55 protein-coding genes (2 of these 55 cut by a window edge) are annotated in these 56,213 nt (G+C 71.6%); 26 read left to right on the top strand and 29 right to left on the bottom strand.

The window, feature by feature from the left end:
- On the bottom strand, window positions 1-897 hold the 5' portion of the coding sequence (locus AC3ANS_RS07810; RefSeq protein WP_488295590.1) for a glycerate kinase family protein. Its footprint begins 174 nt before the window's first position; 897 of the gene's 1,071 nt are visible here — the first part of the coding sequence; it begins with the start codon at window positions 895-897; the stop codon falls past the left edge of the window.
- Window positions 898-931: 34 nt separating this feature from the next.
- Between AC3ANS_RS07810 and AC3ANS_RS07805 the strand changes: the two genes are divergently transcribed.
- Together AC3ANS_RS07805 and nadA are read left to right on the top strand one after the other, a co-directional pair.
- On the top strand, window positions 932-1,825 hold the full coding sequence (locus AC3ANS_RS07805) for a GNAT family N-acetyltransferase (protein ID WP_488295589.1): 894 nt from the start codon (window positions 932-934) through the stop codon (window positions 1,823-1,825).
- A gap of 59 nt (window positions 1,826-1,884) precedes the next feature.
- Window positions 1,885-3,069, top strand: a complete 1,185-nt coding sequence (gene nadA / locus AC3ANS_RS07800; RefSeq protein ID WP_488295588.1) for a quinolinate synthase NadA — start codon at window positions 1,885-1,887, stop codon at window positions 3,067-3,069.
- Window positions 3,070-3,096: 27 nt separating this feature from the next.
- Here the strand turns inward: nadA and AC3ANS_RS07795 are convergent, their stop codons facing one another.
- The 6 genes from AC3ANS_RS07795 to AC3ANS_RS07770 all read right to left on the bottom strand — a co-directional run bounded on the left by AC3ANS_RS07795 (window position 3,097) and on the right by AC3ANS_RS07770 (window position 9,138).
- Complete coding sequence (locus tag AC3ANS_RS07795; RefSeq protein ID WP_488295587.1) at window positions 3,097-3,456, bottom strand: hypothetical protein; 360 nt, start codon at window positions 3,454-3,456, stop codon at window positions 3,097-3,099.
- Between the two features lie 79 nt (window positions 3,457-3,535).
- Complete coding sequence (locus AC3ANS_RS07790) at window positions 3,536-5,206, bottom strand: permuted SH3 domain-containing protein (RefSeq protein WP_488295586.1); 1,671 nt, start codon at window positions 5,204-5,206, stop codon at window positions 3,536-3,538.
- Window positions 5,203-6,048, bottom strand: a complete 846-nt coding sequence (locus tag AC3ANS_RS07785; protein WP_488295585.1) for a hypothetical protein — start codon at window positions 6,046-6,048, stop codon at window positions 5,203-5,205. The genes AC3ANS_RS07790 and AC3ANS_RS07785 overlap by 4 nt, the downstream gene beginning before the upstream one ends.
- Before the next feature lie 20 nt (window positions 6,049-6,068).
- A complete protein-coding gene (locus tag AC3ANS_RS07780) occupies window positions 6,069-7,295 on the bottom strand; it encodes an ABC transporter permease (protein WP_488295584.1) in 1,227 nt (408 codons plus the stop codon).
- On the bottom strand, window positions 7,292-7,984 hold the full coding sequence (locus tag AC3ANS_RS07775) for an ABC transporter ATP-binding protein (RefSeq protein WP_488295583.1): 693 nt from the start codon (window positions 7,982-7,984) through the stop codon (window positions 7,292-7,294). The genes AC3ANS_RS07780 and AC3ANS_RS07775 overlap by 4 nt, the downstream gene beginning before the upstream one ends.
- A complete protein-coding gene (locus tag AC3ANS_RS07770) occupies window positions 7,981-9,138 on the bottom strand; it encodes an efflux RND transporter periplasmic adaptor subunit (RefSeq protein ID WP_488295582.1) in 1,158 nt (385 codons plus the stop codon). Before AC3ANS_RS07770 ends, AC3ANS_RS07775 begins: the two co-directional genes overlap by 4 nt.
- 193 nt (window positions 9,139-9,331) lie before the next feature.
- Between AC3ANS_RS07770 and AC3ANS_RS07765 the strand changes: the two genes are divergently transcribed.
- Window positions 9,332-10,717 carry an NAD-dependent malic enzyme gene (locus tag AC3ANS_RS07765; protein WP_488295581.1) on the top strand — a complete coding sequence of 462 codons (1,386 nt, stop codon included), beginning with the start codon at window positions 9,332-9,334 and terminating at the stop codon, window positions 10,715-10,717.
- 9 nt (window positions 10,718-10,726) lie between these two features.
- On the opposite strand, the gene AC3ANS_RS07760 is transcribed toward AC3ANS_RS07765, so the two are convergent.
- A complete protein-coding gene (locus AC3ANS_RS07760) occupies window positions 10,727-11,464 on the bottom strand; it encodes a nucleotidyltransferase domain-containing protein (protein ID WP_488295580.1) in 738 nt (245 codons plus the stop codon).
- Between the two features lie 267 nt (window positions 11,465-11,731).
- On the opposite strand from AC3ANS_RS07760, the gene AC3ANS_RS07755 reads away from it, so the two are divergent.
- Entirely contained in the window at window positions 11,732-13,042 is a 1,311-nt protein-coding gene (locus tag AC3ANS_RS07755; RefSeq protein ID WP_488295579.1) for a reverse transcriptase family protein, read from the top strand.
- A gap of 47 nt (window positions 13,043-13,089) precedes the next feature.
- Here AC3ANS_RS07755 and pspAB read toward each other — a convergent pair whose 3' ends face one another.
- From pspAB to AC3ANS_RS07740, 3 genes are read right to left on the bottom strand one after another with little or no spacing between them, the layout of a single operon-like run.
- On the bottom strand, window positions 13,090-13,668 hold the full coding sequence (gene pspAB, locus AC3ANS_RS07750) for a PspA-associated protein PspAB (protein ID WP_488295578.1): 579 nt from the start codon (window positions 13,666-13,668) through the stop codon (window positions 13,090-13,092).
- Between the two features lie 3 nt (window positions 13,669-13,671).
- Window positions 13,672-14,592, bottom strand: coding sequence for a zinc metalloprotease HtpX (gene htpX, locus AC3ANS_RS07745; protein WP_488295577.1), 921 nt, complete (start codon window positions 14,590-14,592; stop codon window positions 13,672-13,674).
- 42 nt (window positions 14,593-14,634) lie between these two features.
- Window positions 14,635-15,417 carry a PspA/IM30 family protein gene (locus AC3ANS_RS07740; protein WP_488295576.1) on the bottom strand — a complete coding sequence of 261 codons (783 nt, stop codon included), beginning with the start codon at window positions 15,415-15,417 and terminating at the stop codon, window positions 14,635-14,637.
- A 164-nt stretch (window positions 15,418-15,581) separates the two neighbouring features.
- Between AC3ANS_RS07740 and AC3ANS_RS07735 the strand changes: the two genes are divergently transcribed.
- Window positions 15,582-16,166: a DUF3043 domain-containing protein gene (locus AC3ANS_RS07735; RefSeq protein ID WP_488295575.1), complete on the top strand. Its 585-nt coding sequence runs from the start codon at window positions 15,582-15,584 to the stop codon at window positions 16,164-16,166.
- An 18-nt stretch (window positions 16,167-16,184) separates the two neighbouring features.
- Here the strand turns inward: AC3ANS_RS07735 and AC3ANS_RS07730 are convergent, their stop codons facing one another.
- From AC3ANS_RS07730 to paaA, 6 genes are all read right to left on the bottom strand, one after another.
- The gene (locus AC3ANS_RS07730; protein WP_488295574.1) at window positions 16,185-17,192 is read right to left on the bottom strand and encodes an aldo/keto reductase family protein; all 1,008 of its coding nucleotides are present in this window, start codon (window positions 17,190-17,192) and stop codon (window positions 16,185-16,187) included.
- Between the two features lie 13 nt (window positions 17,193-17,205).
- A complete protein-coding gene (gene paaE / locus AC3ANS_RS07725; protein WP_488295573.1) occupies window positions 17,206-18,288 on the bottom strand; it encodes a 1,2-phenylacetyl-CoA epoxidase subunit PaaE in 1,083 nt (360 codons plus the stop codon).
- A 14-nt stretch (window positions 18,289-18,302) separates the two neighbouring features.
- On the bottom strand, window positions 18,303-18,776 hold the full coding sequence (gene paaD / locus AC3ANS_RS07720) for a 1,2-phenylacetyl-CoA epoxidase subunit PaaD (protein WP_488295572.1): 474 nt from the start codon (window positions 18,774-18,776) through the stop codon (window positions 18,303-18,305).
- Window positions 18,773-19,498 (bottom strand): 1,2-phenylacetyl-CoA epoxidase subunit PaaC, encoded by a 726-nt coding sequence (paaC, locus tag AC3ANS_RS07715; RefSeq protein ID WP_488295571.1) that lies wholly within the window; start codon window positions 19,496-19,498, stop codon window positions 18,773-18,775. The genes paaD and paaC overlap by 4 nt, the downstream gene beginning before the upstream one ends.
- Before the next feature lie 74 nt (window positions 19,499-19,572).
- Window positions 19,573-19,878 (bottom strand): 1,2-phenylacetyl-CoA epoxidase subunit PaaB, encoded by a 306-nt coding sequence (gene paaB, locus AC3ANS_RS07710; protein WP_488295570.1) that lies wholly within the window; start codon window positions 19,876-19,878, stop codon window positions 19,573-19,575.
- A complete protein-coding gene (paaA, locus tag AC3ANS_RS07705) occupies window positions 19,875-20,822 on the bottom strand; it encodes a 1,2-phenylacetyl-CoA epoxidase subunit PaaA (protein ID WP_488295569.1) in 948 nt (315 codons plus the stop codon). The genes paaB and paaA overlap by 4 nt, the downstream gene beginning before the upstream one ends.
- Before the next feature lie 87 nt (window positions 20,823-20,909).
- Here paaA and AC3ANS_RS07700 point away from each other — a divergent pair, with 87 nt between their 5' ends.
- The 4 genes from AC3ANS_RS07700 to AC3ANS_RS07685 all read left to right on the top strand — a co-directional run bounded on the left by AC3ANS_RS07700 (window position 20,910) and on the right by AC3ANS_RS07685 (window position 22,792).
- The gene (locus AC3ANS_RS07700) at window positions 20,910-21,470 is read left to right on the top strand and encodes a GNAT family N-acetyltransferase (protein ID WP_488295568.1); all 561 of its coding nucleotides are present in this window, start codon (window positions 20,910-20,912) and stop codon (window positions 21,468-21,470) included.
- A 67-nt stretch (window positions 21,471-21,537) separates the two neighbouring features.
- The gene (locus tag AC3ANS_RS07695; RefSeq protein WP_488295567.1) at window positions 21,538-21,756 is read left to right on the top strand and encodes a hypothetical protein; all 219 of its coding nucleotides are present in this window, start codon (window positions 21,538-21,540) and stop codon (window positions 21,754-21,756) included.
- Window positions 21,757-21,788: 32 nt separating this feature from the next.
- Entirely contained in the window at window positions 21,789-22,490 is a 702-nt protein-coding gene (locus AC3ANS_RS07690) for an AzlC family ABC transporter permease (protein ID WP_488295566.1), read from the top strand.
- On the top strand, window positions 22,487-22,792 hold the full coding sequence (locus tag AC3ANS_RS07685; RefSeq protein WP_488295565.1) for an AzlD domain-containing protein: 306 nt from the start codon (window positions 22,487-22,489) through the stop codon (window positions 22,790-22,792). Before AC3ANS_RS07690 ends, AC3ANS_RS07685 begins: the two co-directional genes overlap by 4 nt.
- Window positions 22,793-22,820: 28 nt before the next feature.
- Here AC3ANS_RS07685 and AC3ANS_RS07680 read toward each other — a convergent pair whose 3' ends face one another.
- Window positions 22,821-24,824: a PTS mannitol transporter subunit IICBA gene (locus AC3ANS_RS07680; RefSeq protein WP_488295564.1), complete on the bottom strand. Its 2,004-nt coding sequence runs from the start codon at window positions 24,822-24,824 to the stop codon at window positions 22,821-22,823.
- A 218-nt stretch (window positions 24,825-25,042) separates the two neighbouring features.
- Here AC3ANS_RS07680 and AC3ANS_RS07675 point away from each other — a divergent pair, with 218 nt between their 5' ends.
- The gene (locus AC3ANS_RS07675) at window positions 25,043-26,101 is read left to right on the top strand and encodes a zinc-dependent dehydrogenase (RefSeq protein ID WP_488295563.1); all 1,059 of its coding nucleotides are present in this window, start codon (window positions 25,043-25,045) and stop codon (window positions 26,099-26,101) included.
- Between the two features lie 243 nt (window positions 26,102-26,344).
- Here the strand turns inward: AC3ANS_RS07675 and AC3ANS_RS07670 are convergent, their stop codons facing one another.
- Window positions 26,345-27,928, bottom strand: coding sequence for a M4 family metallopeptidase (locus AC3ANS_RS07670; RefSeq protein WP_488295562.1), 1,584 nt, complete (start codon window positions 27,926-27,928; stop codon window positions 26,345-26,347).
- Between the two features lie 134 nt (window positions 27,929-28,062).
- Entirely contained in the window at window positions 28,063-28,806 is a 744-nt protein-coding gene (dapB, locus tag AC3ANS_RS07665) for a 4-hydroxy-tetrahydrodipicolinate reductase (RefSeq protein WP_488296455.1), read from the bottom strand.
- A gap of 82 nt (window positions 28,807-28,888) precedes the next feature.
- Here dapB and AC3ANS_RS07660 point away from each other — a divergent pair, with 82 nt between their 5' ends.
- From AC3ANS_RS07660 to AC3ANS_RS07640, 5 genes are all read left to right on the top strand, one after another.
- Entirely contained in the window at window positions 28,889-29,404 is a 516-nt protein-coding gene (locus tag AC3ANS_RS07660; protein WP_488295561.1) for a class I SAM-dependent methyltransferase, read from the top strand.
- Window positions 29,405-29,474: 70 nt separating this feature from the next.
- Window positions 29,475-30,083 (top strand): hypothetical protein, encoded by a 609-nt coding sequence (locus tag AC3ANS_RS07655; RefSeq protein WP_488295560.1) that lies wholly within the window; start codon window positions 29,475-29,477, stop codon window positions 30,081-30,083.
- On the top strand, window positions 30,080-30,631 hold the full coding sequence (locus AC3ANS_RS07650; protein ID WP_488295559.1) for a hypothetical protein: 552 nt from the start codon (window positions 30,080-30,082) through the stop codon (window positions 30,629-30,631). The genes AC3ANS_RS07655 and AC3ANS_RS07650 overlap by 4 nt, the downstream gene beginning before the upstream one ends.
- Window positions 30,628-31,308 carry a hypothetical protein gene (locus tag AC3ANS_RS07645; protein WP_488295558.1) on the top strand — a complete coding sequence of 227 codons (681 nt, stop codon included), beginning with the start codon at window positions 30,628-30,630 and terminating at the stop codon, window positions 31,306-31,308. Before AC3ANS_RS07650 ends, AC3ANS_RS07645 begins: the two co-directional genes overlap by 4 nt.
- Before the next feature lie 112 nt (window positions 31,309-31,420).
- Window positions 31,421-31,594, top strand: coding sequence for a VOC family protein (locus tag AC3ANS_RS07640; RefSeq protein WP_488295557.1), 174 nt, complete (start codon window positions 31,421-31,423; stop codon window positions 31,592-31,594).
- Between the two features lie 4 nt (window positions 31,595-31,598).
- Here the strand turns inward: AC3ANS_RS07640 and AC3ANS_RS07635 are convergent, their stop codons facing one another.
- The 3 genes from AC3ANS_RS07635 to rpsO all read right to left on the bottom strand — a co-directional run bounded on the left by AC3ANS_RS07635 (window position 31,599) and on the right by rpsO (window position 35,798).
- Complete coding sequence (locus AC3ANS_RS07635; protein ID WP_488295556.1) at window positions 31,599-32,843, bottom strand: M16 family metallopeptidase; 1,245 nt, start codon at window positions 32,841-32,843, stop codon at window positions 31,599-31,601.
- A gap of 98 nt (window positions 32,844-32,941) precedes the next feature.
- Window positions 32,942-35,272: a polyribonucleotide nucleotidyltransferase gene (locus AC3ANS_RS07630; RefSeq protein WP_488296454.1), complete on the bottom strand. Its 2,331-nt coding sequence runs from the start codon at window positions 35,270-35,272 to the stop codon at window positions 32,942-32,944.
- A 250-nt stretch (window positions 35,273-35,522) separates the two neighbouring features.
- On the bottom strand, window positions 35,523-35,798 hold the full coding sequence (gene rpsO / locus AC3ANS_RS07625) for a 30S ribosomal protein S15 (protein WP_488295555.1): 276 nt from the start codon (window positions 35,796-35,798) through the stop codon (window positions 35,523-35,525).
- A gap of 172 nt (window positions 35,799-35,970) precedes the next feature.
- Between rpsO and AC3ANS_RS07620 the strand changes: the two genes are divergently transcribed.
- The 5 genes from AC3ANS_RS07620 to AC3ANS_RS07600 all read left to right on the top strand — a co-directional run bounded on the left by AC3ANS_RS07620 (window position 35,971) and on the right by AC3ANS_RS07600 (window position 42,876).
- Window positions 35,971-36,657: a L,D-transpeptidase family protein gene (locus tag AC3ANS_RS07620; RefSeq protein ID WP_488295554.1), complete on the top strand. Its 687-nt coding sequence runs from the start codon at window positions 35,971-35,973 to the stop codon at window positions 36,655-36,657.
- A 119-nt stretch (window positions 36,658-36,776) separates the two neighbouring features.
- Window positions 36,777-38,897 carry an MMPL family transporter gene (locus AC3ANS_RS07615; RefSeq protein ID WP_488295553.1) on the top strand — a complete coding sequence of 707 codons (2,121 nt, stop codon included), beginning with the start codon at window positions 36,777-36,779 and terminating at the stop codon, window positions 38,895-38,897.
- Window positions 38,898-38,900: 3 nt separating this feature from the next.
- Window positions 38,901-40,070, top strand: coding sequence for a sensor histidine kinase (locus tag AC3ANS_RS07610; RefSeq protein WP_488295552.1), 1,170 nt, complete (start codon window positions 38,901-38,903; stop codon window positions 40,068-40,070).
- Window positions 40,067-40,711, top strand: coding sequence for a response regulator (locus tag AC3ANS_RS07605; RefSeq protein ID WP_488295551.1), 645 nt, complete (start codon window positions 40,067-40,069; stop codon window positions 40,709-40,711). Before AC3ANS_RS07610 ends, AC3ANS_RS07605 begins: the two co-directional genes overlap by 4 nt.
- Before the next feature lie 26 nt (window positions 40,712-40,737).
- The gene (locus tag AC3ANS_RS07600; protein WP_488295550.1) at window positions 40,738-42,876 is read left to right on the top strand and encodes a molybdopterin-dependent oxidoreductase; all 2,139 of its coding nucleotides are present in this window, start codon (window positions 40,738-40,740) and stop codon (window positions 42,874-42,876) included.
- Here AC3ANS_RS07600 and AC3ANS_RS07595 read toward each other — a convergent pair.
- The gene (locus AC3ANS_RS07595; protein ID WP_488295549.1) at window positions 42,836-44,980 is read right to left on the bottom strand and encodes an MMPL family transporter; all 2,145 of its coding nucleotides are present in this window, start codon (window positions 44,978-44,980) and stop codon (window positions 42,836-42,838) included. The two genes, AC3ANS_RS07600 and AC3ANS_RS07595, sit on opposite strands and share 41 nt — an antisense overlap.
- A 162-nt stretch (window positions 44,981-45,142) precedes the next feature.
- Here AC3ANS_RS07595 and AC3ANS_RS07590 point away from each other — a divergent pair, with 162 nt between their 5' ends.
- Both AC3ANS_RS07590 and AC3ANS_RS07585 read left to right on the top strand, forming a co-directional pair.
- Window positions 45,143-46,303: a sensor histidine kinase gene (locus AC3ANS_RS07590; RefSeq protein ID WP_488295548.1), complete on the top strand. Its 1,161-nt coding sequence runs from the start codon at window positions 45,143-45,145 to the stop codon at window positions 46,301-46,303.
- On the top strand, window positions 46,231-46,896 hold the full coding sequence (locus AC3ANS_RS07585) for a LuxR C-terminal-related transcriptional regulator (RefSeq protein WP_488295547.1): 666 nt from the start codon (window positions 46,231-46,233) through the stop codon (window positions 46,894-46,896). The genes AC3ANS_RS07590 and AC3ANS_RS07585 overlap by 73 nt, the downstream gene beginning before the upstream one ends.
- A 110-nt stretch (window positions 46,897-47,006) precedes the next feature.
- Here the strand turns inward: AC3ANS_RS07585 and ptsP are convergent, their stop codons facing one another.
- Window positions 47,007-48,692, bottom strand: a complete 1,686-nt coding sequence (gene ptsP, locus AC3ANS_RS07580) for a phosphoenolpyruvate--protein phosphotransferase (protein WP_488295546.1) — start codon at window positions 48,690-48,692, stop codon at window positions 47,007-47,009.
- 88 nt (window positions 48,693-48,780) lie between these two features.
- Here ptsP and AC3ANS_RS07575 point away from each other — a divergent pair, with 88 nt between their 5' ends.
- The 4 genes from AC3ANS_RS07575 to AC3ANS_RS07560 are packed head-to-tail and all read left to right on the top strand — an operon-like array spanning window position 48,781 to window position 52,883.
- Window positions 48,781-49,548 carry a DeoR/GlpR family DNA-binding transcription regulator gene (locus AC3ANS_RS07575; RefSeq protein WP_488295545.1) on the top strand — a complete coding sequence of 256 codons (768 nt, stop codon included), beginning with the start codon at window positions 48,781-48,783 and terminating at the stop codon, window positions 49,546-49,548.
- Window positions 49,545-50,501 (top strand): 1-phosphofructokinase family hexose kinase, encoded by a 957-nt coding sequence (locus AC3ANS_RS07570; RefSeq protein ID WP_488295544.1) that lies wholly within the window; start codon window positions 49,545-49,547, stop codon window positions 50,499-50,501. The genes AC3ANS_RS07575 and AC3ANS_RS07570 overlap by 4 nt, the downstream gene beginning before the upstream one ends.
- Window positions 50,502-50,505: 4 nt before the next feature.
- On the top strand, window positions 50,506-52,596 hold the full coding sequence (locus AC3ANS_RS07565; RefSeq protein WP_488295543.1) for a PTS fructose transporter subunit IIABC: 2,091 nt from the start codon (window positions 50,506-50,508) through the stop codon (window positions 52,594-52,596).
- 29 nt (window positions 52,597-52,625) lie between these two features.
- Window positions 52,626-52,883: an HPr family phosphocarrier protein gene (locus tag AC3ANS_RS07560; RefSeq protein WP_488295542.1), complete on the top strand. Its 258-nt coding sequence runs from the start codon at window positions 52,626-52,628 to the stop codon at window positions 52,881-52,883.
- A 105-nt stretch (window positions 52,884-52,988) separates the two neighbouring features.
- Here the strand turns inward: AC3ANS_RS07560 and AC3ANS_RS07555 are convergent, their stop codons facing one another.
- The 4 genes in view from AC3ANS_RS07555 to rbfA are tightly spaced (at most 20 nt apart) and all read right to left on the bottom strand, a layout consistent with a single transcriptional unit that may run on beyond the window.
- Window positions 52,989-53,966, bottom strand: a complete 978-nt coding sequence (locus AC3ANS_RS07555; protein ID WP_488295541.1) for a hypothetical protein — start codon at window positions 53,964-53,966, stop codon at window positions 52,989-52,991.
- Window positions 53,963-54,895 carry a bifunctional riboflavin kinase/FAD synthetase gene (locus tag AC3ANS_RS07550; protein ID WP_488295540.1) on the bottom strand — a complete coding sequence of 311 codons (933 nt, stop codon included), beginning with the start codon at window positions 54,893-54,895 and terminating at the stop codon, window positions 53,963-53,965. Before AC3ANS_RS07550 ends, AC3ANS_RS07555 begins: the two co-directional genes overlap by 4 nt.
- 20 nt (window positions 54,896-54,915) lie before the next feature.
- Window positions 54,916-55,782 (bottom strand): tRNA pseudouridine(55) synthase TruB, encoded by an 867-nt coding sequence (gene truB, locus AC3ANS_RS07545; protein ID WP_488295539.1) that lies wholly within the window; start codon window positions 55,780-55,782, stop codon window positions 54,916-54,918.
- Window positions 55,779-56,213, bottom strand: the 3' portion of a protein-coding gene (rbfA, locus tag AC3ANS_RS07540) for a 30S ribosome-binding factor RbfA (RefSeq protein WP_488295538.1). 66 nt of this gene lie beyond the right edge of the window; only the last 435 of its 501 coding nucleotides appear in the window; the start codon falls outside the window, past its right edge — the gene reads right to left on this strand; its stop codon occupies window positions 55,779-55,781. Before rbfA ends, truB begins: the two co-directional genes overlap by 4 nt.

Raw genomic sequence — 56,213 nt, 5'->3', positions numbered from 1 at the left:
ACGCACCGCCTCCGCCGCGATCTCGGCGACGCCGTAGGGCACCTTGCCCGAGCGGCTGGAGAAGTCGAACGCACCCTCGCCGGTGACGACCAGGTCGGCCGCCCGCGCCCGCCGCGGCAGCTCCACGGCGTCGGCCACCAACCCGATGCCCGGTTCGCGGGTCGCACCGAGGAGCAGCAGCGCGAACCCGACCCCGCCGGCGGCGCCGGCGCCCTTCGTCAGCGCCACCCGGCGGTCCGTGGCGACCGCGAGCTCCTCGAGCCACCCGTCGAGCACCGGCAGCCGGTCCTCGGGGATGCCCTTCTGGGGCCCGAAGACCTTCGTCGCACCGAACAAGCCGGCCAGCGGGTTGTCGACGTCGGTCGCGGCGACGATCGGCAGGTCGAAGGCCGGCACCTCGACCCGAGTGACGCCGGCCAGGCCGGCGACGCCGGCGTCGAGGGGCCGGTCCGCGGTCGCACCGAGCGCGGCGAGCAGCCCGGCGCCTCCGTCGTTGGTCCCGCTCCCGCCGAGCCCGACCACCACCCGCTGCGCCCCGGCGTCGGCGGCGGCCAGCAGCAGCTCCCCGACGCCGTACGTCGTGGCCGACTCGGCCCCCTCACCGCCGGTCAGGTGCAGGCCGCACGCCTGCGCGGCCTCGACGTACGCCGTGCCGCCGGCGAGCAGCAGGGTCGCCGGGGTGGGCGCCCCGTGCGGGCCGCGCACGGTGACCGCGAGGAGCTCGCCGCCCAGCGCTGCGTGCAGCACGTCCACGAACCCGGGACCGCCGTCGGCCATCGGAGCCAGGTCGAGCTCGTCGGCCGGCGCGTGGCGCCGCCAACCGGTCGCGATCGCGTCGGCCGCCTCGACCGCGGTCAGCGTTCCGGCGAACTTGTCGGGGGCGACCAATATGCGCATGCGCCCATCCTCCCTGGTTCGTAGGGTCGACCGCGTGAGCAGTACTGGAAGTGACCTGGTCATCCGCCCGATGACGGCCGAGGACGTGCCGGCAGCCGAGCGGGTCAGCGACGCGGGGTTCTTCGAGCTCGACACCCGGATGCGGCGTCCCGGCGAACCGGAGCCCGAGCACCGGTCCGGGGCGCACCTGGCGGTGTGGCTCGAGCGGACGCGGCACCTCGTGCAGACCGACCCCGGCGGCTGCTGGGTCGCCGAGGACCGCAGCGGCATCGTCGGCATGGCCACGTCGTTCCGGCGCGAGACGCTGTGGTGCCTCGCGACGTACGCCGTGCTGCCCGGGCGCCAGGGCCAGGGCATCGGCAAGCCTCTGCTGGCCGCGGCGATGCAGCACGGGCGGTCGTGCACCCGCGGCATGCTCTCGGCGTCGTCGGACCCCGCTGCGGCGCGGGTCTACCACCAGGCCGGGTTCGACCTGCACCCGCAGATGTACCTGACCGGCGCCGTGGACCGCACGGCGATCCCGGTCGTGGAGAAGGTCCGCGACGGCAGCGGCTCCGACGTCGACCTGATGAACTCCCTGGACCGCGCGGCCCGCGGCGCGGGCCGCGGCTCCGACCACGAGCTGATGCTGCGCACGTGGCGGCTGCTGGTCTCGGACACCTCGACCGGGTCGGGCTACGTCTACCTCAACGAGCGCGGCGTGCCGGCGCTGCTGGCTGCCTCGAACCGGCGTACGGCGACCCGGCTGCTCTGGGCCGCACTCGCCGAGGGCCCCGAGCACACCACGGTCAGCCACCTCACGCCCGCCAACCAGTGGGCGCTGGACGTGGGGATCACGGCCCGTCTGGAGCTCCGCCAGGAGGGATATCTCGCGCTGCGCGGGATGAAGCCGCCCGCGCCGTACGTTCACAACGGTGCACTGCTCTGAGTGTTCTCCACGGGGCCTCGCTGCCGCGAGGACCGGGCTCGACAAATAGGATGGCTCCCATGACGACCGTCGACCTCCCGCTGCTGCCGCTCGGCCGTGGCACCGACCTCACCAGCGAGCGTGGCGTCGAGTGCCCCGGTGACCTGCCGGCAGCATCCGACCCGGCCCTCGTGGCGCGCGCCCGCGCCGCCAAGGACACGCTGGGCGACCGGGTGTTCGTGCTGGGCCACCACTACCAGCGCGACGAGGTCATCCAGTTCGCCGATGTCACCGGCGACTCGTTCAAGCTCGCCCGGGACGCGGCCGGCCGGCCCGACGCCGAGTTCATCGTGTTCTGCGGCGTGCACTTCATGGCCGAGTCCGCCGACATCCTGACCGGCCCCGACCAGCAGGTGATCCTGCCCGACCTCGCGGCCGGCTGCTCCATGGCCGACATGGCTCGACTGACCCAGGTCGAGATGGCCTGGGAGGCGATGACCGCCGCCGGGATCGCCGACTCCGTCGTCCCGGTCACCTACATGAACTCCTCCGCCGACATCAAGGCGTTCTGCGGCCGCAACGGCGGCGTCGTGTGCACCTCGAGCAACGCCGAGGTGGCCCTGGAGTGGGCGTTCGCCCAGAAGGCCGACGCCCCCGGCGGCGCCAAGGTGCTCTTCCTGCCCGACCAGCACCTGGGCCGCAACACGGCGGTGCAGAAGATGGGCTACTCCGTCGACGACTGCGTGGTCTGGGACCCGCACCTGCCCGGTGGCGGCCTGACCACCGAGCAGCTGCGCGACGCGACGATGATCCTCTGGAAGGGCCACTGCTCCGTGCACGGCCGCTTCTCCCCCGAGGTCGTCGACGAGCTCCGGTCGACGATCCCCGACGTGCAGATCCTGGTGCACCCCGAGTGCCGCCACGAGGTGGTCCTCAAGGCCGACCTCGTCGGGTCCACGGAGTTCATCATCAAGACGATCGAGGCCGCGCCCGCGGGCTCGAGCTGGGCGATCGGCACCGAGCTCAACCTCGTCAAGCGGCTCGCCGCCGCCCACCCGGACAAGAACATCTCGTTCCTCGACAAGACCGTCTGCTACTGCTCGACGATGAACCGCATCGACCTGCCCCACCTGGTGTGGGCGCTCGAGTCGCTGGTGGCGGGAACGGTCGTCAACCGGATCGAGGTCGACCCCGAGACCGAGAGGTTCGCGCTGGTGGCGCTCGAGCGGATGCTGGCCCTGCCGGGCAAGACCCACAAGGACTGACCGGGCCCGGTCAGCCTCGATCGCAGCTCACGCGGGCAGCTCGAACCAGGCACAGGTGCCGCCGTACGCCGCGTCCGTCAGGCCGATCCGTCCGCCGTGCGCCTCGACGATCCGCCGGCTGGCGTCGGGTACGACGACCGGTGCGTCCTCGTGGAGCACGACGTTGCACATCGAGTCCTCGCGCGCGCAGATCGAGGCCTCGAACCCGTGCGTCGCGATCTGGTACTGCGCCGTGTCCGTGATCAGGTTGATCGTGGCCATCGGCACCCGGGCCAGCTGCGCCGCGATCTCGACCAGGGCCAGCAGGTCGGGCCGCGGCGACTCGGTCAGGACGAGGTACTTGCCGATCTCAGCGACGCGGGGCGCGTCGAGGTCGGTGGTCGTCACGTGCTCAGGCCCCCGAGATCGGTCCGGTTCTCCCCCGGCAGCCAATCTGGTACGGGCCACCACGGCGACCTCCGGTCCGTCACCGCGGGAACGTGACCGGCGCACCTCCCGGGCCGGAGCGGCCGGTCCCGAACCCCGACCCGAACCCCGACCCGAAGCTGCCGAGGCCGGTGCCGCTGCTGTCCCCGGTCGGGACGTCGGCGCCCAGATCGGCCACGACCACCTCGTCACCCGCCGACAGGCCGTCGGCGATCTCGATGGTCGTGGCACCCACCAGTCCGGTGGTCACCCGGGTCGTGGTGGCCCTGCCGTCGCGCAGCACGGTCACCGAGCCGTCGCGCACCGCCGAGGCCGGCACCGAGACGACGTCGGCGGCAGTGCCGACCACGACGTCGACGGTCGCGGTCGCCCCTGATGGCAGAGAGAGTCCCCGGCGAGCGAGGGTGATCGTGACCGGATACGTGGTCTCCCCGGTCGAGGTGTCCGGGATCGCGCCGATCGCACTCACCCGCGCGGCGTACGACCGGGCCGCCCCCGCAGGCCTCACGACGGCCCGCTGGCCGACCTCGAGCTCGCGCACCTGGGTACCGGTCACCGCGACCTTGACGGTCGTGGATCCGGGCGCCACGACGGTCGCGACCGCGGCACCCGCGGCCACCGTGTCGCCCACCGCCACGGCCATCGCGGCCACCCGGCCGGCCTGGGGAGCCCGGACGGTCGCCGCGCGCAAGGACTGCTGCGCCCCGACCAGGTCGGCCCGGGACTGGTCGATCGTCGCCTGGTCGCGGGCCAGGGTGGCGGCGGTGACGGTGACCGTCGGCGACTGACCTGCCGACTGGGCCGACTGGGCCGACTGCTGCGTTGCCTGTTGCGTTGCCTGTTGCGTTGCCTGTTGCGTTGCCTGTTGCGTTGCCTGCTGGGCGGGCTGGTCGGTGCTGGTCTGCGCCATGGACGCGATGGCCGCGGTGAGCGTCGTGGTCAGGTCGTCCAGCGCGCTCTGCAGCGCGTCCTGGGCCGTCGCGACCGCGTCCTGGGCCGTCTGGACTGCGGTCAGCGCCGTCGCGCACGCATCGTCGGCCGGGTCCGGGGACGATGACGCGCTCGGCTCGGCGCCCGGGTCCGTCTCGACGGGCTGGTAGGCGCCGGCGCAGGCCTGCACCTGGGCGGCGAGCGCGACCTTCGCGTCCGCGATCGCCCCGGAAGCAGCCGACTGCGCCGCGGTCACCGCCTGCTGCTGGGCGGCCAGGGCCGCCAGTGCGTCGGGCGCGTCCGGAGCGCCGGCGTCCGTCGGGGCCGCACTCGGCGACGTCTGGCCCGACGTCTGACCGGACGGCTGGCTGGGCGTCTGGCTGGACGTCGAGGAGCTCACGGTCTCGGTCTGGGCGTCCTCGTCCGCCTCCAGCTGCGCCCGGGCCGCGGTCAGGTCCGCACGCGCCCGGTCGACGGCCGTGCGCAACGTCCGGCGGTCCAGCCGCGCCACCACCTCACCGGCCCGCACGCGCTCGCCGACCTCCACCGGCACGGCCGCGACGGTGCCTCCGGTGCCCACCTGCAGGTCGCTGGTCCCCGACTGCCCCAGGGTGCCCGCGAGGGCCAGGGTCTGCTCGATGTCGGCGACGCGCGCGACGGCGGTGCGGTACGACGCGTCCGTGCCGGCCCCGGCGTACGCGGCGTACCCACCGCCCACGAGCCCGACGACCGCGACGACCGCCAAGCCCCGCCGGAGACGGCGGCCGCGCACGGACGTCATCGCTCCCCCTGCGGACCCGAGGCGGACATCCGCACCCCGCACTCGCCATCCACCGGGTCGGTGATGCTGATCTGGTCGGCGGCAACCGCGCCGGTCGAGTCCGCCTCACCGCTCGCAGCCACGCAGCGCCCGACCTCCAGCGCAGCGGCATCGGCCTGAGCCATCCGGGTGTAGGTCGTCGCACCGCTCACCACGACCTCGACCGAGGTGGCGTCCTGCGAGCCCGGTGTCACGGCTGACACCGTGAAGCCGTCCGCGGTCACCGCCACGACCTCGCCCATGGTGCCGCCTGCCCGCATCGGCATGTCGCTGGGCATGTCGCTGGGCATGTCGCTGGGCATGTCGGTCGGCCGCTCCCCCGAACCTCCCTGCTGCGGACCGCCGCCGGACCCACCGCCGAACCCACCGCCGCACCCGCCGTCGGTGGCCTCGGTGATCCGCACCGCGGTCGCCTGGACGGGCTCGCCGTCACCGGCGGCGGTGTCGGACTCGATCATCACGCAGGAGCCCACGGTGGCGTCGGCACGGGTCGCCTTCACCTGCTCGGTGAACGCGGTCGTGGCCGTCCAGGTGACGGCGACCTGGCCGGAGGTGGCGCTCTGCACCTGCAGGGTCTTCCCACTGATCGCCGCGATCTCGCCCGAGGCACCTGGTATCACCGCGCCCGGCCCCGTCTGCCCCGCCGTGGCGCCGCCCGTTGGCCCGCCCGCGGTCCCGGGGTCATCGGCGGCGGTCGCGCCGTTTCCGCCGCAGGCGGCGAGCGAACCGATCAGCAGCGCCGCAGAGGCCACGGCGAGGCCGGATCGGGCTGGGGTCCGGAAGGGGTTCCGGCGAGGGTTCATGGTGAGGACCTTTCGAGGTGTCATTCGCTGCGCAGGGCGTCGATCGGGGTGAGGCGGGCGGCTCGGCTGGCGGGGTAGACCCCGAAGCCGATGCCCAGGGCCAGGGCCGTCGCGATCGCGCCGAGCGTGGCGACGGCGGAGACCGCGACCGGTTGGTCGATGAGGCCGGGCAGCAGCTGGGCGCCGAGCACGCCCAGGCCGACGCCGAGGATCCCGCCGGCCAGGCCCAGCACGGAGGCCTCGACCAAGAACTGTCGGCGGATCACGCGTGGGGTGGCGCCGAGTGCTTTGCGCAGGCCGATCTCACGGACCCGCTCGGTCACCGAGACGAGCATGATGTTCATGACGCCGATGCCCCCGACGAGCAGCGAGATCGCCGCGATCCCGCCGAGCAGCACGGTCAGGGTCCGGTTCGTGGAGTTGGCGGTCTCGACCAACGAGTCCTGGGTGGAGATGCTGAAGTCGGCGTCGCTCTCGGCGACCCCGTGCAGGTTCATCAGCAGCGCCTGCACCTCCTGGTACGCCGCGCTCAGGGTCCCGGCCGAGGCCGCCTCGACGTAGATCGTCGAGACCGACGACCCGCTGGCCCCGGTGACCTGCTTGGCGGTGCCGATGGGCATCACCGCGACGTCGTCCTCGGTGCCGCCGCTGGACGACGAGCCGGTCGAGGCGAGGACCCCGATGACCGTGAGCGAGGTGCCGTCGACGGTGACCGTCTGACCGACCGGGCTGCCGAAGGAGAACAGCTCGCTGGCGGTGTCCGGGCCGAGCACGACCACGTCGGCCGCTTGCTCGACCTCGGCCTCGGTGAAGAACCGGCCCGAGGACAGCTCGCGGGCGCGGACGCCGAGCCAGGACGTCGTCGTACCAGCGACCGAGGTGGACCAGTTGGTCTCCCCCGCTGCGAGCGAGACCGAACCGGACGTGGTCGGCGCGACTGCCGCCGCGTCCGGTACGACGGTCTCGTCGGCGATCGCGTTGGCGTCCTGGAGAGTGAGGGTCGAGGCCGACCCGAAGCCACCGCGGACGCCTGAGGAGTCGGTGCTGCTGCCCGGCGAGACGATGAGCAGGTTGCTGCCGAGGGCGCTGATCTGGTCCTTCACCTGGTCCTGGGCGCCCTGGCCGAGCCCGACGGTGAGGATCACCGACGAGATCCCGATGACGATGCCGAGCATGGTCAGTGCCGAGCGCAGCCGGTGCGCCCGCACCGCCTCGATGCCGGCGCGCAGGGTCTCCAGCCAGGTCACCGGGCGACCTCCACTCGCTCGTCGGAGGTGATCCGTCCGTCGCTGATCACCAGTCGCCGTCCGGCACGGCCAGCGACGTCGTGCTCGTGGGTGATCAGCACGATCGTCCGGCCCGCGGCGTTCAGCTCGTCGAACAGGTCGAGCACGTCGGCGGTGGAGGACGAGTCGAGGTTGCCGGTGGGTTCGTCGGCCAGGATGATCGCCGGCTCGGTCACCAGTGCCCGCGCGACGGCGACGCGCTGCTGCTGGCCACCGGAGAGCTCGCCGGGCCGGTTGTCGACGCGGTCGGCCAGGCCCACCCGGGCGAGTGCGGCGTGAGCCCGCTCGCGGCGCTCGACCCGCCCGGCGCCCGCGTACACCAGCGGCAGCTCGACGTTGCGCCACGCGGGCAGCGTCGCGAGCAGGTTGAACTGCTGGAACACGAAGCCGATCCGGCGGTTGCGCACCTCCGCGAGCTGCGCCTCGGTCATCACCGACACGTCCTCGCCGGCGAGCAGGTAGGTGCCCTCGGTGGGCACGTCCAGACAGCCCAGCACGTTCATCAGCGTCGACTTGCCCGATCCGGAGGGACCCAGGACCGCGACGTACTCCCCGGACGCGATCCGGATGTCGATCCCCCGGAGCGCCTCGAACTCCAAGCTGCCCGAGCGGTAGGTCTTGCGGACCCCGTCCAGCTCGATCGTGCTCACTGGCCGGGGCCGATCATCGCGGGGCCACCCTGTTGCCCGCCCTGCAGCTGTCCCATGTCGGGCAGGCCGCCCTCGCCGAACCGGTTCTCCTGCGAGCCGCCGCTGGTGCCGGTCGGGCTGAAGGTGGGGATCTCGACGACGTCCCCGGCGGCGAGCCCCGAGGTGATCTCGGTCGACATGCCGTACGCCGTGCCGACCTCGACCGGGGTCTTCACTCCGGCCCCGTCGACGACCACCGTCACGTAGGTCGCACCGTCCTCGTCGGTCTGGAGCGCGCGACTGGGGACCGTGAGGACGTCGGTGCGCTGCTCGACCACGATCGAGGCGTCGGCCGACGTCCCGGCGTACAGATCGGTGCGCCGGCCGGTCACCTCGATCGTCACCGGGAAGACCGCGGCTCCGCTGCTGCTCGTCTGGGCGACCAGTCCGACCGAGGAGACCGTGCCGTAGACGGTCTCGGTCACGCCGGTCGGGGTGATCTCTGCCTGGAGCCCCTTCTTCAGCTGCTTCACGTCGCTGCTCGCGACGGTCGCGTCGACGAGGTAGCGCCCCGTCGACACCAGCATCACGGCACTCGTGCTCGTGGAGCCCGTGGCTGTCGGGTCGGTGCCGGACGAACCGCCGACCACGTCGCCGACGCTGAGGTCCAGGGAGGCGACGGTGCCGGCGATCGTGGCTCGCAGTGTCGCGTCGGCGACCGACTGCTTCGCCTCGGTCAGCGTCGCCCGAGCGGCCACGATCGCGGCCTGGTCCGCGGCGAGCTGAGTGTCCGAGGCGTCGGCTTCCTCGTCGTCGTCGAGCTGGGAGTACGCCGCCGCCAGCCCGGCCGCCGCCGCGGTGCGGTTGGCCACCAGCGCGGCGGCGTCCACCCGAGCGAGGGCCTGGCCCTTGGTGACGCGGTCACCCTCCGCGACGTACACGTCGGCGACCGTGCCGCTGACCTCGAAGTCCAGGTCGGCGCTGTGCCGGGGCTCGATGGTCCCCGAGGCGGTCACGGTCTCCTTCATCGTCGACGCCGACACCGTGTACGTCGCCGGCTCGCTCGCCGCCGAGGAGCCACGCGTCATCAGCCAGGCGCCACCTCCCCCGGCGGTCGCGAGCACGAGAGGGACGACGAGCCAGGCGCGGCGCCGGCCGCGGAGCGAGATCCACACGGCCAGGACTCTGGATGTCGGGGCTGTGGCGGGCGTGGGGTCTCCCTGTGGGACACCTGTGCAGGCCGCGCATCCAGAACGCCCTGGAGCCGGCCTCAGCAGGCGGCGCTACGCTCGGCCGGCACCTGTATGAGCTCAGACCGACGCCTCGGTGTCGAGGCGATACCTCCAGCTACCTGACAAGAGGGGCGTCATGGCAACTCCGAGTCCCGGCTACTCGATCACGGTCCGGATGGAGGTGCCCTCCTCCGCACGGGCCACCGGAGACGTGGTCGCCGCGGTCACCGGCGCCGGCGGCTCGGTCACCGCACTCGACGTGGCCGAGTCCCTCGCGGACCGACTCGTGGTCGACGTCAGCTGCGACGCCTCGGACGCAGATCACGCCGACGTGATCACCGCGGCGCTCAACCGCGTCGACGGTGCGACGGTCCACAAGGTCAGCGACCGCACCTTCCTGCTGCACCTCGGGGGCAAGCTCGAGGTCATGCCGAAGGTGCCGCTCAAGCACCGTGACGACCTCTCGCGTGCCTACACCCCGGGGGTGGCGCGGGTGTGCCTGGCCATCGCGAAGAACCCGGAGGACGCCCGCCGGCTCACCATCAAGCGCAACACCGTCGCCGTGGTCACCGATGGCTCGGCGGTCCTGGGACTGGGCAACCTGGGGCCGGCCGCGGCCCTGCCGGTGATGGAGGGCAAGGCGGCACTGTTCAAGCAGTTCGCCGGCGTCGACGCGTGGCCGGTCTGCCTCGACACCCAGGACACCGAGAAGATCATCGAGATCGTGAAGGCGATCGCGCCGGTGTACGGCGGCATCAACCTCGAGGACATCGCCGCGCCGCGGTGCTTCGAGATCGAGGCGCGGCTGCGCGCGGAGCTCGACATCCCCGTGTTCCACGACGACCAGCACGGTACGGCGATCGTGGTGCTCGCCGCTCTCACCAACGCGCTGCGGGTCGTGGGCAAACAGCTCAGCGACGTACGTATCGCCGTCAGCGGAGTGGGAGCCGCCGGCCACGCGATCATCGAGCTGCTGCACGCCCAGGGCGCGACCGACATCGTCGCCTGTGGCCGGAGCGGCTCGGTGCACCGCGGGCAGGAGAACCTCGACCCGGCGCGACAGTGGATCGCCGACCACACCAACCAGCGCGGCTTCGACGGGCCGCTCGAGCAGGCCCTGGCCGGGGCGGACGTCTTCATCGGCGTCTCGGCGCCGGACCTGCTCACCGGCGACGACATCGCGACGATGGCCGACAACGCGATCGTCTTCGCGCTCGCGAACCCCGACCCGGAGGTCGACCCGGTCGCCGCAGGACAGCACGCCGCCGTGGTCGCGACCGGCCGCTCGGACTACCCCAACCAGATCAACAACGTGCTGGCCTTCCCGGGGTTCTTCCGCGGGATGCTCGATGCCGGCACCCACGAGATCACCCAGGAGGTCATGCTCGCCGCCGCGTCCGCGATCGCGGACGCCGTCTCCCCCTCGGAGCTCAACGCCAGCTACATCGTCCCCTCGGTCTTCGACCCCCGGGTCGCACTCGCCGTGGCCGACGCCGTGCGCGAGGCCGCGACAACGGCCTGACCCCGCTCGTCAGGCACGGGGCGCCTGATCTCGGCAGGCCTCCCTGACGGTCCTGCGGGCGTCCCGCCAGGCGATCCAGGCGGTGCGCACGCGCGGCGAGCGGACGGGCTCTCCGCGTCGGCGGGACCGGAGCTGGTCGACCAACCACTCCGGTGCACGAGCCTGGCCGACCGCCTCCGTCTTGGTCATCAGCCGGCCGGTCTCCAGCGTGTGCCGTCCGCGCGCCATGCCCGTGAGTCCCAGGTCGGCGATGACCGGGTCGAGCCAGATCCACGGTCTTCTCGCGGCCCAGGCCCAGTAGCCGCAGATCTCGGCTCGCGCTGCCGCGCGCAGGTCGTCATCGCTCATGGGCGGCAGTACGGCGGCCGGAGGCCGTCCGAGCTGCGCTGACCCGTGACGCACGAGCTCGGCGCGGACGACGCCCGACAGGGTCCGGCGTACCAGCACACCGTGTGTCCACGTGGGATGCAGTGCCGCCGGATCCACCATCGTGCGGTCATGGACGTAGATGCAGCCGAGGTCGGCGCCGGCAGCCGCGCCCCGGTCGATCTCCTCGTGGAGACGGACGAGGGCGGCTGCGCGGACGTCGTCGACCGGGCCGTCCACGATCGCGACGAGGTCCAGGTCGCTCACACCCGGCACGTAGTCCCCCGTGGCCAGGGAGCCCGCGATCCACAGGTCGGTCACCCAGCCGAGGCCGGCCAGGCGCTGGCCGAAGTCGACCACAGCCGAGGGCGCCACCGTCACGCCGCACAACCTAGCGACTCGGCCTGCGTCTGGGGGGACTCGACGACGCTCGCAGGCGGTTAGGGTGCGGGGGTGCGGCAGCGCCTTCTCGAGACGGCGGACCGGTGCGTGACACCGGTTCACCTCCCCGGGGCTACCCCGGGGGCCACCGGTACGTTCGGGCACTGCACCGCGCGCGAGGCGCTGCGCTGCAGGTGATCGCGCGCACGACGGGACAGGTCGAGCAGCGCTGCCGCACCCCCGCCCGCCCACCGCGCCCCTCCCTCGGTGAGACCCGATCTCGGGCGGGCGCTCGCCGCGGGCTTCCTCGCCGGCGAGTGGGGCCAGCAGTCGATGGAGGCGAGTGGTGCAGCCGTCCTGGGCCGTCGGCCGCCATGGTTGGCCCCGCTGGTGCGACAGACCCTGGAGGCGTACCCGCGGCCCCCGCACGACCGGCCCCGCGAGCTCGCCACGGTCGTCCTCCGCCTTCCCGCGGCCGCGAGGGCGAGACGCGCCCGACCAGTCGCACGGCCGGTGGCACCGACCCGCATGGTCACCAACCGGTGGCGCCTTCCGGTCCTCGACGACCTCGGCGACCTCGCGGACCTACTCGGGGTCAGCTCCTCGGAGCTCGAGTGGTTCTCCGACCCGCGCCACCTGGCACGCGCGGCCACCGACACCCCGTTGCAGCACTACCGGGTCGGTCACCGCGTCGCCGCGAGCGGAGCGATCCGCGTCCTCGAGGCCCCGAAACCACGACTGAAGACCCTCCAGCGCCTGCTCCTGGACGAGATCGCCGCACTGATCCCTCCGCACCACGCTGCCCGCGGCTTCCGTCCCGGCGGCTCCGTCCGGTCCTACGCCGCGCCCCACGCGGGCCGTGCCGTGGTGCTGCGCCTCGACCTGGAGTCGTTCTTCGCCTCGGTGACCGTCTCCCGCGTCTATGGCATCTGGCTCTCGGCCGGCTACCCCGAGCCGGTGGCGCACCGCCTCGCCGGGCTGGTCACCACCGTCCTGCCCCGTTCGCTCTGGCGCACGGTCCCCCGGCCCGCGGCGGACGACCTCCTGGACGCCCACTGGCGGCTGGGACGCCGGCTCGCCGCACCGCACCTGCCCCAGGGCGCACCCACCTCCCCCGCGGTGGCCAACCTCGCGGCGTACCGGCTCGACCTCCGGCTCACCGCCCTGGCCGAGTCGTGGGGCGGCCGCTACACCCGGTACGCCGACGACCTCGCGTTCTCGGGTGCGTCCGGGTGGGGCGTGCGCACCTCCAGGCTGCTCGAGGCCATCGAGGAGGTCGTGCGGGACGAGGGCTTCCGCCTCAACCCGCGCAAGACGGGAGTGATGCCTCGAGCAGGACGCCAGCGGCTGGCCGGGCTGGTCGTCAACGACCGCCCCCGGGTCGCCCGCGACGAGGTCGACCGGCTGCGCGCCATCCTCCACAACTGCCAGCGACACGGGCCCAGCACGCAGAACCGAGCCGACGTCTCGGCCTTCGAGGAGCACCTGCGCGGCCGCATCGCCTGGGTCTCCCAGCACGATCCCGTCCGCGGGGCCCGACTCCAGGCCACCCACGACGCCATCGACTGGAGCCGCTGACAGTCGTGCTGCTGCCCAGCCGCTGACAGCCCGAGCCGGGCAGCCGGCTACAGGCCCGGGGCACCCCACACCGCGAGCCAGCGGCCGAGGTCCTGCTCCATCGGGAGCTCGGCGGCAAGCGTGTCGCGCACCTGGATCTCGAGAAGGTTGTCGCGCTGCCGGCCGGAGCCGGGCTGGGGGGCGAAGGCGTAGAACGTGCCCTGCTTGTAGAGGTAGACCAGTCCTACCCGCCGCCCGGTGGCGTCGGCGAAGGGCACCAGCGAGCACAGCAGGCCGGTGCCGAATCCCTGCGCCTCCAACGCGGTGTTGACCGCGTGCAGGTCGGTGCACAGTCCGGCCGTGTCGGAGGGGTCGCGGTGGGCGACCAGCCAGGTGAAGCCGTACTCGTCGTGCGAGACCTGGACGTCGGGCGCGTCGGGGTCGGCGTCGAGCAGGGCGACGACGTCGTCCTGCGTCTGCTGGAAGGCGGCTCCCGTGGCGGCGCGGTAGCAGACCGAACCCTCACCGGTGGGCGTCAGCCCGATCGCGGTCTGAAGCGTGATGGCCGCGCTGGGCACGAGGAACAGCGAGTCGAGGTTCGCGGCCTTGGGCCGGCTCCGGCCGGCGATGACGTCCCAGAATCCCATGCGCTACGCCGCGGGCCGGCCGAGCTCGGCCTGGATCTTGGCGAGCTGCTCGAGGCGCTGCTCGAGCGTGGGGTGCGTCGAGGTCAGCGTCCGCAGGGAGACCCCACGGACGGCAGGGGCGATGAAGAACGCGTTCATCGCGCTCGCCTGGCGCAGGTCGCGCTGCGGGATCTGGTTGATCTCGCCGGTGATCTTCTGCAGCGCCGAGGCGAGCGCCTGCGGCTTCATCGTGAGGTAGGCGCCGGCCCGGTCGGCCGACAGCTCGCGGTAGCGCGAGAGCAGCTTGAGCAGCACGAAGCTCACGGCGTACGTCACCAGGCTGACCAGCAGCACGATCAGCCAGACCGGCACCCCGCCACTGTTGTTGTTGTCGCGGCGGCCGCCGCCGAAGAACGCGCCGTATTGCGCGCCGCGGGTGAGCATGCCCGCCACGATCCCGGCACTGGAGGCAACCGTCATCACCAGCACGTCGCGGTGGGCGACGTGGGAGAGCTCGTGGGCGAGGACACCCTCCAGCTCCTCGGCGTCCAGGCGTCGCAGGATGCCGGTGGTGACCACCACGACCGAGCGCTGGGGCGAGCGGCCGGTGGCGAAGGCGTTGGGCAGGTCGGTGTCGGCGATGCCGACTCGTGGCTTCGGCATGTCGGCCAGCGCGCAGAGGCGCTCGATCATGTCGTGAAGCTCGGGTGCCTGCTCCCGGCTGACCTCGCGCGCGCGCATCGCCTTCATCGCGACCGAGTCGGAGTTGTACCACTGGAACCAGACGATGCCGAGGCCGATGATCCCGATGAACGGCGCCCACCCGACGGGCATCACGGCGATGAGCACCACGATGAGCCCGACGAACAGGCCCCCCAGCAAGAACATCACCAGGGTCATCCGGGCGGTCAGCCCGGAGTCGCCGACAAAACGCGTACGTGCCATGTGTCCATTCTCCTCGGTGTCACCAAGGAGAACGGACGGGGATCAGGGCTGGTTCCCCTCGGTGGTCTCCGTGGCCGGCTCGGCCTCGAGGATCGCGCCGGTCTCGGCGGGCTCGATCGCCTGCGGGCTCGCCCCGGCCTTGAGCGCGGCCAGCTCGGCCTCGACATCGGCCTGGGAGCTCATCGCGTCGAGCTCGCGGGCGATGTCGTCGCCCGAGCTGACGGCACTGACGTCGTCGAGCGCACCGGAGGCGATCAGCTCGTCGATCGCCCCGGCCCGCGCCTGCATCTGCGCGGTCTTGTCCTCGGCACGCTGGATCGCCGCGCCGACGTCGCCCATCTCGTCACCGATGCCCGACATCGCCTCGTTGATGCGCGTCTGCGCCTCAGCGGCGGTGTACGTCGCCTTGATCGTCTCCTTGCGGGTGCGGAACGACTCGACCTTGGCCTGCAGCCGCTGCTGGGCGAGGGTGAGCTTCTCCTCCTCACCCTGGAGCTGGGCGTGCTGGGCCTTGAGGTCGGAGATCTGCGTGGTCAGCCCCGACTTGCGGGTCAGCGCCTCGCGGGCGAGGTCCTCACGGCTCATCGAGATGGCCTTCTGGGCCTGGTCCTGGAGCTTGGTGGACTGCTGCTCGAGCTGGTTGATCTGGAGCTCGACCCGCTTGCGGCTGGTCGCCACGTCGGCGACGCCGCGGCGCACCTTGGAGAGCAGCTCGAGCTGGCGCTGGTAGCTGTAGTCCAGGGTCTCGCGCGGGTCCTCGGCGCGGTCGAGAGCCTTGTTGGCCTTCGATCGGAAGATCAGGCTGATGCGCTGCCACATACCCATGAGGACGGATTCCCTCTCCAGTCATGCTGAGTCTTTGGGGTCGTTCGCCGGCGGTACGCCGGCCTGAGGCCCCAGCCTAGGCTCAAACGCAAGCACGTGCGACGGCGCCGGTAGTCTGGTCGTCGATCCGACCCGCACTTCCCGACTCCGTGTTAGGCCGCCCGTTGTTCCGTCGCAGCAAGTCAGAGACCCCCACCTCCGAGACCACCGTCACCAAGGTCGGGGGCAAGGGCCGTCCCACCCCCACCCGGCGTGAGGCCGAGGCGGCCGCCAAGGCCCGTGCGAAGGTGCCGCGCACCCGCAAGGAGATGGCCGCCGCGCAGCGTTCGGCCCGGTCGGAGTCCAGCCAGTCCGTGCGCCAGGCGATGAAGTCAGGTGACGAGCGCTACTACCCCGCCCGCGACCGCGGACCGGAGCGACGGTTCGTGCGCGACTTCGTCGACAGCCGGTTCTCGCTGGTCGAGCTGGTGATCCCCCTCCTGCTGATCACCATGGTGCTGGGCTACTCCGGCAACAAGGGCCTGGCCCAGATCGGCAACACCGTGCTGCTGGTCACCGTGGTGATGGTGCTCCTCGACATGGTCCTGCTGCGCTTCCGGCTGCACCGCGAGGTGGCTCGCCGCTTCCCCGAGCAGTCCCAGAAGGGCCTGACCTACTACGCGATCACCCGGGCGCTGCAGATGAAGTTCATGCGGCTGCCCAAGGCCCAGGTCAAGATCGGCCAGACCCTCCCCGAGCACTACCGCTGACCGACCGCGGCCCCGGGCTCACCCGAGGTCGCGGCGCCGGGGGTTGCGGGTCTGGCCGGGGTCGCGCTCGACGACCGGCCCGACCGCTTCGTCGATCGCCTTCAGCGTGGCCTCGTCGAGGCGTACGCCGGCGGCCTTGACGTTGTCGGTGACCTGCTCGGGCCGGCTGGCACCGATGATCGCGGCGGAGACGTTGCTGTTCTGCAGCACCCACGCGACGGCGAGCTGCGCCATCGTCAGGCCGGCCTCGTCGGCGATCGGCTTGAGCTGCTGGACCCGCTCGAGGACGTCGTCCTGCATCCAGCGGCCGATCATGTTCGAGCCGCCCTTCTCGTCGGTGGCCCGCGAGCCCGCCGGCGGAGCCTGACCGGGCACGTACTTGCCGGTCAGCACGCCCTGGGCGATCGGTGACCACACGATCTGCCCGATGCCGAGCTCCTCACAGGTCGGCACGACCTCGGCCTCGATGACCCGCCAGAGCATGGAGTACTGCGGCTGGTTGGAGACCAGCGAGATCTTGAGCTCACGGGCCAGCTCGTGCGCGGCGCGGATGTCGTCCGCGCGCCACTCCGAGACACCGATGTAGAGCGCCTTGCCCTGGCGCACGACGTCGGCGAAGGCCTCCATGGTCTCCTCGAGCGGCGTCTCGTCGTCGAAGCGGTGGGCCTGGTAGAGGTCGACGTAGTCGGTGCCGAGCCGAGACAGCGAGCCGTTGATGGACTCCATGATGTGCTTGCGGGAGAGGCCGTGGTCGTTGTGCTTGCCGGGCCCGGTTGGCCAGTACACCTTGGTGAAGATCTCGAGGCCCTCGCGGCGCTCACCCTTCAGCGCCCGCCCGAGCACCGACTCCGCTGCGGTGTTGGCGTAGGCGTCCGCGGTGTCGAACGTCGTGATTCCCTCGTCGAGCGCCTGCCGCACGCACGCGGTCGCGGCGTCCTCCTCGACCTGGGACCCGTGGGTCAACCAGTTGCCGTACGCGATCTCCGAGATCTTGAGCCCACTGCTGCCGAGGTTGCGTATCTCCATGCCGCCACCGTAGTCAGCCGTCGAAGTCGACCAGCACGCGGTCCGAGGTGGGGTGCGACTGGCACGTGAGCACGTAGCCGCGCTCGATCTCGTCGGGCTCGAGGGCGTAGTTGGCGTCCATCGCGACGGTGCCCTCGACGACCCGGGCACGGCAGGTGCCGCACACGCCGCCCTTGCAGGCGAACGGCAGGTCGGAGCGCACCCGCAGCGCCGCCTCGAGGATCGGTACGTCGTCCGGCCGCAGGTCGAGGTCCGAGGAGCGCCCGTCGAGGCGGATCGTCACCCGGGCCGCACCCTCCGGGGCGCCCGCCAGCACGGCGATCGGGGCCCGCTCCACCGGGTCGGCGTGGAACAGCTCGCTGTGGACGTGACTCGGGTCGACCCCCAGCTCGCCGAGGGTCGCCCGCAGCTCGGTCACCAGCTGCTGCGGCCCGCACAGGTACCACTCGTCGACACTGCTGCCGAGGGGGGCGGCCGGCATCAGCGCGGCCAGGATGCCTCGCAGCCGGGGTCCGTCGAGCCGGCCCGAGAGGAGATCGACATCCTGGGCCTCCCGGGAGAGCACGTGCACGACCTGGAGCCGGGTCGGGTAGGCGTCCTTGAGGTCGTGGACCTCGTCGAGGAACATCACCGACCGGTGCGTGCGGTTGGCGTAGACCAGCATCACCGACGACTCCGGCTCGCGCTCGAGGATCGCCGCGACGATCGAGAGCACCGGCGTGATGCCCGAGCCGGCGGCGACCGCCACGTGCATACGCCGGGCGGCGGGATCGAGCACCGCCGTGAACCGTCCCGCGGGCGTCATCACGTCGAGGTGGTCCCCCACGCGCAGCCCGCCGACCACGCCCTCGCTGAACGCGCCCCCGGGCAGGCGCTTCACCCCGATGCGGAGCACCCCGGACGAGGGCGAGGTGCACAGCGAGTAGGAGCGGCGTACGTCGCCGTCGCCGTCGCCGCCCCGGATGGACACGTGCTGCCCGGCAGCGAAGCCGAACTCACCGGCCAGCGGCTCGGGGACCTCGAAGGTGAGCGCGACGGCGTCGTCGGTGAGCTCATCGATCGCTGCGACGCGCAGCGAGTGGAAGGTGGCCGGCACTCAGCTGCGTCCCATCACAGAGCCTTGAAGTGGTCGAAGGGCTCGCGGCACTCGCGACACACCCACAGCGACTTGCACGCGGTGGACCCGAACCGGCTGGACTCGCGGGTGTTCAGCGACCCGCACTGCGGGCAACGCACGGAGAGCGGCAGCCCGACGGGGCCGGTGCCGGGCGGCGCGACGCCGTACGCGCGCAGCTTGTCCTTGGCCCCCTCGGTCATCCAGTCCGTCGTCCACGCGGGGGCGAGCACGAACTCCACGTCGACGCGCCGATATCCCGCCGCCGTCAGGGTCTCGATGAGGTCGGCGCGGATGGTCTCCATGGCCGGGCAGCCGGAGTACGTCGGTGTGATCTGCACGTGCACCCGCCCCTGGTCGTCCTCGGTGACGTCGCGCAGGATGCCGAGGTCGGCGATCGTGACGACCGGCAGCTCGGGGTCCGGGACGTCAGCGGCGATCTTCCACGCGGCGCCGGTCACCGGGGTCACCACGTGGCTCCGGGGTGGGAGCGGTGCAGGTGCTGCATCTCGGCGAGCAGGTACCCCAGCTCCTCGGTGTGCAGGCCCTGACGGCCACCACCCCTGGCCGAGGCCGCCTGCGGTACGGACAGCGTCGCCTCCGCCACCACCGGCTCGACCCGCGCGAGCACGGCGGGCCGGAGCGCGACGGGGTCGGCCAGGGCGCCCTCGACGGGCGCGAACAGCTCGTCGAGGTAGGGCCACTCGGCCTCGAGTGCGGCCTGCATCCGTGCGTGGGACTCCTCGGTGCCGTCGCCGAGGCGCAGCACCCAGTGGGTGGCGTGGTCGAGGTGGTAGGCGACCTCCTTGACCGCCTTGCCCGCGATCGCGGCCAGGGTGGGGTCGCCGCAGCGCGCGAGCGCGGCGTAGAGCTCGCACTGCCAGGCGCCGAACAGCAGCAGGCGGGCCATCGCCACCCCGAAGTCGGTCTGCGCCCGCTCGACCAGCCACACGTTGCGGAACTCCCGCTCGTCGCGGAGGTAGGCGAGGTCGTCCTCGGACCGGCCGGCCCCCTCGAGCTCGCCGGCGTACGCCAGCAGGGTGCGGGCCTGACCGAGCTGGTCGAGCCCGATGTTGGCCAGCGCGACGTCCTCCTCGAGCTGGGGTGCGCGGCTGATCCACCACCCCGTCCGCTGGGCGGAGACCAACGCGTCGTCGGCGAGACCGAGCACGTACTCGAACGGACCAGCCACGTGGCGATCGGGGTCCCCGACGAGCCGTTCGTCGGAGGAGCGAAGCGGGGGCGGCGAAGAACTCGGTGGGGTGTTCACAGATGCTCCACGCCCTCGGGGACGTCATAGAACGTCGGGTGGCGGTAGACCTTGTCGGCCGCCGGGTCGAAGAACGCGTCGCGCTGGTCGGCCTCGGACGCGACGATCTGCGCCGATGGCACCACCCACAGCGACACACCCTCCTGACGACGCGTGTAGACGTCACGCGCGTTGCGCAGCGCCATCTCGGCGTCGGGTGCGTGCAGCGACCCGACGTGCACGTGGGACAGCCCGCGGCGCGAGCGCACGAACACCTCCCAGAGCGGCCAGCGCCGTCCTGCGCTTGTCGAAGGGTCCTTCACGCGACGTCCTCTCGGGCTGCGTGCTTCGCGGCGCTGTGCTTGTCTGCGTAGGCCGAGGCCGCCTCGCGCACCCAGGCGCCGTCCTCGTGGGCGCGGACGCGGTGGGCCATCCGCTGGGCGTTGCACGGCCCGTTGCCCTTGATGACGTCGAACAGCTCGGTGAAGTCGATCGGCCCGGAGTCGTAGTGGCCACGCTCGGCGTTCCAGCGCAGCTCGGGATCGGGCAGCGTGAGCCCGAGCGCCTCGGCTTGGGGCACGGTCATGTCGATGAACCGCTGCCGCAGCTCGTCGTTGGAGAACCGCTTGATCCCCCACGCCATCGACTGCGCGGAGTGCGGCGAGTCCTCGTCCGGCGGCCCGAACATCATCAGCGCCGGCCACCAGTAGCGGTCGACGGCGTCCTGGGCCATCGCCTTCTGCGCGCGGGTGCCGTGCGAGAGCGTGTGCAGGATCTCGAAGCCCTGCCGCTGGTGGAACGACTCCTCCTTGCACACCCGGACCATCGCCCGCGCGTAGGGACCGTAGGAGCAGCGGCACAACGGGACCTGGTTGACGATCGCGGCGCCGTCGACGAGCCAGCCGATCGCACCGACGTCGGCCCAGGTGAGCGTCGGGTAGTTGAAGATCGAGGAGTACTTCTGCCGCCCGGTGTGCAGCTGGTCGAGCAGGTCCTCACGGTCGACGCCGAGCGTCTCTGCCGCGGCGTACAGGTAGAGGCCGTGGCCGGCCTCGTCCTGCACCTTGGCCATCAAGATCGCCTTGCGGCGCAGGCTGGGCGCTCGGCTGATCCAGTTGCCCTCGGGCTGCATGCCGATGATCTCGGAGTGCGCGTGCTGGGCGATCTGGCGCACCAGCGTGCGCCGGTAGTCGTCCGGCATCGCGTCGCGCGGCTCGACCCGGCCGTCGTCGGCCAGCAGCTGGTCGAAGGACACCTCGCGGGACATGCCGGGCACGCTACCACCACGTGTTACAGATCACAGCACGCAGAACGTCGGCGTGTAACACCGCGACCCGGCTGACAGGATGGCCTCATGAGCAGCTCGCCTGGCCCCACCGCCGACGTGTCCGTGCGGGTCGCCTGGGCCGACGACGCCCCCGCGATCGCCGAGCTCCAGCTGCGCACCTGGCGCGAGGTGTACGCCGGCCTGCTGCCCGCCGACGCCCTGCCCGGGCCCGACCAGGTCGAACCCGCGGCTGCCGCCTGGCGCGCCTCCCTCGCGTCCCCGAAGGACGCGCGCAACCGGGTCCTGGTGGCCCTGGAGCGCAACCGGGTGGTCGGCTTCGCGATCACCACGCCGGCCGGCGACCCCGACTGCGACCCGATCGCCGACGCCGAGCTCCGCGACCTCACGATCGACCCGGGCGAGCGGGGCCGGGGCCACGGCTCCCGCCTGCTGCAGGCGGCCGTCGACACCATGCAGGCCGACCGCTTCACCCGGGCGGTGACCTGGGCGATCGCCACGGACGACGCACTGCGGAGCTTCCTCGCCGACGCGGGATGGGCGCCGGACACCGCGCACCGCGAGCTCGACCTCGACGGCGAGGGGACGACCCTGGTCAAGCAGGTCCGCCTGCACACAGCACTCTCTTAGGATCTTCCTCTTGAAATCCCGGGCCGCGGGTGCACGATGGAGATCCACTCCAGAACGGGGGCCTCTCGTGTTCGGTCCACTCCCGCCGCTGTACCGCATGCTCGTCATCGCCACCGTCTTCGCGGTCGGCATCGTGTCCGGGATCTGGATCGCGCAGTTCGCCGCCGCACCGGCGGCAGCTGCCGCGGGCGCTGCCTGGGGTGGCCTGGCCGGCGTGCTGCTGAGCTTCGTGCTGCTGCACGACTTCCACCACCGTCCGCGTCCCGTGCGCGTGCGTCGCCACTGAGTCGCTCGCCCTCCGTCGACTAACGTCGGCGCGTGACCGACGCGCCTCTCGAGCCTGCGCTCGAGCCCGATGAGCGCTCGTCGATCATCCGGGACAGCCTGGGCGTGGGCATCGCCACGGGAACGTACGGCGTGGGCTTCGGCGCCGTGTCGGTGGCCGCCGGACTCTCGGTGGCGCAGACGTGTGCCCTCTCGCTGTTGGCGTTCACCGGCGCCAGCCAGTTCGCGCTGGTGGGCGTCGTCGCCGCCGGAGGCGCGCCGGTCTCGGGCGCGCTGACGGCCCTGCTGCTCGGCACCCGGAACACGCTCTACGGCTTGCGGATGGCGCCGCTGCTCGCCTGGACCGGCTGGCGTCGGGCCGTGGGGGCGCACGTGCTCATCGACGAGTCAACCGCGATGGCGGTGAGCCGCGAGTCGGTGCCGGCGGCACGGCTGGCCTTCACCTGGACCGGCGTCTCGATCTTCATCCTGTGGAACCTCGCGACCGCGGCCGGCGCGGTCGCCGGGGACGCGCTCGGGGACCCGCGCACCTACGGCCTGGACGCCGCGGTCGGGGCAGCGTTCCTCGCCCTGCTGTGGCCGCGGCTGCACTCGCGCGCCAACCAGCTGGTCGGCGTCGCGGCCGCGGCGGTCGCCCTCGGCGTGGTGCCTCTCGCGCCGGCGGGGGTGCCCGTGCTCGCGGCGGCCGGAGTGGCGCTGGTCGCCGGGGCGCTGCGCCGCGGGGCCACGACATGACGGCCCTGTGGGTGGCGGTGCTGGCGACCGCGGCGGGCTGCTACCTGCTCAAGCTGGGCGGGCTCTCGGTGCCGCCCCGAGTGCTCCAAAGACCGGTGGTCGAGCGGATCGCCGACCTGATCCCGGTCGCCCTGCTCTCCGCACTGGTGGCGGTGCAGGTGGTGGCCCGAGGGCGCGAGATCGTGCTGGATGCTCGCGCCCTCGGGCTGTTCGTGGCGGTGGTGCTGTTGCTGCTGCGCGCGCCGTTCCTCGTGGTGGTGTTCGGCGCTGCCGTTGTGGCGGCGCTGGCCCGGATGCTCTGACCCGGGCCCGCGCCCCCACATCCCCCGGTCAGACCGGCTGGACCTCGCCGAGCACGGCCTGGATGTCGGCGGGCGAGGTCGCAGCCTCGAGCCGGCGCACCTGCTCGGGATCGACGAACACCTCCGCGATCCGGCCGAGCATCTTCAGGTGCTCGTTGCCGGTGGCAGCGATGCCGACCACGTAGCGCACCTGCTTGCCGTTCCAGTCGATCGGCTCGGGGTAACGGACGAAGGACAGCGCGGTACGGCTCACCGCAGTCTTCGCCTCGTTGGTGCCGTGCGGGATCGCGAGCAGGTTGCCCATGGCCGTGGAGACCGAGGTCTCCCGCAGGTGCATCGCGTCGACGTACGCCGAGGTGACGGCACCCGCCGAGACCAGCAGCTCACCGGCCCGGGTGATGGCCTGGTCACGCGACTCCCCTGCCGGGGCGTCCAGGACGATCGCGTCGTCGCTCAGGAGTCCACCGGCTAGAGCAGGCTCCTCTCCGTCGGCGGCGCCCACCGTCGCGCGGGCCCCACCGTTGCGCTCGCGGACCAGCTCGACGATCTCGTCGTACCGCGGGCTGCCCATGAAGTTCTCCACCGACACGTGGAGCGCCGACCGGGTCTTGAGCTGGGCCCGCTCAGTGAGGTCCTGGTGGGTGACGACGACGTCGTAGGTGTCGGTGAGGTTGGCGATCGCCTTGTTGACGACCGTGACGTCGGTGAACCCGGCGTCGTGGACCTTCTTGCGCAGCACCGAGGCGCCCATGGCGGAGGAGCCCATGCCGGCGTCGCAGGCGAACACGATGTTGGAGATCCGGCCACCGTGGGTGCTCGCGGAGCCCACCAGCGAGGACGCGACCGACTTCTTGCCCTTCATCGTCTCCATGCTGGCGGTGGCGGTGACGAGCTCGTCCTCGGCCTCGATGGTCTTGTCGGTCTTCAGCAGGATCGAGGCGACGAAGAACGACGCCGCCGCGCCACCGATGATCGAGAGCGTGATGCCGGTCAGGTTCTTCAGGTCGGTCGGTGCCGAGATGTAGACCGCGAACACCGAGCCAGGAGCTGCCGGCGAACGCAGGCCGCTGCCGAAGACGACGTTGATCAGGATCTGCGTGAAGCCGCCGGCGAACATCGCGAGGATCAGCTTGGGCTTCATCAGCACGTAGGGGAAGTAGACCTCGTGGATGCCGCCGAAGAAGTGGATGATCGCCGCACCGGGAGCCGACGCCTTGGCCATGCCCTTGCCGAACACGCTGTAGGCGAGCAGCAGACCGAGTCCGGCGGCCGGGTTGGCCTCGAGCAGGAAGAGGATCGACTTGCCGCCCGAAGCGGACTCGTTGAGGCCAAGCGGCGTGAGCACGCCGTGGTTGAGGGCGTTGTTGAGGAACAGGACCTTGGCCGGCTCGATCACGAACGCGGCGAACGGGAGCAGGTCGTGGTTGACGAGGAACTCGACACCGTCACCGAGCCGGTCGGAGATCCAGGTCAGCACGTCGCTCAGCGCGAAGAAGCCGAACGTCGCCAGGATGCCGCCCCAGATGCCGGCGGAGAAGTTGTCGACGAGCATCTCGAACCCGGGCTTGATCTTGCCGGCCCACATGTTGTCGATGTGCTTGATGCTCCAGCCACCGAGCGGGCCCATGATCATCGCGCCCATGAACATCGGGATGCTCGTGCCGGCGATGACGCCGAACGTCGCGATCGCGCCGACGACGCCGCCGCGGGTGAGGTCGTTGTACATCATCTTGCCGCCGGTGTAGCCGATGAGCAGCGGCAGCAGGTAGGTGATCATCGGGCCGACGATGCCGCCGCCCGCGTAGTCGCCCCAACCGCCGATGTGGGCGACCCAGCCGTGCGGGCTGAGCCAGGCGTTGTCGCCGCCGCCGAGATTCAGCCAGCCGACCTCGATGAACATCGCGGTGATGAGGCCCCACGCGATGAACGCGCCGATGTTGGGCATCACCATGTTCGACAAGAAGGTGCCGAACCGTTGAACGTGGACGCGGGCAGAGGTGCGCTCCGCCGGCATCTGCGTGGCTGTGGCCATGCTGCTCTTCCTCCTGAGGCGCCAGCCTGCGCAGGCTGGTCGGGCCTTGTCGCCGACGTGAGCCACGGGATGTGACGCGCGCCATTGCGAATCTGTGATTGCCTGTATATCTCCGTGAAAACGGGCCCGTCAAGGGTCTAGAGCAACATATTCGCAGATAAACACAGATAAACGGTGCTACCGTGAGAGCACTATCGACCACTCGCTGAGGAGAGAACATGAAGGCCCTGCGCTTCTACGCACCCGAGGACGTGCGACTCGAGGAGGTGCCGGAGCCGACGTGCGGCCCCGACGAGATCAAGTTGAGAGTCCGCAACTGCTCCACCTGCGGCACCGACGTGAAGATCCTGCACAACGGCCACCAGAACCTCACTCCCCCGCGGACCATCGGCCACGAGATCGCCGGTGAGGTCGTGGAGGTCGGCGCCGACGTGAACACGACGTACGGCTCGAGCTGGCAGGCCGGCGACCGCGTCCAGGTGATCGCGGCCGTGCCGTGCGGTGAGTGCTACGAGTGCAAGAAGGGCTGGATGGCGGTCTGCCAGAACCAGACCTCGATGGGCTACCAGTACGACGGCGGCTTCGCCGAGTACATGATCGTCCCGAAGCAGGTCCTCAAGGTCGACGGCCTCAACCGCATCCCCGACAACGTGGGCTACGACGAGGCGTCCGCCGCCGAGCCCTTCGCGTGCGCCATCAACGCCCAGGAGCTGCTCGGCATCGAGCCCGGCGACACCGTCGTGGTCTTCGGCGCCGGCCCGATCGGCTGCATGCACATCCGGATCGCCCGCGGCGTCCACCAGGCCGGCCCGGTCTACCTCGTCGACGTGAACGCCGAGCGCCTGAAGATGTCGGCCGACGCGGTCCAGCCCGAGGAGACCATCAACGCCGCCGAGGTCGACGTCGTCGAGAAGGTCATGGAGCTCACCGGCGGCCGCGGCGCGGACGTCGTCATCACCGCCACCGCCGCGAACATCACCCAGGAGCAGGCGATCGCGATGGCCGCCCGCAACGGCCGGATCTCGTTCTTCGGCGGCCTGCCGAAGACGAACCCGACGATCACCTGCGACTCCAACATCGTGCACTACCGCCAGCTGCACATCCACGGCGCCAACGGCTCGGCCCCCGAGCACAACAAGCGGGCCCTGGAGTACATCTCCACCGGCCAGGTGCCGGTCAAGGACCTGATCACCCGCCACATCCCGCTCTCCGAGGTCCTCGACGCGTTCTCGATCGTCCAGAACGGTGAAGCCATCAAGGTCACCGTCGAGCCGTGACCGACGAAGTCGGTCACGGCGTGGCGACGGGGAGGTTGAGCAAGCCCCACGGCCGAGCCGGCGAGGCCGTGACGGGCGCGTCGAAACCCACCGGGTGACGCGGGACGACAGCCGAGGTGGCGGTGGTGGTTTCGAGGCTCGCTCCGCTCGCACCTCAACCACGGTGCCGCGGCGGCGCCTCGACCACCGTGTGACGACAGCAGGGCGGTGACCAGGTGGTCACCGCCCTGCCGTGTACTCAGATCAGTTGACGCTGACCGCGCTCCACGCGGCGGCGACGGCGTTCTGCTGGGCGCTGCCCGCGCCGTACAGGTCCTTCGCTGCGTTCAGCGTGGCGGTGCGCGCACCGGAGTAGTTGGTGCTGGAGGTCATGTAGACCGTGAGCGCGCGGTACCAGATCGCGGCCGCGGCGTCGCGGCCGATGCCGGTGACCGTCGAGCCGTTGCAGGTCGGGCTGTTGTACACGACCCCGCCGATCGTCTTGGTGCCCGAGCCCTCGGCGAGCAGGTAGAAGAAGTGGTTGCCCACGCCCGAGGAGTAGTGCACGTCGGCGGTGCCGACCGTGGAGGACCAGCAGTTGAACGACGAGCCGTCCGAGGCCGGGTTGTCCATCCGGCGGAAGCCGGTGTGGTTCTTGAGGTCGAACTGCTCGCCGATGAGGTAGTCGCCCGGGTCGCTGGCGTTGGCGGCGTAGAACTCCACCATCGTGCCGAAGATGTCGGAGGTGGACTCGTTGAGGCCACCGGACTCACCGGAGTAGTCCAGGCCGGCGGTGTTCTCGGTGACGCCGTGCGACATCTCGTGGCCGGCCACGTCCAGGGACACGAGCGGTCCGTAGTTGCTGCCGTCGCCGTCGCCGTACGTCATCTTCGTGCCGTCCCAGAAGGCGTTGACGTAGTTCTTGCCGTAGTGGACCCGGTTGTAGGAGCCGGCGCCGGTGCCGAAGATGCCGTTGCGGCCGAACGTGTTCTTGTAGAAGTCCCATGTCATGTTCGTGCCGTACTGCGCGTCCACGGCGGCCGACTCGCGGCTGCTCGTGCTCCCGTTGCCGAACAGGTTGTCGGGGCTGGTGAACAGCGTGCCGGTCTTGCAGTTGAACCCGAAGTACTGGCACCCCAGCGAGTCCGTCGCATTGCCCATGTCGGTCGTGTAGGTGTTGCCGCGGGTCCCGTCCTTGAGCTGGTAGGTCGAACCGGAGAGTGTCAGCTGCAGCGGGACGGTGCCGGAGTAGAGCGACTGCCCGGACCCGTCCACGGTCTCGATCTGCTGCTCGCGGCGGATGACCGCGCCGGTCTTGGCGTCGACGTACGTCGCGAGACGGCTGGGCGTGCCGTCCTTCTGGGTGCCGCCGGTGATGACCTCCCAGGCCAGCCGGGGGGTGCCGCTGGTGGCATCGACGACCAGGCGGCTGGACTCGGCCTTGGCGCCGGAGATGCCCCGCGTCGCCCTGGCCGGTGCGGTCGCGCGGGCGGCAGCGGCGGACTTGGCGACCGCCGGGGTCGTGGCGACGTGCACCTCGTTCTCGAGCGTCTGGCTGACACCCTTCCAGCCGTCCTGGGCGCCGCGGTGGACCACCAGATCGCCCCCGAGCACGGGCAGCCCGCGGTAGGTGCGGTCCATGCGGACGTGGGTGGTGCCGTCGGCGTCGGTGAGGGTGCTGGTGACCTGGAAGGCGGTGCCGTCGCTGGCGAGGGCCGCGCCCGGGTGGGCGAGGAGCGCCTGGACGGCGTTGGGCCGGTGGGGAGCGGCCTGGCTGCCGCCGGCCTGGATGCCGACGGCGGTGAGGGCGAGAACTGCCGCCGTGGCGACGCCCGAGATTCTGCGCATGTGTGGGTCCTTCTCGTGGGGGTGGTGAGACTTCGGAGACGAAGCCTCACCCGCGACAACGAGAAGCGGAACCGGCAGGTACGTGCGGATTCCTGCAATGCACGAACGTGCAGAACCGGCGATCTTCCCGCGGATCAGCCCAAGTCGAGGAAGTGCTCCAGCCCGACGGTGAGCCCCGGGCGGTCGGCGATCGCCCGCAGCCCGGTGAGCACTCCGGGGGTGAACGATGCCCGGTCCAGGGAGTCGTGGCGGATCGTGAGGGTCTCCCCCACCCCGCCGAGGATGACCTCCTGGTGGGCGACCAGCCCGCGGATCCGCAGCCCGTGGACGCGGATGCCGTCCACGTCCGCGCCGCGCGCGCCGTCCAGCGAGGTGGTGGTTGCGTCCGGTACCGGACCGACGCCGGCCTCACGCCGGGCCGCGGCGATCAGCTCCGCCGTACGCCGTGCCGTGCCCGACGGCGCGTCGGCCTTCGTCGGGTGGTGCAGCTCGACCACCTCGACGGACTCGAAGAACGGCGCCGCGACCGTGGCGAACCGCATCATCAAGATCGCGCCGATGGAGAAGTTCGGGGCGACCAGCACGCCGGTGCTCGGCGAGTCCGCGAGCCACCCGCGCAGCCGCTCGAGGCGCGCGTCGTCGAAGCCGGTCGTGCCGACCACCGCGTGGATGCCGTGGCCGATACAGAACTCCAGGTTGTCCATGACGACGTCCGGGTGGGTGAAGTCCACGACCGCCTCGGCGCCGGTGCTCACCAACGACTCGATGTCGTCGCCGGCGTCGACCTGGGCGACCAGCTCGAAGCCGTCGGCGGCCTCGACCGCTCGGCAGACCTCGGCCCCGACCTTGCCCCGCGCTCCGAGCACACCGACCTTCATCACGCCCGACAACCTACTAGTCGTCACCGAGTGGGCGAGGCGGCTCTCCCGGGGCCGCTCGGCGTCTGGCAGGGTAGGGCCCATGGCAGCGCAGACGATCCCGCCCCGGATCAGGTGGGCGGTGGACATCATGGACGTCCAGCCGTCCGACCACGTCCTGGAGATCGGCTGCGGTCCCGGTGCCGGCGCGGAGCTGATCTGCGAGCGCCTCGAGACCGGCAAGCTGTTCGCGATCGACCGCTCCGAGTCGGGCGTCGACCGCACGAAGCGCCGCTGCGCGCAGTACGTCGAGTCCGGTCGGCTCACCGTGCGCCAGATCGACCTGGCGACGCTGCGGGTGCCGGTCAAGCGGCTGAACAAGGTGTTCGCGTTCAACGTCAACCTGTTCTGGGTGCGCTCGTGCGCCGAGGAGATCGCCCTGCTCCACGAGCGGGTGGTCCCCGGCGGCGACGTGTTCTTGTTCTACGAGGCCAACCGCCCCGAGCTGGTGCCGACGATCGTGAAGAAGGCGTCCTCCGCCCTGGCCGAGAGCGGGTTCCGGGTGTCGGTCGTCGACCAGAAGGCGCCGCCCGTGGTCGGCATCATCGGTCGACGGTGAGGTTATTTCCTTAAGTCGGCATTGCATTAGGTTATTTCCTGAACTAGCCTCGCCTTCAGGAAGGAGCCTGATGTCGACCGCGATCGTGCTCACCGTGGACCAGCGGGACAGTCGTCATTCCGACGACCGGATCCCCGACACCCTGGCCCGGCTCGCCCCGCTGCCGACGCTGCTGCCCTTCGAGCGCACCGCCGGCGACGAGTTCCAGGGCGTCCTCGGCGATCCGGACGCCGCCGTGGCCGCGATCGGCGTGCTGCTGCGCGAGGAGGGCTGGTACGTCGGCGTCGGCGTCGGCGAGGTCGAGGACCCGCTCCCCGACCATGCCCGGGCTGGCCGCGGACCGGCGTACCTCCACGCACGCGCCGCCGTCACCGAGGCCAAGACCAGCCCCTGGCACCTCCGCGTCTGCGCCGACACCGGCGCGAGCACCTGGGCGGGCCGCGGCTTGGAGAGCACGCTGTGGCTGTGGGCCGCGGTGCTGGGCCGCCGCACCGATCGCGGCTGGGAGGTCGCCGACCTCGTCGCGCAGGGCCTGTCGTACGCCGAGACCGGCAAGCGCCTGGGCATCACCCAGTCGGCGGTCAGTCAACGCGCCCAGGCCGCCGGCATCGTCGAGGCCCGTCGGGCCGAGGAGCTGGCCGGCGTCCTCGCCGGCCTCCTGCTGGGGGTGAGCCCGTGAGCGCGGAGAACTGGGGCGCCCTGGTGCTGGTGCTGCTCGCGTGCGCGCTCGTCTGCGCCCTCGGCGCCTGGGCACGAGCCGCCCGCCGGATCTGGGCGCCGGCCACCCTCCTCCTGCTGCTCTCCGGGGGCATCGTGGCAGCCGCTCCCCCGCAGGTCCTGGTCGACGGCCGGGGCCTGACCAGCGTGCTGGTCCTGCTCGCCGGCACCGTCGCCGTCGCCGGCGGTGGTCCCCTGACCGCGTTGGTCTTCGAGCTCGTCGACCGCCGCGAGACGGCCCCGGAGTCCCTGGAGACCGCCGGCCGCGTGCTGCGCGGCGGCGCCTGGATCGGCGCGCTCGAGCGGCTCGCCGTCTTCTCCGCGCTCGTGGCCGGCTGGCCCGAGGGCGTCGCCGTCGTGCTCGCCGTCAAGGGCCTCGGCCGCTATCCCGAGCTCCGCGCCGCCGAGGACGGCGTCCGCACCGGCGCCGCCGAGCGGTTCATCATCGGCACGTTCGTCAGCGTGCTGTGGGCGTGCGGGTGCGCCGGCGTCGTGGTGCTGGTGCGGTGAGCGACGGCGATCCGCGGCTCCTGGCCGCGGTCGAGGGCAGCCGGCGCTGGTACGACGACGTCTTCGCCCTGCACGCCATCCCGGCCGCGGCCGACGACCGACTGTGGTGGGCGCTGGGCGACCCTCCGGCGTACCACTCGACTGCCAAGACCCTCCGGCCCGGAGTGGAGACCGCGGCCGTGCTTGCCGCGGTGCGCGGCCCTGGCGCGGTCGCGGACTCCTTCGCCGACCTCGAGCTGCCCGGCTTCACCCTCCTCTTCGAGGCGACGTGGGTGCACCACCCCGGCGGGTCCGTCCCGGGCCTCCCGCAGGGCTGGTCGGTCGTCACGGATCCCCAGACGCTGAGCCAGTGGGGCCGGCTCCACGACTACGCCGGCGTCCTGCCCCCTCCCACGCTGCGGCATCCGGCATTCACTGTCCTCGCGCACCACGAGGGCGCCGACCTGGTCGGGGGTGCGGTCCTGCACGACGGCCCGGGCACCGTCGACCTGTCCAACGCGTGGGCCCTGCCCTCCCACACTCTCGAGTGGACGGAACTGGCGTCCGCCGCGCAGGCGGTCCACCCCGGACGCGCCCTGACCGGCTATGCCGGCGGTGAGGACCTGCAGGGCCTGCTGTCCGTGGGTTTCGAGGCTGTGGGGCCGCAGCGGGTCTGGGTGCGTCGAGGCACCGACTAGCCGACCGGGCGGATCCGGCTCCGCGGCACGACCCTCAACTGGGATCGTCGCCGTTCTCGTCGAGCGGCACGAAGTCGGCCCGGCTGCGTGCGTCGAGGGTCAGCGGGCCGCGGTGATCCTCTGGACCGACGACGTGCCGGCGGCGTACGAGCGCCTCCAGACCCTGGGCGCGATGCCGCTCAAGCCGCCTTCACCGTGGTTGGGACGCCTGCTGATCGCGTGGCTCGAGGACCTCGACGGCCACCTCGTCCAGGTCGTGCAGCCCTACCCTGTCGATGGGTCCTAGTGCGCTAACGCGGACCGACGACCGCGAGGATCTCGGGCCGGGTGAAGACCTCGGCCGCGATCTCACGGACCTCCTCGAGCGTGACCGCGTCGATGCGCTCGATCACCTCGTCGATGCTCAGCAGCCGGTCATGGACGAGCTCGGCCTTGCCGATGCGCGACATGCGCGATGCTGAGTCCTCGAGGCCGAGCACCAGCCCGCCGCGCAGCTGGCCCTTGCCGCGGGCCAGCTCCTCGGCGCTGATGCCCGACTCGGCGACCTTGGTGAGCTCTTCGCGGACGACCGCGAGCACGTCATCGAGCTTGTTCGGCAGGCACCCGACCGACACGCCCACGAGGCCGGAGTCGGCATGGTGGGTGGCGAAGGAGAAGACCGAGTACGCCAGGCCCCGGCGCTCGCGGACCTCCTGGAAGAGCCGCGACGAGGTGCCACCACCGAGGGCGGTGTTGAGCACGCCGAGCGCGAAGCGACGCTCGTCGTCACGACGCAGACCCTCCATGCCGAGCACGACGTTGACCTGCTCGAAGGGCCGCGTGGCCACGAGGCGGCCGGGACGGATCCGCTTGCGGTTGCCGTGCCGCGCCTCGAGCGGGGCGTCCCGCCCGTCCAGCCAGCCGTTGCGCCCGAAGGCATGGCGCACCTGGCGCACCAGTGCGGCGTGGTCGACGTTGCCGGCGGCCGCGATCACGACGTTCGCGGGACGGTAGTGGCGCCGGTAGAACCGGCGTACCTGCTCGGGGCTCAGCGACCGGATCGAGTCGACGGTGCCGGCGATCGGCCGTCCGAGGGGGGTGTCGCCCCAGGCCTGCTCCGCGAACAGGTTGTGCACCACGTCGTCGGGGTCGTCGTCGTGCATGGCGATCTCGTCGAGGATGACCTCGCGCTCCGCCTCGACGTCCTCGGCGGCGAGCGTCGAGGCTGTCATCATGTCGCCGAGCACGTCGACGGCCAACGGCAGGTCCTCGTCGAGGACCCGCGCGTGGAAGCAGGTGTACTCCTTGGCGGTGAACGCGTTGAACTCGCCACCGACCGCATCGAGCGCGACCGAGATGTCCAGCGCGGTCCGCTCCGCGGTGCCCTTGAACAGCAGGTGCTCGAGGAAGTGCGAGCACCCGTGCAGCGCGGGGCTCTCGTCCCGGGACCCGACGCCGACCCAGACCCCGATCGCGGCGGACCGGACGCCGGTCTGGTGCTCGCTGATGACCCGCAGGCCGGAGGGCAGGACCGTACGCCGCACCCGCGACGTCACCTGCCCGTCGGCGTCCTTGGTGGTCTGCAGGGTGCGCGTACCCGGAGAAGGCGTTGACCCGCCCGAAACTTTCGGGCGGGTCAACGGTGAAGCGTTGGTCACTCGGAGTCGTCCGCGCCTTCGGCATCGCCTGCCGGCGCATCCTCGCCCTCGACGACCGGGATCAGCGACAGCTTGCCGCGGTCGTCGATCTCGGCGATCTGGACCTGGATCTTCTGACCCACCGAGACGACGTCCTCGACCGCGTCGACGCGCTTGCCGCCGGCCAGGCCGCGCAGCTTGCTGATGTGCAGCAGACCGTCCTTGCCGGGCATCAGCGAGACGAACGCACCGAAGTTGGTCGTCTTGACGACCGTGCCGATGTAGCGCTCGCCGATCTCGGGCATCGTCGGGTTGGCGATCGCGTTGACGGCGTTCTTCGCAGCCTCGGCAGCCTCACCGTTGGTGGCACCGATGTAGATCGTGCCGTCGTCCTCGATCGTGAGCTGCGCGCCCGTGTCGTCCTGGATCTGGTTGATGATCTTGCCCTTCGGACCGATCACCTCGCCGATCTTGTCCACCGGGATCCGGATGGTGATGATGCGCGGCGCGTAGACCGACATCTCCTCGGGCTCGTCGATGGCCTCGGCCATCACGTCGAGGATCGTCATCCGGGCGTCACGCGCCTGCTGCAGCGCCTGGCCCAGGACCTCGGCCGGGATGCCGTCGAGCTTGGTGTCGAGCTGCAGCGCGGTGACGAACTCGCGGGTGCCGGCGACCTTGAAGTCCATGTCGCCGAAGGCGTCCTCGGCTCCGAGGATGTCGGTCAGCGCGACGTACTGGAGCTCGCCGTCGACCTCACCGGAGATCAGGCCCATCGCGATGCCCGCGACGGGGGCCCGCAGCGGGACACCGGCCTGGAGCAGCGACAGCGTCGAGGCGCAGACCGAGCCCATCGAGGTGGAGCCGTTGGAGCCCATGGCCTCGGAGAGCTGGCGGATCGCGTAGGGGAACTCCTCACGCGTGGGGAGCACCGGCAGCAGCGCGCGGCGGGCCAGCGCACCGTGGCCGACCTCGCGACGCTTCGGGGAGCCGACGCGGCCGGTCTCACCGGTGGAGAACGGCGGGAAGACGTACTTGTGCATGTAGCGGCGCGACTTCTCCGGGGAGAGCGTGTCGAGCTTCTGCTCCATGGTGAGCATGTTCAGCGTGGTGACACCCAGGATCTGGGTCTCGCCGCGCTCGAAGAGCGCCGAGCCGTGGACCCGCGGGATCACTGCGACCTCGGCGTGCAGCGGCCGGATGTCGGCCAGGCCGCGGCCGTCCATGCGGACCTTGTCGCGCAGCACGCGGTTGCGCATGACCTGCTTGCTGACCGAGCGGAACGCCGCGCCGATCTCCTTCTCGCGACCCTCGAACTGGCCGGCCAGCTGGTCGAGCAGCGCGGCCTTGAGCTCGTCGGTCTTGGCCTCGCGCTCCTGCTTGTCGGCGATGGTCATCGCGACGGAGAGGTCCGCGCTCGAGGCGGCCTCGACGGCGGCGTAGACGTCGTCCTCGTAGTCGAGGAAGACCGGGAAGTCGACGACCGGCTTGGCGGCCTCCTTGGCCAGCTGGGCCTGGGCCTCGCAGAGCTGCTTGATGAAGGGCTTGGCGGCGTCGAGGCCGCTGGCGACGACCGACTCGGTCGGCGCCTGGGTGCCGGACTGCACGAGCTCCCAGGTCTGCTCGGTGGCCTCGGCCTCGACCATCATGATCGCGACGTCACCGGTCTCGGTGACCCGGCCGGCGACGACCATGTCGAAGACGGCGTTCTCGAGCTGGCTGTGGGTCGGGAACGCGACCCACTGGCCCTCGATCAGGGCGACGCGGACCCCGCCGACCGGGCCGGAGAACGGCAGGCCGGAGATCTGCGTGGACAGCGACGCGGCGTTGATCGCGAGCACGTCGTAGGGCATGTCGGGGTCGAGCGCCATCACCGTGATGACGACCTGGACCTCGTTGCGCAGGCCCTTCTTGAACGTCGGGCGCAGCGGGCGGTCGATGAGGCGGCAGGTGAGGATCGCGTCCTCGCCCGGACGTCCCTCGCTGCGGAAGAACGAGCCGGGGATCTGGCCCACGGCGTACATCCGCTCCTCAACGTCGATCGTGAGGGGGAAGAAGTCGAAGTGGTCCTTGGGGTGCTTGCCGGCCGTGGTGGCCGAGAGCAGCATGGTCTCGTCGTCGAGGTAAGCGGTGACCGAGCCGGCGGCCTGGCGGGCCAGGAGTCCGGTCTCGAACTTCACCGTGCGCTGGCCGAACTTGCCGTTGTCGAGAACGGTCTCGACGGCGGAGATCACGGGTTCCGTGGCGGTGGATTCAGTCAAGGGTTCATCCCTTTGCTTCGCGGAGCGATCCGCGGCGTCCCGCCTCCAGGCGGGAGTCCTCCGGTGGTCCGGAGGGAGATCCGCCATGAGGGGCCGGTCTTCGATCGAGGCCCGCAGATCCGGGGCGCCTCGCGAGGAGGCGCGGATCGTGAGAGCCACTACCGAGGACCGGGCCAGAACGTGCGGGTCGCTCCTGGGTTGCTGTGTGTTCAGTTGTCTTCAGAGGTGAAGTCTGGTGCTTCCGACACTATCGGGGTTGACCCGATATGCAGAACCGCGCCGGACACCGCTCCAGAGGGGCGGCGTCCAGCGCGCGTGCTTCTTGGGCGTCGCGAGGTCAGCGGCGCAGGCCGAGGCGCTCGACGATCGAGCGGTAGCGAGCGATCTCGGTCTTCTGCAGGTAGTTCAGCAGCCGGCGGCGCTGACCGACGAGCAGCAGCAGACCACGACGGCTGTGGTGGTCGTGCTTGTGGGTCTTGAGGTGCTCGGTGAGGTGGCTGATGCGGTGGCTGAGCAGCGCGATCTGCACCTCGGGCGAGCCGGTGTCGCCCTCAGTCGTGGCGTACTCCGCCATGATCCGCTGCTTGGTGGCCTTGTCGGTACCGATCGACATACGGGTTCCTTCCGGCCCTCTCGGGCACTGTCGTTGCGCGGCGCGCCGGGGCCTGTTCACCCGGGCACTCTGGTTCCGCGGCCGTTCTGACGGCATGTCGCCCCTGGAGGCAACCGGGAAACTCTAGCGCGGAGCGGGTCCGCCGGCCCAATCCCCATGTGATCATCGAGGGGTGGTACGCCGACTCGGAGCACTCCTCGCCCTCGTCTTGTCCCTCACCGTACTCGTCACAGCGCCCGCACCCGCCGAGGCCTGGACGCCCCCGTGGGCGGGCAGCGTCTCGAAGGGGACGAGCCAGGTGGTGCGCACGGTCTCCAGCCACGCCTACTGCCGCCAGGTGTGGTGCACCGTCACCCAGGCGTGGGAGCGGGACGCCGAAGGCGCCTGGACCAAGGTCCGCGAGTTCCGCTCCACGATCGGGGTCCGCGGCTGGGGCAAGCGGCGTGAGGGCGACAACCGCTCCCCCGTCGGGGTCTACCGGATCAAGGTCACGTTCACGACCGGCTCGGCGAACCCCGGTGAGATGCCGTGGCGGCGGAGGCACCCGACCTCGGTCGTCTCGGCCACTGCGGGTCCGAACTACAACACGTGGCTCGAGGTCCCGGGCGTGACCAGCGGCGACCGGCCCTCGATGCGCTCGGGCTGGGTCGTCGACTACAACCACGTGCGACTGAGCCCCGGCGCCGGCCCCCGCCCGGTGCCCGGCAAGGGCAGCGGGATCTTCTACCACACCTCCAAGCCCGGGCACCGCTGGGCGCCGACCGCCGGCTGCACCCAGGTCGGCAAGCCCCGGCAGATGCGCTGGCTGCTCACCTGGCTGCGCCCCGAGGCCCAGCCGCGGATCGTGCAGGGCCGCTGACGCTCGCCCGCACCAGCGGCGCGTGCTGCCCCGGCGGCCGCCATACTCCGCGCGGAGTACGGTGAAGTGTCTGCCGCGGCCGGACGCGTCAGCCCCGCCGCCTTGACAGCCTCGTCTCCATGACGACTCAACTACGGGCGCCTGACCCCACCGGTGCCGACACCAGGCCGAAGAGGTCACCGGCCAAGACCCTGCTGCCCTGGCTCGTGCTGGCGGTGTGGATCGGACTGGCGGTGGGCAGCTTCTCACTGGCCAGCAAGCTCGACTCGGTGACCCGCGACGGCCAGGCCGACTATCTGCCGGCCAGCGCCCAGTCGACCAAGGTGATCGAGGCCGAGGCCAAGCTGCCCGGCGGTGGGGACGGCCTGCTCGTGGTCGTGTACGAACGGGCCGGCGGCCTCCAACCGGGTGATCGGGAGGCGGCCGTACGCGGCTACACCAAGCTGGCGGAACGGTTCGGAGACGACACCGACGCACCTGCGGACATCGTCGAGTCCGACGACGGCACGGCTCTGATGTTCGGGCTACCGCTCGACCGCAGGTGGGTCGCCGATGAGGCCGAGGCGACCTCGGTCACCGATGCACGTGGCCTTCTCGCCGACCGGCCGGATGGTCTGAGCGCCTACGTCACAGGGCCGTCGGCGATCGGGACTGACATGGACGAGGTTTTCGACTCCGTCGACGCGAAGCTGTTGCTCGCCACTGCACTCGTGGTGGCGCTCCTGCTGATCCTGACGTACCGCAGTCCGCTGCTGTGGCTGGTCCCGCTCACGGCGGTCGGGGTCGCGGCGACTATGGCGATGGGTGCCGTGTACGCACTCACCCAGATGTTCGACTTCACCATCACGAGCATGAGCTCGGCACTGCTGATCGTCCTGGTCTTCGGCGCGGGCACCGACTACGCCCTGCTCCTCGTGTCTCGCTACCGCGAGGAGCTGCACCACCACGAGCGGCCGATCGACGCCATGCTGGCGGCGCTGCGTGGGGCCGGCCCTGCGATCCTCGCCTCGGCTGCGACGGTGGCAGCCGGCCTGTTGTGCCTGTTGGTCGCGGATCTCAACAGCACCAGCGGTCTGGGCCCGGTCGGTGCGGCGGGCATCGGGTCCGCACTGCTCGTGATGCTGACGTTCTTCCCCGCCCTGCTGGTGCTGCTCGGGCGCCGGGTCTTCTGGCCGTTCGTGCCGCGGCTCGGGGCACAGGCACACGCATCCGGTTCTCGGTGGGCTCGGCTCGGCGAGCTGGTCTCGCGCCGCCGCGTCGTCAGCTGGGCGGTGCCCCTGCTGATCCTGGGCGGCCTCGCACTGGGCACCGTGGGTGCCAGCGGCTCGCTTCCGCAGCTGGACCAGTTCGCCCGTTCCACACCGGACTCGGTGACCGGGGCGAAGCTGATCGACGAGCGCTTCCCCGACCAAGGCGGTCAGCCGGTCAGGGTGATGAGTCGACCGGGCCAGAGCGACGACGTCCTGGCCGCCGTGGAAAGCACGCCAGGCGTCGCCGACGCCGAGGTCCGCCGGTCCAGCGACGACTGGGTGGAGATCATCGCGATCCCGGTCGACCCGCCAGAGAGCGCTGGTGAGACGGCGACGATCAAGCTGCTGCGGGCGCACGTGCAGGAGGTCGCCGGTGACGCCGCGCTGGTCGGCGGGCCGAGTGCCGAGCTGCTGGACACGGACGACACCAACCAGAGCGACCGCAATCTGGTGATGCCGCTGATCCTGCTGGTGGTGCTCCTCATCCTCGGGCTGCTGCTGCGGGCGATCGTGGCTCCACTCGTGTTGATGGCCACCGTCGTGGTGTCGTTCTTCGGAGCTCTCGGACTGTGCACCCTGGTGTTCGACCAGGTGCTCGGCTTTTCCGGCTGGGAGTCCTCGGTGCCGCTGATCGGGTTCCTCTTCCTGGTCGCACTCGGTGTCGACTACAACATCTTCTTGATGACCCGGGTGCGTGAGGAAGCAGCCCGGCACGGCACTGTCGATGGGACGAAGCGTGGCCTCGCGGTGACAGGTGGCGTGATCACCTCAGCCGGCGTCGTGCTGGCGGCGACGTTCGCGGTGCTTGCCACGTTGCCGCTCGTCATGCTCATCCAGATCGGGATACTGGTTGCCGTCGGCGTGCTCATCGACACCTTGCTGGTGCGGTCCATCGTGGTTCCCGCGCTGACGATGTCGCTGGGCTCGCGGATCTGGTGGCCCGGCAAGCTCTGGCGCGCGAGTGAGGACAGTGTCGATGACCCTGTGTGAACGATGATGGCGCTCCGTCCGCCAGTGGCCGACCGGCTGCTGGCGGCGGGGTCGTTCGTGCTCGGCGTCGTTGCCGCGTTCACGCTCGAGGCGGTCACTGCCGAGGACGAGAGAAACGTGGATCTGTGGGCGATCGCGCTCCTGGCCGCCATGTCGGCACCGTTGCTGGCTCGCCGGCGCTGGCCGATCCCCGTCGTCCTCGCGGTCCTCGCGGTGTCGACGCCGTACCACATCCTCGACTATCCCCACGAGGCCACGATGCCCACCTTGGTCGTGGCGGCGTTCACGGCGGCGCGCCACAGCGAGCCACCGCGACCGGCCTACGCGGCCCTGGTGGCGGTGGCCGCAGCGACACTCCCGGTCGTCGCCGCGTCGGGGGAACCCGGTAATGCGCTTCTCGGCGTCGGCTGGCTGTTCGTGGCGTTCTTCGCCGGGCTGGCGGTGCGCTTCCGTGAGAACTGGAAGGCCGCCGTCGCCGCGCGTCTCGAGCAGGAGCGTGCCGACGAGGTCGAGCGGCGGGTCGCCGAGGAGCGGGTCCTGATCGCTGCCGAGCTGCACGACGTCCTCGCGCACGGCCTCGCGGTGACGAACATCCAGGCGTCCGTCGCCGCGCACCTGATCGACCAGCTGCCGAGTCAGGGCGAAGCGTCGCTGCAGGAGCTGTCGCTCACGTTGCACAACCTCTCGGACACGAGCCGGGCCACACTCCATGAGCTGCGTGCCGTCCTGGACATCCTGCATGGTGGCGAAGCCGAGCCAACAGCCCCAGCACCCCAGCTCGGCGAGCTCCAGCGTCTGGTGGAGATGGCAGCGTCGGCAGATGTGCAGGTCGACGTGGAGGTTGAGGGGCTGCGAGAGGAGGTGCCATCGATGGTGTCCGTCGTGGCCTATCGGATCATCCAGGAGGCGCTCACCAATGTGATCCGACACTCGACCGCCAAGCACGCGACCGTCCGGCTCGACCAGGAGGGCCACCGGCTGCGGATCGCGGTCGTCGATCACGGGCCAGCGCGAGCGGAGTCGACCGAGACCCCAGCCGGCTTCGGCATCGCCGGGATGACCGGACGGGCACAGGCCGTCGGCGGCCAGTTGTCCGCAGGGCCGGTCGAGTCCGGAGGATTCGAGGTTCTGGCCACTCTGCCGCTCCCGCAGCTATGGCGGGTGCGGTCATGATCCGGGTGCTGCTCGCCGACGACCAGGCTCTGGTGCGCGGCGCCTTCGCGCTCCTGGTCAGGTCCGCCGGTGACATGGAGGTCGTCGGGGAGGCCGGCACCGGCGACGAGGCGGTGACCCTGACCCGGGACCTGCGCCCCGACGTCGTCTTGATGGACATCAGGATGCCGAGCACCGACGGCATCGAGGCGACCCGGCAGATCTTCGCGGACGATGGGTCGAGCGGCAGCAAGGTGCTGATCCTGACCACGTTCGAGACGGACACCAACGTGCTGCGCGGCCTGCGCGCGGGGGCGTGTGGATTCCTGCCCAAGGACACCCGTCCGGATGCGCTGCTGGACGCCATCCGCACCGTCGCGGCTGGCGAGGCGCTGCTGTCGCCCGGCGCGACCAGGGCGGTCATCACCCGTGCGCTGAGTCACCCGGACGCACCTGCGCCCGAACGGCTGGCCAGCCTGACGGCGCGCGAACGCGAAGTGCTTCGGCTGGTCGCCGCGGGAAGTAGCAACCAGGAGATCGCGGACCAGCTCGTCGTCAGCCCGCTGACCGCCAAGACCCACGTGGCCCGCATCCTCGCGAAGATGGGCGCTCGGGACCGGGTCCATCTCGTGATCGCCGCGTACGAGGCGGGGCTCCACTAGGCCGAGACCGTGCCACGATGACCCGCATGGCGGAGAAGCGACTCGGCGTCTGCAACCTGTGCGAGGCCATCTGCGGCCTGGAGCTGACCATCGAGGGCGGCGGGGTCACTGGCATCCGGGGCAATCCCCACGACCCGCTCTCGCGCGGGCACATCTGCCCCAAGGGCACGGCGCTCGCCGACATCCACGCCGACCCCGACCGGTTGCGCCGGCCGGTCCGCCGGACCAGCGACGGCTGGAAGGAGATCGGCTGGGACGAGGCGCTTGACCTGGTGGCCGACGGGTTGGCCGGCGCGATCAACGAGCACGGCCGCGACGCGCTCGCCGTCTACCTCGGCAACCCCAACGCCCACAGCCTCGGCTCGCTGACACATGGCACGGCGATGCTCAAGTCGTTCCGGACGAGGAACAAGTACAGCGCCACCTCGGTCGACCAGCTCCCCCACCAGCTCGTCGCCCACCTGATGTACGGCCACCAGCTGTTCCTGCCGATCCCCGACATCGACCGTACGTCGTACTTCCTGGTGGTCGGCGCCAACCCGATGGCGTCCAACGGGTCGCTGATGACCGCGCCCGACTTCCCCGCCCGGCTGCGCGAGCTCGACGCGCGCGGCGGCCGGATGGTCGTGATCGACCCACGCCGCACCGAGACCGCGAAGGCCGCCCACGAGCACCACTTCGTCCGGCCCGGGACCGACGCGCACCTGCTGCTGGCGATGCTCCATGTCCTGTACGACGAGGGGCTGACCCGCCCGCCCGGCTACGTCGACGGCCTCGAACGGGTGCGCGAGGCCGTGCGACCGTTCACTCCCGAGCTCGCCGCCGAGGTGACCGGTGTGCCCGCGGGCGAGATCCGGCGGATCACCCGCGAGCTCGCGGCCGCCGACGGGGCGGCGGCGTACGGCCGGGTCGGGGTGTCGACCCATCCGTTCGGCACCGTGTGCCAGTGGGCGATCCAGCTGCTCAACCTGCTCACCGGCAACCTCGACCGGGAGGGCGGGGTCTGCTTCACCAGCCCCGCGATCGACGCGGTCGGCGCCGGGCTGATCGGCCGCGGCCACCACGGCCTGTGGCGCAGCCGCGTGCGCGGGCTGCCGGAGTCGGGTGGGGAGCTGCCGGTGGCGGTGCTGCGCGAGGAGATCGAGACACCGGGCGACGGCCAGGTGCGGGCGCTGCTCACGCTGGCCGGCAACCCGGTCTCCTCGACCCCCGACGGCGACGCGCTCGACCGGGCGCTGGCCGGCCTCGACTTCATGGCGGCCGTCGACATCTACGTCAACGAGACGACCCGGCACGCCGACGTGATCCTGCCGCCGACCACCGCGCTCGAGCGCGACCACTACGACCTCGTGTTCCACCTGCTCGCGGTGCGCAACACCGCTCGGTTCACCCCCGCGGCGCTCCCCGCCGAGGACGGCGCCATGCACGACTGGCAGATCTACCGCGAGATCGTGCTGCGCACCCAGAACAGGCTGCGCAGCAAGCTGCCGCTCGGCAAGCGGGCGATCCTGTGGGCCCGGCTGTCCACCAGCCCCACGCGCCAGATCGCGCTGCTGCTGCGGCGAGGTTCGTCCGGCGTCACGATGCGCCAGCTCCGCGCGCACCCGGAGGGCGTCGACCTCGGCCCGCTGCGGGCCGGCCAGCTCCCGCGGCGACTGCCGCACCGGAGCAGCCGCATCGACGCCGCCCCGGAGCTGGTGCTCGAGGACCTCGAGCGGCTGGCCGCGAAGCCGACGCCGGACGACGACGGCCTCCTGCTGATCGGCCGGCGACACCAGCGAGACAACAACTCCTGGATGCACAACACCACCCGGCTGACCAAGGGCCGCGCCCGCCACCAGCTGCTGATGCACCCCGACGACCTCACCGAGCGCGACATCCCCGACGGGTCGATGGTCGTGGTGACGTCGAGGGTGGGCACGGTCGAGGTCGAGGTGCTCGGGACCGACGACATCATGCGCGGCGTGGTCAGCCTCCCCCACGGCTACGGACACCGCCGGGAGGGCGTCCGCCTGGAGCAGGCGGTCGACCTCCCGGGGGTGTCCATCAACGACCTCACCGACCCCGAGCTCCTGGACGTCTCGGGCAACGCCGCGTTCAACGGCGTACCGGTGCAGGTCCGGCTCAGCGACCGGACAGTGCGTACGCCGGATCCGGCTCGGTGACGACCACGCCGCGCGGGCGCCGGGGCCGACGCGGCCACCAGACCCGGTCGCCGAGGAGCACCATGATCGCCGGCAGGATCACGAGCCGGATCAACGTGGCGTCCAGCAGGATCGAGGCCGAGAGGCCGACGCCCAGCATCTTCATCTGCATCAACGACAGGGTCGCGAAGATCGCGAACACCGAGACCATCACCGCCGCGGCGCTCGTGACGACTCCGGCCGTGTCGGCGATGCCCCGCTCCACCGCGACCCGCGTCGGAAGGCCAGCATCCATGTGCTCACAGATCCGGCTGAGCACGAACACGTGGTAGTCCATCGAGAGCCCGACCAGGACGACGAGCACGAAGAGCGGCACCCAGTCGATGATGAAGCCCGGACTGGTGAAGTCGAGGAACCCGCTCCCCCAGCCGTGCTGGAAGACCAGCGTCATCACGCCGAACGCAGCGCCGATCGAGGCCAGGTTGAGCACTGTCGAGATGATCGCCAGGGGAATGCTGCGGAACGTCGCCGCCATGATCAGCATCGTCAGCAGCAGCACGAACCCGATGACCAGCAGCAGACGGCCGTCCTGCTGCTCGGCGAAGTCCAGGCTCTCGGCGGCCCCGCCGCCGACGGCGTGCTCGCCGAGTCCGTCGAGCTCGGCCGGCACCAGCTCACCACGCAGCTCGCGGAGGGCATCGTCGACGCGCGGGTCGGTCTCGTCGTAGGGCATGCCGAGCACGACGAGCGACGTGGTGCCGTCGGCGGACGTCTGCACCCCATGCCCGGAGGCGACGAAGTGGCCCGTCCCGACAGCTTGGTCGACGAGCTTCCCGAGCACGGTCGCGACCTGGTTCTGCGCACCGGCGTCGGCCTTCACGACGACGGTCGCGGAGGCGCCCTCCTCGGCGGGGAAGCTCGAGCTGATGTCCTTGACCGTCTGCACCTGCGGGATCGAGGCCGGCAGGGTGTCGAGGGTCGCGGAGTGGGTCTTCATGCCGAGGGCGGGGACTGCGAGCCCGAGGATCACGACACCCGAGAGGCCGAGCGCGATCAGGGGGTGGCGCACCACCGGGGATAGGAGGCGGCTGCTGATGCCACCGCGGCCGATCCTCCGGTTGAGCCGCCACAGCAGCGGCACGCGCGGGCGGTCCACCCATCGACCGACCTTGATCAGCAGCGCAGGGAGCACGGTGATGGAGCCGATCACGGCGACAGCGACCACCAGGATGGAGCCGACAGCGAGCGAGTTGAAGGTCGCGTTCCCGATCACGAAGAGACCGGCCATCGAAGCGATCACCGCACCGCCCGACACCAGGATCGAGTGCCCGGACGTACGTGCAGCGATCTCGACCGCGTCGAGCGTGCTGTGGCCGGCTGCGCGCTCCTCGCGCTCGCGCTTGAGGTAGAACAGCGAGTAGTCGACGCCCACTGCCATGCCGATCAGCACGATCACGCTCGAGACGCTGGGGTCGACGTGCACGAGGTGGGAGATCGGGGCCAGCATGCCGATGGTCGCCACGACGCTGGTGCCGGCGAACAGCACCGGAATGCCGGCCGCGATCAACGCACCGAAGGCAAGCAGCATCAGCACCAGGGTGATCGGGAGGCTGGTCAGCTCGGCGGAACCGAGGTCATCCGAGACCCGCTCATTGATGGCCTCGTCGAGGCTCACGTCGCCGGCCTGGCGCACCTGGAGGTGCTTGAAGTCCTGCTGCACGTGATCGGTCACGGCTTGGACCGCGCCCGCGTCGTCGACGCCTCGGTCGAGCTCGACCGAGACCAGCAGCGCCGTACGGTCACTGTTCCACTGGGGCTTCGCCACGCTCGTGACGCCGTCGGCGGCCTTCGCGCCGACGACCACGGCATCGGCCGCATTCTCTGCCTGGGCGACGTCCGGGCTGCCGGAGCGAGCGGTGATCAGGATGTTCTCGGTGTCGGGCTGCTCGAGGTGGCCCTGCGCCACCATCGCGTCCGCCCGCCCCGACTCCCCGACCCGGTAGTCGGCGTCGTTGGTCTCCACCTGGGGGATCGCGACGGCGAGGCCGATCGCGATCGCGACGAACGCGATCCAGCCGAGGATCGCCCGCCAGGGATGCTCGGCGCTCCATCGCGCCGCCTTCATCGGTACTGCTGTCAGTGGGTTGCCCATGGCCGTCTCTCCCAGGTTGTGGTTGGTGCTCCCAGCCTCGGGTCACACGGGCGCGCGGTCAGGGGCGCAGGGACCCGTCCCGTGGTGGTGCCAGCACCACTGCGCGGAGTCGGGCAGACCCGAGAGGATGAGGGCGTGGACCGACTACGACTGACGGGGTACGCCGTCGCCGAGCTCTACCTCTCGATCGCGATGCTGGTGCTCGCGGCGCTGTGGGTGGTCGCCGGCGTGCTCGTGGTCGTCTGGGTCGGCCTCCCCCTGCTGGCGGGCACCCTCGCCGCGACGCGCGCGATTGCCAACGCCCACCGAGCGATGGCCGAGCGCACCCTGGGACAACCGGTGCCCGTGCCCTACCGGCCGCTGCCCGACGACGGCTTCCTCGCCAAGGCCCGGGTCGTCGCCGCCGACCCGATGACCTGGCGCGACCTGGCCTGGCTGTTCGTCGCACCGGCAGTGGGCCTGACGATCTCGATCCTGGTGATCGTGCTGCTGCTCGGCGTCGTCACCGGGTTCATCTGGTGGTTCGCGACCCCGCCGTTGATGACCGCCCGGGCCTACTTCGACCGGTTCTTCCTGGCCTACAGCCGCACCGAGCGACTCGAGCAGCGCGTGCAGGTGCTCACGGAGAGCCGCGCCGACGTCGTCGACCACTCCGCAGCGGAGCTGCGACGCCTGGAGCGCGACCTCCACGACGGCGCGCAGGCCCGTTTGGTCGCCCTCTCGATGAGTCTTGGGATGGCGGAGGCGGCGTTCGAGGAGGACACCGAGCGGGCCCGCCAGCTGGTGCAGGACGCACGCAGCACCACCGCCGCCGCCATCGGCGACCTCCGCTCGGTCGTGCGCGGCATCCATCCCCCGGTGCTCGCCGACCGCGGGCTCGCCGGGGCGGTCGCGGCGCTCGCCCTCGACATGGCGATCCCCGTGGCGGTCGACGTCCACCTCGAGGGCCGGCCGCCAGCGCCCGTGGAGGCCTGCGTCTACTTCGGGGTCGCCGAGTGCCTGGCCAACACCGGCAAGCACTCCGGCGCGAGGAACGCCTGGATCACGGTGACCCACACCGACGGCACGCTGCGGACCGTGGTCGGTGACGATGGGCGCGGCGGCGCCGACCCGGGGTCGGGTACCGGCATGCTGGGGGTGATGCGGAGGCTCGCGGCCTTCGACGGCACCATGTCGTTGTCGAGCCCGGCCGGCGGCCCGACCCTGATCACGTTGGAGGTCCCGTGCAGCCTGGAGGCGACACCGGGCTCCGGCTCGTCCTCGCCGAGGACCACGCCCTCCTCCGGGCCGGCCTGATCCAGCTGCTCGAGGGCAACGGGTTCACGATCCTGCACGCGGTCGACAACGCGCCCGCGCTCGCGCAGGCCCTGCTCGACCCCGACGCCGACGCCGCGGTCCTCGACGTGCGCCTGCCGCCCACGCAGACCGACGAGGGCCTGCGAGCAGCGATCGACGTGCGCGCGGCGCGGCCGGGATTCCCGGTGATGGTGCTCTCGCAGTACGTCGAGCAGCTCTACGCCCGCGAGCTGCTGGCGAGCGGGGTCGGCGCCGTGGGCTACCTGCTCAAGGACCGGGTCTCCGACGTGGCGGAGTTCGTCGACGGCGTACGCCGGGTCGCGGCCGGCGCGACCGTGCTGGATCCCGAGGTCGTGGCCACCGTCATGGCCCGGCGCCGCGACGAGCCCCTGGACCGGCTCTCACCCCGCGAGCGCGAGGTGCTCGGGCTGATGGCGGAGGGCCGCTCCAACGCCGCCATCGGCGCTCACCTCTCGGTCACCGAGAAGGCCGTGGCCAAGCACATCAACAGCATCTTCACCAAGCTCGACCTGCCCATCGACGAGGACGACCACCGCCGGGTGCGGGCCGTGCTCGCGTGGCTGCACGTCTGAGTCGCACCCGCCCCGGGCGTGTCCTGGCAGCCGGAACCCGCACGACACGCCGTCGCTCCTCGGCATGTCGTGCGGGCCAGTCCGGCCGACCGGCGAAGCCCGCCGGCCGGTCAGCCCATCAGGAGCGCGCGCACGGCGTCCCGCGCGGCGGCAGGGTCGGTGGCGGAGAGAGCGACCTCGGCCGCGTCCTCGCAGAGGTCGAGAGGCACGGTCGCGAGCCGCGCACCGACGGGCCGGACCGCGGCGGCCGCCATCGACAGCGACGTGACACCCATGCCCACCAGCACGCAGGCGAGCAGCGGGTCGGCAGCGGCCTCGCCACAGACGCCGACGGGCTTGCCGGCGTGGAAGCCCGCCTCGGCGGTGATCGCGATCAGCTGAAGCACGGCCGGTTGCCAGGGGTCGGTGAGGTGCGCGAGGTCGGTGGCCATCCGGTCGGCAGCCATCGTGTACTGCGTCAGGTCGTTGGTGCCGATCGAGAGGAAGTCGACGACCTCGAGGATGCGGTGGGCCAGCAGCGCCGCGCTCGGCACCTCGATCATCACCCCGGCCTTGAGACCCAGCGCCCGCACCTTGGCGGAGAAGTCCGCAGCCTCGGCCACGGTCGCCACCATCGGCGCCATCACCCACGCCTCGGTCCCGGTCGTCCTGGCGGCCAGGGCGATCGCCTCGAGCTGTCGGTCGAGCAGACCCGGGTTGTCGAAGGACAGCCGCAGCCCGCGCACGCCGAGGGCCGGGTTCTCCTCGCCGGCGTGCGTCGCGAACGCCACCGGCTTGTCCGAGCCGGCGTCCAGCGTGCGTACGACGACGTACCGGTCCTGACCAAAGGCACCCAGCACGTCGCCGTAGATGCTCGCCTGCTCCTCGACCGACGGCTCTTCCTGGCGGTTGAGGAAGCACAGCTCGGTGCGGAACAGGCCGACACCCTGGACCGGCGCGGAGCTGGCGGAGCGGGCCGAGTCGGCGTCGGCGACGTTCGCGAGGATCTTCACCGACACCCCGTCGGCGGTGGCACCCGGCCCCGTCCACGAGGCGAGGGCGTCCCGCTGCGCGGCGTCCGCGGCCACCAGCTCCTCGGCCTGCGCCGGGTCGGGGTCCAGCTCGATGACCCCGGTGATGCCGTCCACGAGCAGCGGCGTGCCGGCGGGGATCGTCATCGCGCCGGCGACGCCGACCACGCACGGGATGCCGAGCTGGCGGGCGATGATCGCGGTGTGGCTGGTCGGGCCACCCCGCTCGGTGACCAGGCCGAGGACCACCGCAGGGTCGAGCCCGGCGGTGTCGGAGGGAGCAAGGTCCTCGGCGACCAGCACGGCCGGCGTGTCCGGGACGACCACGCCCGGCTCGGGCTCACCGACCAGGTGGGCGACGACGCGCCGCTCGATGTCGCGCAGGTCCGTGACCCGCTCGGCCATCAGGCCGCCCATGCCGGTGAACACCGTGACGAACTGCTCGACGCCGGCGTGGACGGCGACCAACAGGTCCTCCCCCGCGGCCAGGTGCTTGCGCACGGCGCTGCGCAGCCCCTTGTCGCGGGCCAGGCCGGCGCTCGCGGTGAGCACCTCCGCTGCGGCGCCCGACGCCTTCTCGGCCTTGCGCACGAAGCCGGCCGACACCTCCTGGGCGGCGCCCTCGTAGGCCGCGAGCGCGGCCTCGGCGTCGGCGAACTCGGGCGCGTAGCGCTCGACGGCCTCGGGCGACACCTCGGAGCGCACGAGCAGTGCGGGACCATGGGCGAGGGCGGGAACGACCGGCGTGCCGCGCAGGGTAGAACGTGCCTCGGGGCTGGTGACCATGCTCACCAGTAAACGACTGCCGCCCTTGACAGTCAACACATTCGGGCGTAAAACCACAGATACAAAGATCGGGAGGAGTGTCATCGCAATGTACGCCGAAGAGCGCCAACAGGCCATGGCCCAGCTCGTCACCGAGCACGGCCGCCTGTCGGTCGCGGCGATCGCCGAGCAGTTCGACGTCACCACCGAGACCGTGCGGCGCGACCTCTCGACCCTCGAGCGCATGGGGCTCGTACGCCGGGTCCACGGCGGCGCCGTCCCGGCCAGCTCGCTCGCGGTCATCGAGTCCGGTCTCGGCGAGCGCGACCTGGCCAACACCTCCCAGAAGGAGCTGATCGCGAAGGCCGCGCTCGACCAGCTGCCCCCACCCGGAGGCACGGTGCTCCTCGACGCGGGCACGACCACGAGCCGCTTCGCGATCATGCTGCCGCGCGACCACCGGCTCACGGTGATCACCCACGCCGTCCCCGTCGCGGCCCGCCTCGCCGGCCTGCCCCAGATCGACCTCTACCTGCTGCCCGGCCGGGTCCGCTCGACGACCCAGGCGGCCGTGGGTGCCGACACGGTCACCGCGATCAACCGGCTCAAGGTGGACGTCGCGTTCGTGGGCACCAACGGCATCTCGGTCGAGCACGGGCTCTCCACGCCCGACCCCGACGAGGCCGCCGTCAAGCGCGCCATGGTCGGCGCGGCCCGCCGGGTCGTGTGCCTGACCGACTCGAGCAAGGCCGGCACCGACGCGTCGGTGCGCTTCGCCGCGCTCGCTGACATCGACGTGGTCGTCACCGACGACCACCTCCCCGTAGGTGACCGCGTCGCGTTCGAGGTCGCCGGACTCGAGGTCGTGACCGCATGATCCTGACTCTGACCGCCAACCCCAGCGTGGACCGCACCGTGGTGCTGGCCGGCCGGCTCAAGCGCGGCAAGGTCATCCGGGCCGACGCCGTCATCTCCCAGGCCGGCGGCAAGGGCGTCAACATCGCCCGCGCCTGCATCGCCGCCGGCGTACCCGCGATCGCCGTGCTGCCGGCCGCGAAGGACGACCCCTTCGTGCTCGAGCTGCTCTCCGCCGGCATCGACTGCCGCCCGGTGCACCACGACGGGGCGCTGCGGGTGAACATCACGATCACGGAGCCCGACGGCACGACCACCAAGCTCAACAGCCCCGGCCCGACGCTGACCGACGCGGTGCGCGGCGAGCTCGCCGAGGCCCTGCGCCGGCGCGCGGCGGCCGCCGACTGGGTCGTGCTGGCGGGCTCGCTGCCGCCCGGCACCCCGCCGGAGTGGTACGCCGAGCTGGTCGTGCTGCTGCGCGAGAGCGGCGCCCGGGTGGCCGTCGACACCAGTGATGCGCCGCTGCGGGCCCTGGTCGAGCGGCTGCCCGCCGCTGCGCCACACCTGATGAAGCCCAACGGCGAGGAGCTCGCCTCGTTCACCGGCGACGACCCCGAGCTGCTCGAGGCGGACCCGTACGCCGCCGCCAAGGCCGCGCGCACCCTGGTCGAGGCAGGCGTCGAGAGCGTGCTCGCCACGCTCGGCGCACTCGGCGCAGTGCTGGTCAACGCCGACGGCGCCTGGCACGCCACTCCTCCCCCGACCAACGTGGTCAGCACCGTGGGTGCTGGTGACTCGAGCCTGTTCGGGTATCTACTGGGGGAGCTCCGGGGCAACCCTCCGGAGGATCGACTCGCACTCGCGGTGGCCTACGGCAGCGCCGCCGCAGGACTTCCCGGCACGACCATGCCTCATCCCCAGCAGGTCCGCCCCGATCTCGTCTCGGTGCGGGACCTGGACCTTCGCGAAGGGTGACCCGATGTCAGACCTCATCACCGCCGACCTAGTCCGCCTGGACGCGGACCTCGGCGCGGACAAGCACGCCGTGATCCGCTCCCTCGCCCAGATCGTGGGCGACGCCGGCCGCGCCGTCGACGTCGACCAGCTCGTCGAGGACGCCTACGCCCGCGAGGCGACGTCGGGCACCGGGCTCCCCGGTGGCATCGCGATCCCTCACTCCCGCACCGCCGGCGTCGAGGAGCCCGTGCTGGCGTTCGCGCGTCTGGCACCGAAGGTCGACTTCGGTGCCAAGGACGGCCCGGCCGACCTGGTGTTCCTCATCTCCGCTCCTGCCGGCGGCGACAACACCCACCTCCAGCTGCTGACCAAGCTCGCCCGCGCGCTGGTCAAGCCGGCGTTCACCGACGCGCTGCGCGCCGCGGAGTCGCCCGCGGAGGTCGCCGAGATCGTGGGTGACATCGTCGGCGCCGCCCCGGCGCCCACCGCCAAGGCCGCCGCTCCGGTGCCGGCCGCTCCCCCGGCCGCCGAGCAGGCCGCCCCCGCCGTACGCCGGCTGGTCGCCGTCACCGCGTGCCCGACCGGCATCGCGCACACCTACATGGCCGCGGAGGCGCTCGAGGCGGCCGCAGCCCGGGCCGGCGTCGACCTCCAGGTCGAGACGCAGGGCTCCGCCGGCGCCAAGCCGCTCGACCCCGCCACGATCACCGCGGCCGAGGCCGTGATCTTCGCGGTCGACGTCGGCGTCCGCGACCGCCATCGGTTCGCGGGCAAGCCGCTGGTCTCCTCCGGCGTCAAGCGGCCCTTCGACCAGGCCGACGCGATGATCGCGGAGGCGCTGCAGTACGCCGACGACCCCAACGCCCCGCGCGTCGAGGGCACCTCGGGCGGAGGCGGGGCGACGCCGCCCTCGACCGCCGGTGAGAGCTGGGCGGGCCGCACCCGCCGCGTGCTGATGACCGGGGTGTCCTACATGATCCCGTTCGTCGCCGCGGGTGGTCTGCTGATCGCCCTGTCGTTCCTGCTCGGCGGCTACGAGATCGCCAAGGACAACAACTACGGGCAGATCGCGGTCGACAACACGATCTTCGACCTCCCGAACCCCGGCGCGCTCGGGCTCGACCACGCACTGTTCGGCTCGGGACTCGCGGCCTACATCGGTGCGCTGTTCTTCGTGATCGGCAAGACGGCGTTCACGCTGTTCCTCCCGGCTCTTGCCGGCTACATCGCCTACGCGATCGCCGACCGGCCCGGCATCGCGCCGGGCTTCGTGATGGGCGGCCTCGCGGGCAACCTCTTCGCCGTTCAGAACTCAGCCGCGGACCCGGTGTCGATCCCGGCGACCGGCTTCCTCGGCGCGATCATCGGCGGCGTGCTCGCCGGTGTGATCGCCCACTGGGTCGGCGGCTGGCAGGTGCCGAGCTGGATGCGCGGCCTGATGCCGGTGCTGATCATCCCGCTGTTCACCTCGGTCGTGGCCGGCCTGCTGATGCTCGTGGTGTTCGGCAAGCCGATCGGCTGGCTGATGGACCGGCTCAGCGACGGCCTGAACTCGCTCAGCGGCAGCAGCGCGATCCTGCTCGGAGTGATCCTCGGCCTGATGATGGCCTTCGACATGGGCGGACCGCTGAACAAGGTGGCCTACAGCTTCGCGGCCGCCGGCGTCGGCGGTGCGTCCCTGGCCAGCGGCGCACCCGAGCTGAAGATCATGGCCGCGGTGATGCTCGCCGGCATGGTGCCGCCCCTCGCGCTCGCCCTGGCCACCGTCGTCCGACCGGGCCTGTTCAACCAGGCCGAGCGTGAGAACGGCAAGGCCGCCTGGGCGTTGGGGGCCAGCTTCATCACCGAGGGCGCGATCCCGTTCGCCGCGGCCGATCCGCTGCGGGTGATCCCCGCGATCATGTGCGGCAGCGCGGTCACCGGCGGGGTCTCGATGGCGCTGGACGTCGGGGTGCGCGCACCGCACGGCGGCATCTTCGTGCTGTTCGCCGTCAGCAACATCTTCGGCTACCTGATCGCACTCGTCGCCGGCACGCTCGTCGGCGCGGGTGCCGTCGTCGCGCTCAAGTCGCTCGGCGGCAAGGACGTCGACGTCGACCTCGCCACCGTCTGACCCTGCACCTCAACCAAGGAGATCACCAGATGCCCACCAAGACCGTCACCGTCGGCTCCTCCGTCGGCCTGCACGCCCGCCCCGCGCAGCTCATCTCGGAGGCCGCGGAGGCGCTCGACGCGGAGGTGCTGATCGGCATCCCCGGCGACGAGCCCGTCGATGCCAGCTCCTCGCTGATGATCATGACTCTCGGCGCCGGCCCCGGCGACACGGTCGAGGTCTCCAGCGACGACGAGTCGGCGCTCGAGACGATCGCAGCGCTGGTCGAGAAGGACCTCGACGCGTAGGACGCGTCAGCGGACTACGCAATGGTGGTCGAGCGAGCCGCGCGACTGACGAAGGAAGTCGCGACCGGCGTGTCGAGACCATCAAGTCGTGAGGAACGCCGGGCCCTACTCGCCGCGCGCCCGCAGCGCCAGGTACACCGCGCGCATGCCGACCGCCCGCTCCAGCTCGCGGGTCACTCCGGAGAAGAACTGCTCGCGATAGGTCTCGTCCGTCACGGTCGAGACCGTGAGGTAGAGCCCGGAGAACGCCGCCAGGAACACCGAGACCTGCACGAGCGCGCGCGACTCGCTGAAGCCGTGCCCCGTCTGCCAGACCTCGATCACCGCGTCGGTCATGATCAGGGTGCCGAACAGCATCAGGAACGCGAACACCGCGACCGAGAGCAGCAGCACCTGCACGACCTGGACGACCATCAGCACCAGGATCAGGTTCCAGCGCTCGTAGCCGGTGACCTCGGCATGTGCCGACGGGTCCGCCTCGGCGTCCTCGACGAGCTCGCGGCAGGGACGCTCCAGCGGAGTGCCCGCGCACGCGCGCAGCAGCAGGGCGTCGTCGACGGCGTCGTCGGCCCGGTCGACCTCCTCGGGCAGCCGCACGAGCAGGAACGCGACCGCGAGCAGCGCGAACAGCAGCACGACCAGCCACAGCGAGCCGACGCTCAGGTTGCCGCCGACCTGCCACATCTCGGTGTTGATGAACAGGAACGTGATCGCCAGCAGCAGCAGGGGCAGCGCCCGCGTGGTCAGCGGGAGCAGGCCGCGCAGGCTGCCGAACGTGCGCTTGAGGCCCCACAGCAGGATCTGGCTCGCGTGCAGCGCGGTGAGGGCGTACCACGCGGCGGCCGCGAGGCCCAGGGAGACCAGGGTGGCCGGCGCTGCGCTGAACTCCCCCGAGGCCCAGGCCAACCCGACCCCGGCCGCGGCGGCGAGCACCGCCACGAGGAGCAGCAACGGGATCGTGCGCTTGAGCCGCAGCGCATTGCGGACGTCGGCCCGGCGCTCCGGCACGAAGTAGGTGAGCCCGTGGTCGAGGAACCACGCGTCCGCGGCGACGATCGGGTCGCCGACGACGGGCGAGCTCACGCGAGCAGCTCCCGGGAGCGGTCGACGTCGGCGGTCATCTGCACGATGAGCTCGTCCACCGACTCGAACGCGACCATCCCCCGCAGCCGGTCGACGAAGCTCACCTCGACCTCGACGCCGTAGAGGTCGAGATCGGTGCGGTCGAGCACATAGCTCTCGACCCGCCGGTCGCGGACGCCGTCGAACGTGGGGTTGGTGCCGACGCTGATCGCCGCCGGGTAGGTCTCCCCGGTGTCCAGCCGCCGCAGCCGCCCGGCGTACACGCCGTCGGGCGGGACGGCCGTCATCGCACCGGTCGGCACGTTGGCGGTCGGGAACCCGAGCTCGCGGCCGCGCTGGTCGCCGCGGACCACGACCCCGCGCACGGCGTACGGACGGCCCAGGGCCTCGGCCGCGCCGGCGACGTCGCCGGCGGCCAGGCTCATCCGGACGTACGTCGAGGACCACACCTGCGGCCCGCCGTCGAGCGGGATGCCCTCGGCGGTGAACCCGTAGCGCTCGCCGGTCTCGCGCAGGGTGGCCACGTCGCCGGAGGCCTGGTGCCCGAAGCGGAAGTTGGCGCCGACCACGACCGCGGACGCGTGGAGGACGTCGACCAGCACCCGCCGGACGAACTCCTCGGGCGTCCAGGAGGCGACGTCGCGGTCGAAGGGCAGCGCGAGCAGCGCCTCGGCGCCCGCCTCGGCGAGCAGCTCGGCCCGCACCTCGAGCGAGGTCAGCGTCGTCGGGGCGTGCTCGGGGCGCAGCACCGCCATCGGGTGCGGGTCGAACGTCACGGCGACGACCCTCAGCGACCGGTCGGCCGCGGTCTCGCGGGCCCGGTTGACGACGTGCCGGTGGCCGAGGTGGACGCCGTCGAAGTTGCCGATGACGACAGCGGTGGGTCCGAGGTCGGAGGGGACCTCCTCCAGGGAGCGCCAGATCTGCACCCCGAGAGCCTATCGAGGACCTAGACGAACACCGCGACGGCCTTCGCGGCGTGCCCCCGAGGCTCGTACAGCGCGAGGAACTCGCCGTCGGGCGCGAAGACCGCGGTGAGCCCCGTGAGGTCGAGCTCGAGGGCCCGGCCGACCCGGACGTCGGCCGCCTGCGCGTCGTCGAGGTCCAGGCTCTCGAAGGCGGCGCGAGCCGCCTGCGCGACCGGCATCATCGTGAAGCCCTCGGCGAGCTCCTCGAGCGTGCGGGCGTCGTCGAGACGGTAGGGCCCGACGGCGGTGCGCCGCAGCGCGGTGAGGTGCCCACCCACGCCGAGACGCGCGCCGAGGTCACGGGCGATCGCGCGCACGTAGGTGCCGCTGGTGCAGCGCAGCGACACGTCGAGGTCGATCGTCTCGTCGGTGCGCCGGACGTCGTGCACCACGAGCTCGTGCACGGTCACCGGGCGGGCCTTCAGCTCGACGTCCTCGCCCTCGCGGACCCGCTGGTAGGCCCGCTTGCCGTCGACCTTGATGGCCGACACCGCGGTCGGCACCTGCTGGAGGTCGCCGACGAACTCGGCCGCGGCGGCCCGGACCACGGCCTCGTCGAGGTGGCCGGCCGCCGCGGTGGCGATGACCTCGCCCTCGGCGTCGTCGGTCGTCGTGGCGACCCCGAGCCGGATGGTGGCGTCGTACGCCTTCTCGGTCAGCATCAGGTGGCCGAGCAGCCGGGTCGCCCGGTTGACCCCGAGCACCAGCACACCGGTTGCCATCGGGTCGAGCGTGCCGGCGTGGCCGACCTTGCGGGTGCCGGCGAGCCGGCGTACCCGCGAGACCACGTCGTGCGAGGTCAGGCCGCCGGGCTTGTCGACGACGACCAGGCCGGCATCGGCGGTCACGGGTTCTCGTCGTCCTCGTCTTCGCCGGACATCTCGTCGGCAACCTCGTCGGCGGCGTCCTCGTCCTCTGCCTCGCGGGGCTTCTTGTACGGGTCCTCGCCGCCGGCGTACGCCGTGCCGCGGCGGGCCGCGACCTCCTCGTCGAGTGCCTTGGCACGGGCCAGCACCTCGTCGAGGTGGCGGGCGCTCTCGGGCAGCGCGTCGGCGATGAACGTCAGCGTCGGGGCGGTGCGCATGCCGAGCTGCTTGGCGACCTCGGAGCGCAGCAGGCCCTTGGCCGACTCGAGCGCGGCGGCCGTGCTGGCGAGCGCGGCCTCGTCGTCACCGGTGACGTCGAGGACCGTGTAGAAGATCGTCGCCTGCTGGGAGTCGCCGGTCACCCGGACGTCGGTGACGGTCACGAACCCGAGCCGCGGGTCCTTGATCCGGCG

This window comes from Nocardia sp. 149-1B (genome assembly GCF_057747975.1).
Note: the sequence above shows the minus strand (reverse complement) of the source record. Positions and strands in the feature narration are given on the sequence as shown.

Coding starts and splice junctions, on each gene's coding strand:
- AC3ANS_RS07605 (WP_488295551.1), top strand. CDS start 40,067: ATGATCCGGGTGCTGCTCGCCGACGACCAGGCTCTGGTGCGCGGCGCC.
- AC3ANS_RS07675 (WP_488295563.1), top strand. CDS start 25,043: ATGAAGGCCCTGCGCTTCTACGCACCCGAGGACGTGCGACTCGAGGAG.
- AC3ANS_RS07560 (WP_488295542.1), top strand. CDS start 52,626: ATGCCCACCAAGACCGTCACCGTCGGCTCCTCCGTCGGCCTGCACGCC.
- AC3ANS_RS07790 (WP_488295586.1), bottom strand. CDS start 5,206: ATGACGTCCGTGCGCGGCCGCCGTCTCCGGCGGGGCTTGGCGGTCGTC.
- nadA (WP_488295588.1), top strand. CDS start 1,885: ATGACGACCGTCGACCTCCCGCTGCTGCCGCTCGGCCGTGGCACCGAC.
- dapB (WP_488296455.1), bottom strand. CDS start 28,806: ATGAAGGTCGGTGTGCTCGGAGCGCGGGGCAAGGTCGGGGCCGAGGTC.
- AC3ANS_RS07785 (WP_488295585.1), bottom strand. CDS start 6,048: ATGAACCCTCGCCGGAACCCCTTCCGGACCCCAGCCCGATCCGGCCTC.
- AC3ANS_RS07610 (WP_488295552.1), top strand. CDS start 38,901: ATGATGGCGCTCCGTCCGCCAGTGGCCGACCGGCTGCTGGCGGCGGGG.
- AC3ANS_RS07565 (WP_488295543.1), top strand. CDS start 50,506: ATGTCAGACCTCATCACCGCCGACCTAGTCCGCCTGGACGCGGACCTC.
- AC3ANS_RS07660 (WP_488295561.1), top strand. CDS start 28,889: ATGGCAGCGCAGACGATCCCGCCCCGGATCAGGTGGGCGGTGGACATC.
- AC3ANS_RS07615 (WP_488295553.1), top strand. CDS start 36,777: ATGACGACTCAACTACGGGCGCCTGACCCCACCGGTGCCGACACCAGG.
- pspAB (WP_488295578.1), bottom strand. CDS start 13,668: ATGGGATTCTGGGACGTCATCGCCGGCCGGAGCCGGCCCAAGGCCGCG.
- AC3ANS_RS07730 (WP_488295574.1), bottom strand. CDS start 17,192: ATGGAGATACGCAACCTCGGCAGCAGTGGGCTCAAGATCTCGGAGATC.
- paaA (WP_488295569.1), bottom strand. CDS start 20,822: ATGTCCCGCGAGGTGTCCTTCGACCAGCTGCTGGCCGACGACGGCCGG.
- htpX (WP_488295577.1), bottom strand. CDS start 14,592: ATGGCACGTACGCGTTTTGTCGGCGACTCCGGGCTGACCGCCCGGATG.
- AC3ANS_RS07740 (WP_488295576.1), bottom strand. CDS start 15,417: ATGGGTATGTGGCAGCGCATCAGCCTGATCTTCCGATCGAAGGCCAAC.
- AC3ANS_RS07685 (WP_488295565.1), top strand. CDS start 22,487: ATGACGGCCCTGTGGGTGGCGGTGCTGGCGACCGCGGCGGGCTGCTAC.
- AC3ANS_RS07595 (WP_488295549.1), bottom strand. CDS start 44,980: ATGAAGGCGGCGCGATGGAGCGCCGAGCATCCCTGGCGGGCGATCCTC.
- AC3ANS_RS07570 (WP_488295544.1), top strand. CDS start 49,545: ATGATCCTGACTCTGACCGCCAACCCCAGCGTGGACCGCACCGTGGTG.
- AC3ANS_RS07630 (WP_488296454.1), bottom strand. CDS start 35,272: ATGGCGGATCTCCCTCCGGACCACCGGAGGACTCCCGCCTGGAGGCGG.
- AC3ANS_RS07670 (WP_488295562.1), bottom strand. CDS start 27,928: ATGCGCAGAATCTCGGGCGTCGCCACGGCGGCAGTTCTCGCCCTCACC.
- AC3ANS_RS07680 (WP_488295564.1), bottom strand. CDS start 24,824: ATGGCCACAGCCACGCAGATGCCGGCGGAGCGCACCTCTGCCCGCGTC.
- AC3ANS_RS07575 (WP_488295545.1), top strand. CDS start 48,781: ATGTACGCCGAAGAGCGCCAACAGGCCATGGCCCAGCTCGTCACCGAG.
- AC3ANS_RS07600 (WP_488295550.1), top strand. CDS start 40,738: ATGGCGGAGAAGCGACTCGGCGTCTGCAACCTGTGCGAGGCCATCTGC.
- ptsP (WP_488295546.1), bottom strand. CDS start 48,692: ATGGTCACCAGCCCCGAGGCACGTTCTACCCTGCGCGGCACGCCGGTC.
- rpsO (WP_488295555.1), bottom strand. CDS start 35,798: ATGTCGATCGGTACCGACAAGGCCACCAAGCAGCGGATCATGGCGGAG.
- AC3ANS_RS07700 (WP_488295568.1), top strand. CDS start 20,910: ATGAGCAGCTCGCCTGGCCCCACCGCCGACGTGTCCGTGCGGGTCGCC.
- AC3ANS_RS07655 (WP_488295560.1), top strand. CDS start 29,475: ATGTCGACCGCGATCGTGCTCACCGTGGACCAGCGGGACAGTCGTCAT.
- AC3ANS_RS07765 (WP_488295581.1), top strand. CDS start 9,332: ATGGCAACTCCGAGTCCCGGCTACTCGATCACGGTCCGGATGGAGGTG.